The organism is Rhodoglobus sp. G.S.4, from assembly GCF_056619605.1.
The window spans coordinates 2,007,053-2,063,976 of the sequence record NZ_CM152748.1 but is presented as its reverse complement, the minus strand read 5'-3'; the positions used below and the strand labels follow the sequence as shown (position 1 = coordinate 2,063,976).

General features: G+C 58.4%; 54 protein-coding genes, 2 tRNA genes and 1 pseudogene (2 of these 57 running past the window's edge). 36 read left to right on the top strand and 21 right to left on the bottom strand.

The features are described 5' to 3' along the window. The 5 genes in view from AC061P_RS10155 to AC061P_RS10135 are tightly spaced (at most 58 nt apart) and all read right to left on the bottom strand, a layout consistent with a single transcriptional unit that may run on beyond the window. Window positions 1-1,121, bottom strand: partial view of a DUF58 domain-containing protein gene (locus AC061P_RS10155; protein ID WP_449647203.1) — the 5' portion only. Its footprint begins 172 nt before the window's first position; only the first 1,121 of its 1,293 coding nucleotides appear in the window; it begins with the start codon at window positions 1,119-1,121; its stop codon lies off the left edge, out of view. A gap of 2 nt (window positions 1,122-1,123) precedes the next feature. Then, the gene (locus AC061P_RS10150; RefSeq protein ID WP_449647202.1) at window positions 1,124-2,080 is read right to left on the bottom strand and encodes an AAA family ATPase; all 957 of its coding nucleotides are present in this window, start codon (window positions 2,078-2,080) and stop codon (window positions 1,124-1,126) included. 58 nt (window positions 2,081-2,138) lie between these two features. After that, window positions 2,139-3,317 carry a DUF4350 domain-containing protein gene (locus tag AC061P_RS10145; RefSeq protein ID WP_480391121.1) on the bottom strand — a complete coding sequence of 393 codons (1,179 nt, stop codon included), beginning with the start codon at window positions 3,315-3,317 and terminating at the stop codon, window positions 2,139-2,141. Then, window positions 3,314-4,012: a DUF4129 domain-containing protein gene (locus tag AC061P_RS10140; RefSeq protein WP_449647200.1), complete on the bottom strand. Its 699-nt coding sequence runs from the start codon at window positions 4,010-4,012 to the stop codon at window positions 3,314-3,316. Before AC061P_RS10140 ends, AC061P_RS10145 begins: the two co-directional genes overlap by 4 nt. After that, window positions 4,009-5,190 carry a hypothetical protein gene (locus tag AC061P_RS10135; RefSeq protein ID WP_480391120.1) on the bottom strand — a complete coding sequence of 394 codons (1,182 nt, stop codon included), beginning with the start codon at window positions 5,188-5,190 and terminating at the stop codon, window positions 4,009-4,011. The genes AC061P_RS10140 and AC061P_RS10135 overlap by 4 nt, the downstream gene beginning before the upstream one ends. Window positions 5,191-5,310: 120 nt before the next feature. Between AC061P_RS10135 and mtrA the strand changes: the two genes are divergently transcribed. The 6 genes from mtrA to secA all read left to right on the top strand — a co-directional run bounded on the left by mtrA (window position 5,311) and on the right by secA (window position 13,827). Next, window positions 5,311-5,991 (top strand): MtrAB system response regulator MtrA, encoded by a 681-nt coding sequence (gene mtrA, locus AC061P_RS10130; RefSeq protein ID WP_449647198.1) that lies wholly within the window; start codon window positions 5,311-5,313, stop codon window positions 5,989-5,991. A gap of 5 nt (window positions 5,992-5,996) precedes the next feature. Continuing rightward, on the top strand, window positions 5,997-7,610 hold the full coding sequence (gene mtrB, locus AC061P_RS10125) for an MtrAB system histidine kinase MtrB (RefSeq protein ID WP_480391119.1): 1,614 nt from the start codon (window positions 5,997-5,999) through the stop codon (window positions 7,608-7,610). Next, the gene (locus AC061P_RS10120) at window positions 7,603-9,282 is read left to right on the top strand and encodes an LpqB family beta-propeller domain-containing protein (RefSeq protein WP_480391118.1); all 1,680 of its coding nucleotides are present in this window, start codon (window positions 7,603-7,605) and stop codon (window positions 9,280-9,282) included. Before mtrB ends, AC061P_RS10120 begins: the two co-directional genes overlap by 8 nt. Window positions 9,283-9,345: 63 nt before the next feature. Next, on the top strand, window positions 9,346-10,104 hold the full coding sequence (locus AC061P_RS10115; protein ID WP_449647195.1) for a ComF family protein: 759 nt from the start codon (window positions 9,346-9,348) through the stop codon (window positions 10,102-10,104). A 45-nt stretch (window positions 10,105-10,149) separates the two neighbouring features. Further along, window positions 10,150-10,848 carry a ribosome hibernation-promoting factor, HPF/YfiA family gene (gene hpf / locus AC061P_RS10110; RefSeq protein ID WP_449647194.1) on the top strand — a complete coding sequence of 233 codons (699 nt, stop codon included), beginning with the start codon at window positions 10,150-10,152 and terminating at the stop codon, window positions 10,846-10,848. A 162-nt stretch (window positions 10,849-11,010) separates the two neighbouring features. Next, window positions 11,011-13,827, top strand: a complete 2,817-nt coding sequence (secA, locus tag AC061P_RS10105; RefSeq protein ID WP_449647193.1) for a preprotein translocase subunit SecA — start codon at window positions 11,011-11,013, stop codon at window positions 13,825-13,827. Window positions 13,828-13,987: 160 nt separating this feature from the next. Here the strand turns inward: secA and AC061P_RS10100 are convergent, their stop codons facing one another. Then, window positions 13,988-14,476 (bottom strand): Rv3235 family protein, encoded by a 489-nt coding sequence (locus tag AC061P_RS10100; RefSeq protein WP_449647192.1) that lies wholly within the window; start codon window positions 14,474-14,476, stop codon window positions 13,988-13,990. A 150-nt stretch (window positions 14,477-14,626) separates the two neighbouring features. Between AC061P_RS10100 and AC061P_RS10095 the strand changes: the two genes are divergently transcribed. Continuing rightward, window positions 14,627-15,226 (top strand): hypothetical protein, encoded by a 600-nt coding sequence (locus AC061P_RS10095; RefSeq protein ID WP_449647191.1) that lies wholly within the window; start codon window positions 14,627-14,629, stop codon window positions 15,224-15,226. A 31-nt stretch (window positions 15,227-15,257) separates the two neighbouring features. Here the strand turns inward: AC061P_RS10095 and AC061P_RS10090 are convergent, their stop codons facing one another. Beyond that, window positions 15,258-15,539: a helix-turn-helix domain-containing protein gene (locus AC061P_RS10090; RefSeq protein WP_009772813.1), complete on the bottom strand. Its 282-nt coding sequence runs from the start codon at window positions 15,537-15,539 to the stop codon at window positions 15,258-15,260. A gap of 119 nt (window positions 15,540-15,658) precedes the next feature. Here AC061P_RS10090 and AC061P_RS10085 point away from each other — a divergent pair, with 119 nt between their 5' ends. Genes AC061P_RS10085 through AC061P_RS10075 form a run of 3 tightly spaced genes read left to right on the top strand, consistent with a single transcriptional unit; the run spans window position 15,659 to window position 19,049 of the window. After that, the gene (locus tag AC061P_RS10085; protein ID WP_449647190.1) at window positions 15,659-16,306 is read left to right on the top strand and encodes a CpaB family protein; all 648 of its coding nucleotides are present in this window, start codon (window positions 15,659-15,661) and stop codon (window positions 16,304-16,306) included. Between the two features lies 1 nt (window position 16,307). Further along, window positions 16,308-17,540, top strand: coding sequence for a CpaE/TadZ family protein (locus tag AC061P_RS10080; protein WP_480391117.1), 1,233 nt, complete (start codon window positions 16,308-16,310; stop codon window positions 17,538-17,540). A 9-nt stretch (window positions 17,541-17,549) separates the two neighbouring features. After that, window positions 17,550-19,049, top strand: a complete 1,500-nt coding sequence (locus tag AC061P_RS10075; protein ID WP_449647188.1) for a sensor histidine kinase — start codon at window positions 17,550-17,552, stop codon at window positions 19,047-19,049. A 154-nt stretch (window positions 19,050-19,203) separates the two neighbouring features. Here AC061P_RS10075 and AC061P_RS10070 read toward each other — a convergent pair whose 3' ends face one another. After that, window positions 19,204-19,452, bottom strand: coding sequence for a WhiB family transcriptional regulator (locus tag AC061P_RS10070; protein WP_009772809.1), 249 nt, complete (start codon window positions 19,450-19,452; stop codon window positions 19,204-19,206). 234 nt (window positions 19,453-19,686) lie between these two features. Between AC061P_RS10070 and AC061P_RS10065 the strand changes: the two genes are divergently transcribed. After that, the gene (locus AC061P_RS10065) at window positions 19,687-20,055 is read left to right on the top strand and encodes a hypothetical protein (protein ID WP_449647187.1); all 369 of its coding nucleotides are present in this window, start codon (window positions 19,687-19,689) and stop codon (window positions 20,053-20,055) included. Here the strand turns inward: AC061P_RS10065 and bcp are convergent. Continuing rightward, window positions 20,052-20,531 (bottom strand): thioredoxin-dependent thiol peroxidase, encoded by a 480-nt coding sequence (bcp, locus tag AC061P_RS10060; protein ID WP_449647186.1) that lies wholly within the window; start codon window positions 20,529-20,531, stop codon window positions 20,052-20,054. The genes AC061P_RS10065 and bcp overlap by 4 nt on opposite strands. A 71-nt stretch (window positions 20,532-20,602) precedes the next feature. On the opposite strand from bcp, the gene AC061P_RS10055 reads away from it, so the two are divergent. Further along, a tRNA-Lys gene (locus tag AC061P_RS10055) sits at window positions 20,603-20,675 on the top strand. Window positions 20,676-20,829: 154 nt separating this feature from the next. Here the strand turns inward: AC061P_RS10055 and AC061P_RS10050 are convergent. Then, complete coding sequence (locus tag AC061P_RS10050; RefSeq protein WP_449647173.1) at window positions 20,830-21,255, bottom strand: hypothetical protein; 426 nt, start codon at window positions 21,253-21,255, stop codon at window positions 20,830-20,832. Between the two features lie 341 nt (window positions 21,256-21,596). Between AC061P_RS10050 and AC061P_RS10045 the strand changes: the two genes are divergently transcribed. Continuing rightward, the gene (locus tag AC061P_RS10045) at window positions 21,597-23,369 is read left to right on the top strand and encodes a hypothetical protein (protein WP_480391116.1); all 1,773 of its coding nucleotides are present in this window, start codon (window positions 21,597-21,599) and stop codon (window positions 23,367-23,369) included. A gap of 29 nt (window positions 23,370-23,398) precedes the next feature. On the opposite strand, the gene AC061P_RS10040 is transcribed toward AC061P_RS10045, so the two are convergent. Then, a complete protein-coding gene (locus AC061P_RS10040) occupies window positions 23,399-24,046 on the bottom strand; it encodes a M23 family metallopeptidase (protein WP_480391115.1) in 648 nt (215 codons plus the stop codon). A gap of 277 nt (window positions 24,047-24,323) precedes the next feature. Here AC061P_RS10040 and AC061P_RS10035 point away from each other — a divergent pair, with 277 nt between their 5' ends. Further along, entirely contained in the window at window positions 24,324-25,079 is a 756-nt protein-coding gene (locus tag AC061P_RS10035) for a gamma-glutamyl-gamma-aminobutyrate hydrolase family protein (protein ID WP_480391114.1), read from the top strand. Between the two features lie 67 nt (window positions 25,080-25,146). Here AC061P_RS10035 and AC061P_RS10030 read toward each other — a convergent pair whose 3' ends face one another. Next, window positions 25,147-25,338, bottom strand: coding sequence for a hypothetical protein (locus tag AC061P_RS10030; RefSeq protein ID WP_449647169.1), 192 nt, complete (start codon window positions 25,336-25,338; stop codon window positions 25,147-25,149). Between the two features lie 298 nt (window positions 25,339-25,636). Here AC061P_RS10030 and otsA point away from each other — a divergent pair, with 298 nt between their 5' ends. Genes otsA through ilvC form a run of 6 tightly spaced genes read left to right on the top strand, consistent with a single transcriptional unit; the run spans window position 25,637 to window position 33,061 of the window. After that, a complete protein-coding gene (otsA, locus tag AC061P_RS10025) occupies window positions 25,637-27,142 on the top strand; it encodes an alpha,alpha-trehalose-phosphate synthase (UDP-forming) (RefSeq protein ID WP_449647168.1) in 1,506 nt (501 codons plus the stop codon). Beyond that, the gene (gene otsB, locus AC061P_RS10020; protein WP_480391113.1) at window positions 27,112-27,942 is read left to right on the top strand and encodes a trehalose-phosphatase; all 831 of its coding nucleotides are present in this window, start codon (window positions 27,112-27,114) and stop codon (window positions 27,940-27,942) included. The genes otsA and otsB overlap by 31 nt, the downstream gene beginning before the upstream one ends. Before the next feature lie 27 nt (window positions 27,943-27,969). Continuing rightward, window positions 27,970-29,673, top strand: a complete 1,704-nt coding sequence (ilvD, locus tag AC061P_RS10015) for a dihydroxy-acid dehydratase (RefSeq protein WP_449647166.1) — start codon at window positions 27,970-27,972, stop codon at window positions 29,671-29,673. A 36-nt stretch (window positions 29,674-29,709) separates the two neighbouring features. Next, a complete protein-coding gene (locus AC061P_RS10010) occupies window positions 29,710-31,494 on the top strand; it encodes an acetolactate synthase large subunit (protein WP_449647165.1) in 1,785 nt (594 codons plus the stop codon). A gap of 4 nt (window positions 31,495-31,498) precedes the next feature. Further along, complete coding sequence (gene ilvN / locus AC061P_RS10005) at window positions 31,499-32,005, top strand: acetolactate synthase small subunit (protein ID WP_341954204.1); 507 nt, start codon at window positions 31,499-31,501, stop codon at window positions 32,003-32,005. A 30-nt stretch (window positions 32,006-32,035) separates the two neighbouring features. Beyond that, a complete protein-coding gene (gene ilvC, locus AC061P_RS10000; protein ID WP_480391112.1) occupies window positions 32,036-33,061 on the top strand; it encodes a ketol-acid reductoisomerase in 1,026 nt (341 codons plus the stop codon). 74 nt (window positions 33,062-33,135) lie between these two features. Here ilvC and AC061P_RS09995 read toward each other — a convergent pair whose 3' ends face one another. Next, on the bottom strand, window positions 33,136-33,900 hold the full coding sequence (locus AC061P_RS09995) for a DUF1353 domain-containing protein (protein WP_480391111.1): 765 nt from the start codon (window positions 33,898-33,900) through the stop codon (window positions 33,136-33,138). A gap of 66 nt (window positions 33,901-33,966) precedes the next feature. Here AC061P_RS09995 and AC061P_RS09990 point away from each other — a divergent pair, with 66 nt between their 5' ends. Next, complete coding sequence (locus AC061P_RS09990; protein ID WP_449647162.1) at window positions 33,967-34,683, top strand: Pr6Pr family membrane protein; 717 nt, start codon at window positions 33,967-33,969, stop codon at window positions 34,681-34,683. Here AC061P_RS09990 and AC061P_RS09985 read toward each other — a convergent pair. From AC061P_RS09985 to AC061P_RS09975, 3 genes are all read right to left on the bottom strand, one after another. After that, complete coding sequence (locus AC061P_RS09985; RefSeq protein ID WP_480391110.1) at window positions 34,680-35,468, bottom strand: HesA/MoeB/ThiF family protein; 789 nt, start codon at window positions 35,466-35,468, stop codon at window positions 34,680-34,682. The two genes, AC061P_RS09990 and AC061P_RS09985, sit on opposite strands and share 4 nt — an antisense overlap. A 116-nt stretch (window positions 35,469-35,584) precedes the next feature. Further along, on the bottom strand, window positions 35,585-36,106 hold the full coding sequence (locus tag AC061P_RS09980) for an META domain-containing protein (RefSeq protein WP_480391109.1): 522 nt from the start codon (window positions 36,104-36,106) through the stop codon (window positions 35,585-35,587). Window positions 36,107-36,190: 84 nt separating this feature from the next. Beyond that, window positions 36,191-36,583 carry a DoxX family protein gene (locus AC061P_RS09975; RefSeq protein ID WP_449647159.1) on the bottom strand — a complete coding sequence of 131 codons (393 nt, stop codon included), beginning with the start codon at window positions 36,581-36,583 and terminating at the stop codon, window positions 36,191-36,193. 132 nt (window positions 36,584-36,715) lie between these two features. Between AC061P_RS09975 and serA the strand changes: the two genes are divergently transcribed. After that, entirely contained in the window at window positions 36,716-38,308 is a 1,593-nt protein-coding gene (serA, locus tag AC061P_RS09970) for a phosphoglycerate dehydrogenase (RefSeq protein ID WP_480391108.1), read from the top strand. 90 nt (window positions 38,309-38,398) lie between these two features. On the opposite strand, the gene AC061P_RS09965 is transcribed toward serA, so the two are convergent. Beyond that, a complete protein-coding gene (locus AC061P_RS09965) occupies window positions 38,399-38,653 on the bottom strand; it encodes a DUF6458 family protein (RefSeq protein WP_449627145.1) in 255 nt (84 codons plus the stop codon). A 134-nt stretch (window positions 38,654-38,787) separates the two neighbouring features. On the opposite strand from AC061P_RS09965, the gene AC061P_RS09960 reads away from it, so the two are divergent. The 5 genes from AC061P_RS09960 (at window position 38,788) to AC061P_RS09940 (ending at window position 44,264) form a co-directional block, all read left to right on the top strand. Continuing rightward, the gene (locus tag AC061P_RS09960; protein ID WP_480391107.1) at window positions 38,788-39,834 is read left to right on the top strand and encodes a 3-isopropylmalate dehydrogenase; all 1,047 of its coding nucleotides are present in this window, start codon (window positions 38,788-38,790) and stop codon (window positions 39,832-39,834) included. A gap of 39 nt (window positions 39,835-39,873) precedes the next feature. Continuing rightward, a complete protein-coding gene (locus AC061P_RS09955) occupies window positions 39,874-40,980 on the top strand; it encodes a branched-chain amino acid aminotransferase (RefSeq protein ID WP_480391106.1) in 1,107 nt (368 codons plus the stop codon). Next, window positions 40,977-41,747, top strand: coding sequence for a fumarylacetoacetate hydrolase family protein (locus tag AC061P_RS09950; RefSeq protein ID WP_449647155.1), 771 nt, complete (start codon window positions 40,977-40,979; stop codon window positions 41,745-41,747). Before AC061P_RS09955 ends, AC061P_RS09950 begins: the two co-directional genes overlap by 4 nt. A 76-nt stretch (window positions 41,748-41,823) precedes the next feature. Continuing rightward, window positions 41,824-43,314 carry a glutamate--tRNA ligase gene (gltX, locus tag AC061P_RS09945; protein WP_480391105.1) on the top strand — a complete coding sequence of 497 codons (1,491 nt, stop codon included), beginning with the start codon at window positions 41,824-41,826 and terminating at the stop codon, window positions 43,312-43,314. Continuing rightward, entirely contained in the window at window positions 43,311-44,264 is a 954-nt protein-coding gene (locus tag AC061P_RS09940; RefSeq protein ID WP_480391104.1) for an NAD(P)/FAD-dependent oxidoreductase, read from the top strand. Before gltX ends, AC061P_RS09940 begins: the two co-directional genes overlap by 4 nt. Window positions 44,265-44,267: 3 nt before the next feature. On the opposite strand, the gene AC061P_RS09935 is transcribed toward AC061P_RS09940, so the two are convergent. Both AC061P_RS09935 and AC061P_RS09930 read right to left on the bottom strand, forming a co-directional pair. Next, complete coding sequence (locus tag AC061P_RS09935) at window positions 44,268-44,705, bottom strand: hypothetical protein (protein ID WP_480391103.1); 438 nt, start codon at window positions 44,703-44,705, stop codon at window positions 44,268-44,270. After that, window positions 44,702-45,253, bottom strand: a complete 552-nt coding sequence (locus AC061P_RS09930; protein ID WP_480391102.1) for a PadR family transcriptional regulator — start codon at window positions 45,251-45,253, stop codon at window positions 44,702-44,704. Before AC061P_RS09930 ends, AC061P_RS09935 begins: the two co-directional genes overlap by 4 nt. Window positions 45,254-45,355: 102 nt before the next feature. Between AC061P_RS09930 and AC061P_RS09925 the strand changes: the two genes are divergently transcribed. The 7 genes and pseudogenes from AC061P_RS09925 (at window position 45,356) to AC061P_RS09895 (ending at window position 52,753) form a co-directional block, all read left to right on the top strand. After that, window positions 45,356-45,427 (top strand) — tRNA-Gln (locus tag AC061P_RS09925). A 904-nt stretch (window positions 45,428-46,331) separates the two neighbouring features. Beyond that, entirely contained in the window at window positions 46,332-46,961 is a 630-nt protein-coding gene (locus tag AC061P_RS09920; RefSeq protein ID WP_480391101.1) for a DUF1643 domain-containing protein, read from the top strand. A 155-nt stretch (window positions 46,962-47,116) separates the two neighbouring features. Next, the gene (locus tag AC061P_RS09915; protein WP_480391100.1) at window positions 47,117-48,325 is read left to right on the top strand and encodes a hypothetical protein; all 1,209 of its coding nucleotides are present in this window, start codon (window positions 47,117-47,119) and stop codon (window positions 48,323-48,325) included. Window positions 48,326-48,333: 8 nt separating this feature from the next. Beyond that, window positions 48,334-48,732: pseudogene (locus tag AC061P_RS09910) on the top strand (ATP-binding protein); the annotation flags it as partial. Window positions 48,733-48,834: 102 nt separating this feature from the next. Further along, entirely contained in the window at window positions 48,835-49,542 is a 708-nt protein-coding gene (locus tag AC061P_RS09905) for a hypothetical protein (RefSeq protein WP_480392188.1), read from the top strand. Window positions 49,543-49,721: 179 nt separating this feature from the next. Then, entirely contained in the window at window positions 49,722-50,897 is a 1,176-nt protein-coding gene (locus tag AC061P_RS09900; protein WP_480392175.1) for a sensor histidine kinase, read from the top strand. Further along, entirely contained in the window at window positions 50,897-52,753 is a 1,857-nt protein-coding gene (locus AC061P_RS09895; RefSeq protein ID WP_480391099.1) for a hypothetical protein, read from the top strand. The genes AC061P_RS09900 and AC061P_RS09895 overlap by 1 nt, the downstream gene beginning before the upstream one ends. A 557-nt stretch (window positions 52,754-53,310) precedes the next feature. Here the strand turns inward: AC061P_RS09895 and AC061P_RS09890 are convergent. Next, the gene (locus AC061P_RS09890) at window positions 53,311-53,766 is read right to left on the bottom strand and encodes an SRPBCC family protein (protein ID WP_480391098.1); all 456 of its coding nucleotides are present in this window, start codon (window positions 53,764-53,766) and stop codon (window positions 53,311-53,313) included. 466 nt (window positions 53,767-54,232) lie between these two features. On the opposite strand from AC061P_RS09890, the gene AC061P_RS09885 reads away from it, so the two are divergent. Beyond that, entirely contained in the window at window positions 54,233-55,066 is an 834-nt protein-coding gene (locus AC061P_RS09885) for a type IV toxin-antitoxin system AbiEi family antitoxin domain-containing protein (protein WP_480391097.1), read from the top strand. After that, window positions 55,063-55,986 carry a nucleotidyl transferase AbiEii/AbiGii toxin family protein gene (locus AC061P_RS09880; RefSeq protein ID WP_480391096.1) on the top strand — a complete coding sequence of 308 codons (924 nt, stop codon included), beginning with the start codon at window positions 55,063-55,065 and terminating at the stop codon, window positions 55,984-55,986. The genes AC061P_RS09885 and AC061P_RS09880 overlap by 4 nt, the downstream gene beginning before the upstream one ends. Here AC061P_RS09880 and AC061P_RS09875 read toward each other — a convergent pair. Then, window positions 55,967-56,924, bottom strand: the 3' portion of a protein-coding gene (locus tag AC061P_RS09875) for a DUF5671 domain-containing protein (RefSeq protein ID WP_480391095.1). Its footprint extends 686 nt past the window's final position; 958 of the gene's 1,644 nt are visible here — the last part of the coding sequence; its start codon lies beyond the right edge, outside the window; the stop codon is at window positions 55,967-55,969. The two genes, AC061P_RS09880 and AC061P_RS09875, sit on opposite strands and share 20 nt — an antisense overlap.

The following is a 56,924-nucleotide window of genomic DNA, read 5'->3' as shown; positions in this document are numbered from 1 at the left end:
TTCGAACGGTCGCGCGTAGCATCCAGAATCGTGGGGTCAGCAACGGATGCCACCACAACGGTGTGCTTGGTGGTGAGCTGGGGGAGCATCGCGAGCAATCCGCGGCTCGCGCCGGGGGACTCTGCTGTGGTGGCGAGCACAACGAGAGCGCGCTGAGAGGTAGCTTGGCGCACGAGGCCTGGCACCGAGTTCCAGTCCATTTCGATGAGTTCCGGTTGCACCGGTGCCATACCGGTGACCATTTTTGACAGCAGGTCGGGGCCGGTGGCTCCCTGAACGCGGGCGCGTACTCGGCGGTCATAGATGATGAAGTCGACGTGGTCGCCGGCGCTAGAAGCGAGAGCTGCTAGCAGCAGGGCAGATTCGAACGCGGTGTCGATGCGTGGCTCGTCATCGATGCGGGCAGCAGAGGTGCGGCCGCTGTCGACCACGATGACTACTCGACGGTCACGCTCGGGGCGCCAGGTTCTGACTACCAGTTCGGATCGCCTCGCGGTGGCACGCCAGTCGATGGAGCGCACATCGTCTCCCCGAACGTAGTCACGCAGACTGTCGAACTCGGTGCCCTGGCCACGAATCATGACACTCGTGGCACCGTCGAGTTCGCGCAAGCGTGCCAAGCGCGACGGCAGGTGTTTGCGGGAATTGAATGGCGGCAGCACGGTGAATGAACCGGGCACAATGACCGTTGTCTGGCGCGCGATGAGGCGGAGCGGTCCGTAGGAACGCACGGTCACGTGCGCCGCCTCTCGGGTTCCGCGGCGCAGTGGAGTGAGCACGGTCGTGAGTTCGCGACGCTCACGCCCCGGCACTGACAAGCGTGCACGGTTGCTCTGTGCTCCGGCGGATGGCTGCCAGCCGTCACGAACTACTGCGCGAAGTCGCCGACGAGAGGGGTTGGTGATTCGCAGGGTTGCGCTTGTCGTTTCGCCGAGGCGAAGTCGATCCGGAGATGTGCGGTCGAATCGCAGCGAGCGCACCGATACGGCAAACGCCATGTCGATGAGGCCGACAGCGATCGCAAACACGAGCCACAGCACTAACACGACGGGTTCGCCAGTGATGACGATCGGTACGATACCGAGCGCCACAAGGGCAACGAACCATCCAGAAAGAGCCATCGTTAGATCGGTACCTGCACTTGCTGCACGATCGACCGCAGGATGACATCGGCGGAGACGCCTTCAAGTTCGGCTTCTGGGCGAAGCTGGATGCGGTGGCGGAGTACCGGAAGCACCATGCTCTGGATGTGGTCTGGCGTGATTGCGTCTGCGCCGGTCAGCCAGGCCCACGCTTTCGCGGCGGAGATCAGTGCGATTGCGCCACGCGGACTCACTCCGAGCTTCACTGAGGGGCTTTGTCGTGTGGCGCGGGCAAGGTCGACGGCGTACGCGATGACGTCGGGGCTCGCGCCAACCTGAGAGACGGCAGCTTGGGCAGCAGCAAGCATCGCAGCATCGAGCACCGGAGTGACACCAGCCGCAGCAAGGTCACGAGGGTTGAATCCCGCAGCGTGGCGCGTGAGTACCTCAATTTCGGTATCTCGTTCTGGGAGGTCGAGCACGAGCTTGAGCAGGAAGCGGTCGAGTTGCGCTTCGGGAAGCGTGTAGGTGCCTTCGTACTCAATGGGGTTCATGGTTGCGGCAACCATGAACGGCACTGGCAGCTTCAGAGTTTGGCCGTCTACAGAAACTTGCCGTTCTTCCATTGCTTCAAGCAGGGAAGATTGTGTCTTGGGTGGCGTTCGGTTGATCTCGTCTGCCAGGAGGATGTTGGTGAACACTGGCCCCTTGCGAAACTCAAATTCACCAGACTTGGAGTCATAAACGAGTGAGCCGGTGACATCACCAGGCATGAGATCTGGGGTGAACTGCACGCGCTTGGTGTCGAGCTGGAGCGCACGACTAAGCGTACGAACCAGCAGAGTCTTGGCGACACCGGGCACGCCCTCGAGCAGCACATGACCGCCAGTCAGTAGAGCAATCGTGAGCCCGGTCACCGCGGCATCTTGGCCGACTACAGCCTTGCCCACTTCCGTGCGGAGTTGAGTGAATGCGTGCCGCAGTTGCTCGTCAGTCATATCTCGATTCTTCTCTATCTTTGGCTTGATGGTGCTGAGTGTTCGGAGTGGAAGGGTGCTAAGTGGGGCGGACGGCAGACTCGACGCGCTGTTCGAGCGCGAGCAGTTCATCCGATAGGTCAAGTAGGTCGCTGTCGTTGGTGGGGGCAATGTCGATAAGGAGCCCTCGCAGTGGGGCAGCGGGCTGGTCGATAAGTGTCGCGACTCGATTGATGACGTCATCGACGGATGCGGTGCTCGCCATTCCGCACAGCGAAGCAAGTCGGCGGATGGAGCCGATGCGCAGCGCGTCGAGGGTATGGAGCCGTGCCGCCGTTTTTTCGTAGAGGCGAGCCCTGCCCTGCATGGTTTCGCTAGAGCGCACGGTGACGGGCAATTTTTCGATGACGAGCGGACCGAATCTGCGTCCTCGCCACAGTGCAGCCGTGAGGAGCGTCACCGCCGTGAGCCACACGACGGGCAGCACCCAGTCTGGGGCGAGTTCGTCAAAGGTTTTGGCACCGCTCGTGGAGGAAAGATCCGCGAAGCTGGGCGTGTACCAAACGAGGGTGTCGTGTTGGCCGAGAAGTCGCAGCGCGAAAGCGGCGTTATCTGCCGCTGTGATGCCACCGTTGGTCAGCGCTGTGGTTGCACCGAGCAGCACCAATTGGGTGTTTCCTCGGTCAACAGAGATGAGTCCGTAGCCGCGGTCGTCGTTCCCGTAGCAGCCCGTCGCTTTGGCCTCAGGCTCGATGACACGAAGACTAGATGGGCCGGCCGTAATCTCGGGGGCTTTCGAGGCAATCGGTAGCGCGCACTCTGCCGATACTGTGCCAACTCGGGTTCCAGCGTTGGCAACTTCGGGTGCGATAGCGAGCAGTGCAGCAACTCCGGGCTCGGCCAGAATGACGGTCGTTGCAATCGTAGATGCCTCGACGGTCTGCGCGTCGGTGAGGTATCCCTCAAAGTTGGAGAAGAAGAGAGTGCTCTCGTCGGTGGTGGCGAGCGCGTCACGAGTGTCGTCGAGGCTTTCGGTGACGATGACGTCGACTCCCTGTTGCCGCAGGACTTCGGTAAGCGCTTTGGTTCCTGATTCGCGAGGACTGGTGGGGTCGAGCTGAGGCCCTTCGGCTGCTGTGCCTGCCAAGTTCAGGCTAATGACCGCCACGCTCAGGAGAAATAGCGCTGCGATGATCCAAAAAAGGGCACGCCTCACAGTGGTGCGAAGGCGCGGTGTCACGATCGTGGGGGCGCTCACAGTGCCGCCTCGCTGAGCAGGGGCTTTGCGGCGCGCACTCGAAGCTCGAGGTCGCGAAGTTGTACGTATTGTTCTCGCGTTGCTGGCTTACGCATGTAACGGACTAGGTCAAAAATGTTGGCACAGCTGGCAAGTTCGTTAGCGCAATCGGGGAGAACTTTCGCGGCCCGGATCGCAAAACCATGAGCGGTGGTGCCTGGTGTCATCGTGACGAGGGTGCGTTCTGAGAGTCCGCGCGCAATGGCGCGAAACATATCGGCAATCGCACTCTCAAAATCTTCTCGTGCTGCAGCCTTTTCGGCCGCATCCCGAAGCTGAGCTGCTGTTCGTCGATCGGTTTCACCGAACAGGATGTCATGGTGTTGACTCTTGCGGTTGAGCCGGGGAAGACCGTAGACGATTACCGCTGCCACTATCGCGATTGTGACCAACGCAATGAGCACAACGAACACGACGATGGGGATTCCATCGCCACTACCGATCGTCAGTGAAGCAAGCCAGTCGCTAAAAGCTTTAGAGATGCGGTCGAACAGCGTTGGCTTGGCGGCCTGATATGGCGCCTTCGATAGCTCATTGATGAGCCACTCGGTTGCCTGTTCCGAGTCGGGGTTGACCGGAACCTCACTAAAGACCGCGCGCGCAAGCCACTCTGGCAGCGCTGCGGGCGCGGTTGACGAGAGTGTCGCTAGCGTCATGGAGCCGTGTGCGGTGACGGCTCAGTTGAGTGCGCTGCTGTGCTGTCGAAGGTGAGGTAAGGGTCTGGCACGGAATTGTCCCCTGTCTGACGAGCTTCGACGAAGCGAGTGAGTTCCAAGTCGAACCCCTCTTTGCGCATCCGCAAATCAATGTAGAGCAGTGCAGGTGCCGCCGACTGGATGATGATCGTGACGGCGCCGATAGCAACGGAGAGAATCATGGTCACGACATAGAGGCCGATAAACGACGCCATTGCGGCCTCTTCATTGCCGGTGGGGTTGAGGAGACTTACGCCAAGTCCACCGATAAAGCTCAGCGGTGCTGTCACGACGCTCGACACCGTTTGCACAATCACCAGAATGAGGGCGAGGATGCCGAAGGTGCGCCAGAAGCTGCCAGACACGAGCGACCACGAGCGGCGTATCGCGCGACCGAGAGTCAGGCGTTCGATCATGAGGGCGCTGGGGACGAGCGCGAGAGAAGTGCCAAGCCAGGCCATGACGATAAGACCGATAACTATTCCGCCAATCACGGCGAGCACCCCGAATATGGTTCCGGCAGTGCCGCCGATGGCGAAGAAGAGTGCGGCGACAAGAGCAAGCGCGACGATGCCGATGAAGGTCGCTACGGCGACTAGGGCAGACCAGCCAATGAGTGCCCACAGGCGCCCCTTCGCCGCAGCCCAGAGTCCGCGCAACCGCAATTTCTCGCCGACGGCACCGCGAGCAACCTCGAGGGAGACGATGCCCTGAAGTATCGAACCGCCGATGAGTGACAGCGCGACGGCGAAAAGCGCGGCGAGGATAACGCTCGCTGTTGCCCCGGCTTCGATGGTTGCCGCATCCACGTCGCTTGCGCTGAGGGTTCGTTCTAGGCCGGAGAAAGTAATGATCCCCACCAGAATGAGGGAAGCGACAGTGACGATGCCCATGATGGCCAACGACAGACCGAAGATGGGGCGCGGGTTGCGACGCAACACCATCAGGGATGCCGAGAGGACTGTGCCAAGCGTCATGGGCCGCAGTGGGATGAGGCCGGGCTTCGGCGGGGGAGTCCACCCAGGCGCGGGAGTGCCGTACTGCGGAGGTGTCGCGGCAGGTTCTGGTGGGGCGTAGAGACCGGACTCGCTGTTATTTGCGCTGCTATCTGGCGATTGCCACGGACTGTTATTGCTCACGTCTCACCTTTGATTAACCAACTGTGCCAATTGAATCGCACTCATGCTTTCACACTCGACTACTCTTATGCGAAAGCTTCTCACTCTGTTAGCCCGAGAGCTAGAAAGTACCGAGGACACGTGAACCCGCGAATTCTTGTAGTCGATGACGACACTGCCCTGGCAGAAATGATCGGAATCGTTCTACGCACCGAAGGTTATGAACCATTTTTTTGTCAAGATGGCGCCTTAGCTCTCGATGCATTTAAATCAGCAGCCCCTGATCTTGTCTTGCTCGACTTGATGTTGCCAGGCATGGACGGCATCGAGATTTGCGCGCGCATCCGTGAAGAATCGGGTGTTCCGATCATCATGCTTACAGCAAAGAGCGACACTGCTGATGTGGTGAAGGGGCTCGAGAGCGGTGCAGACGACTATGTCGTCAAGCCGTTTAACCCGAAGGAGCTTGTTGCTCGGGTACGCACTCGGTTGCGTCCCGCGAGCGATGCGGCCACCGGCACTCTGACGGTCGGTGACCTTGAGCTGGATGTCACGGGTCACGAGGTTCGCCGTGGTGACACCAAAATCAATCTCACACCGCTCGAATTTGAGTTGCTCCTTGCCTTGGCGATGAAGCCGGAGCAGGTATTCACTCGCGAAATGCTGCTTGAGCAAGTGTGGGGCTACCACTACAAGGCAGACACTCGTCTTGTCAACGTTCACGTGCAGCGATTGCGCGCGAAGGTTGAAGAAGATCCTGACAACCCCAAGATTGTTATGACGGTTCGCGGCGTTGGTTACCGCGCCGGCAGCAGCGCGTAACAAGGATGCGCTATTTCGACTGGCGCGAGTTAGTGCAGCGGCTCGCTGCACTCTGGCGCTCGTCGCTCCAGTTGCGCACTGTTGCGATTACAGTGCTGCTTTCTTCGGTTGCGGTTGCGGTCATTGCTGGCTACATGTCGTTGAGTGTTGGCGCGAACCTGTTTGATGCGAGCCGTGAGCAACTCACCCGAACCTCTGCCAATGCCACGCTGGCCGGTCAGCAGGTTTTTGATGCGGCAGATGACGGTCTTGGTCTCGAAGACCTCGACGGAATGATGGGGGACGCGGCTCGAGTCATCGAGAGTGTTGCCTCGAGCACGGGAGGCACGAGCTATGCAATCCTGCGCAGCCCGAACCAAGATGGCGCTCGCGTGCCAACAGACGTTCAGTCGCAGGGATTGGCCTCGTACGTCGAAATTTCCGAAGAACTTCGCGACACCGTTGCTGAGTCGACCGAACAGCGCACGTATTGGCAGTCTGTTGCTCTCACCCAGCCGACGGATGGCACGATTCACCCTGGCCTCATTGTCGGCTCGACCCTCGACATTCGCGGTGCGCAATACGAGCTGTACCTCGTCTATGACATCAGCGACACTCAAGAGACTCTCGTTGTCGTTCAGCGCACTCTTGGGCTGGGTGGTTTCGCCCTGCTCGCCCTTATCGGAGCGGTAACTTATCTCGTGGTCCGTCTCGTGGTTGCGCCGGTGAGGTTGGCGGCCGAAACCAGCCAACGGTTGGCAGCAGGCGAACTCGAGGTGCGAATTCCGGTGCACGGCGACGATGTGATCGCCACTTTGGCGCGTTCCTTCAATGGCATGGCAACGAGCATGCAAAAGCAGATCACCCGGCTGGCAGCGCTGTCTCAAGTGCAGCAACGATTTGTGTCGGATGTTTCGCATGAGTTGCGCACTCCGCTCACCACAATCCGGCTCGCTGGTGATGTTCTCTACGATCAGCGCGAAAGCTTCCCCCCCGCAACGGCACGCACTGCGGAATTGCTGCACACTCAGGTCGAGCGATTCGAACTCCTGCTGGCTGACCTTCTTGAGATGAGCCGCTATGACGCGGGTGCTGTCGATATGGAGACCGAGCCAACGAACCTCGTGAGGCTCGCAGAGGACGCGATTGAGAGTCTCACTTCGCTAGCAGCCAGCAAGGGCTCAGAGCTGCGTCTGGTGGCGCCTGGTGGCTATTTTGAGGCAGACGTTGATCCTCGTCGCATCCGTCGCATCCTTCAGAATCTCGTCAGCAACGCCATTGACCACGGTGATGGTCTGCCGATTGTTATTTGGGTCGACAGCGATCAGGACGCCGTTGCGATTGCAGTGCGTGACTATGGCGTAGGGATGAGCGCTGCAGCGCTTGAGCGCGTGTTCGACCGCTTCTGGCGTGCGGACCCTTCGCGGCAGCGGACCACCGGCGGAACAGGGCTCGGTCTAGCAATCGCTCTCGAGGATGCGGTGTTGCACGATGGTTGGCTCGAGGTATGGTCGGATGGAGACAACGGCTCATGCTTCCGGCTGACTCTGCCGCGCGCCCGAGGCTCCGAACTGCATTCGTCGCCTCTTGAGCTTCCCCCAAGCGACGATGTACCAAGTTTGGAGGCTACGGATGGTTAACACATCGCGACTGAACCTCCTCATTATTGCGAGCGTAGCTATCGCCGCGCTGAGTGGCTGTGTTGGCGTGCCTACGTCGAGCGAGGTCGAAGCTGGCCCGCTCATCGATGAGCAGATTGATGGACGATTCGAAATCGTGGCCGAGGGTCCCGTTGCGGGTTCGACGCAAGAGCAAATCCTTACCGACTTCATGAATGCGGTTCGCGCTCCCAGTCGTGACTATTCGGTTGCGCGAGAATTCTTGACTAGCGAAATGAGTGATGCCTGGAATCCTGCGGCGAGCGCTACCATTCGCGAGCGTGACAAGCTTCCGACAATCGCGCCAGCGCTCGAAGAGAATGCGCTCACGTATTCCTTCTCGGCTCAAGCAGTGATTGACGAGCGAGGTGTGTTCGCAGAGTTGCGCTCGCCGGCAGCACAGACGTTGACTTTTGACTTTGAGCGTCGGAATGGCGAATGGCGCATCGCGTCGGCACCCCCAGGAATTGTGCTCTCAAGCAATGGCTTTGAAGTCAGTTTTGAGCAGCAAGTGCTCTACTACTTCGATCCCAGTTTTGCTTATCTGATTCCTGATTTGCGCTGGTTTGCGGTGCGCCAGTCTTCGCAGGCGCGCGCAATCCAAGCTCTTCTCGCGGCTGATTCTCCGTGGTTGCAACAGGGGGTTGTGCTGACGGCGTTCCCGGCAGCAACGACTCTGAGCACAACGAGCAGTCTCACAAGCGGTCGCTCCGTCGTTGATCTCAGTTCAGAAGTACTTTCTGCTGACACGGTTTCGCGCGAACGTATGCGACAGCAATTGGCGGCGACGCTTCACACACCGATTGTGGTGCTCACTGTTGATGGCCGAGAACTGCAAAGTACGAGTTCTGGCCAGAATGCTGCCGTCATCGAACCAGGATCCGCTGGACCGCTTGTGGTCGGAACCGCCACCGAGTTTGGGTTCAATACGAGTGACGGCTTGACAGAAATAAATGAGCTGAGCGCTGTTGTTGCTGACTCGGGGGCAACGGCTGCAGCACTGTCGGCAGACCGTCTGTCCGTTGCGTACCGCGCGGGAGACGGTGCGGCCTACTTCGCTTCGGTTGGAGTCTCTCCCCGCATTGTTGACAGTCGTTCGGGGTTGGCCGCACCATCGCTCGACCCGTTCCGGTTCATTTGGTCGGCGCAGCGCTCAAACGCCGCATCGCTGTCGACTTTCGGGGTAGACGGCACCGAGCATCCGATTCAGTCATCATTGCCATCAGATTCAGAAATAGTGTCGCTGGATGTTTCCCGCGACGGTGCGCGACTGCTGGTGTACCTCTCCTCGCCATCTGGGCCCCAGTTGCTCGTGTACGGGATCGTGAGGCAGCAGGGCAATGTGCCCGTCCAAATTGTGGAACCTACCGTGTTGCCGGCTCGGGCGGGCACGCCGATTGATGCGAGCTGGGTGGGTTCGAGCTCGGTGGCAACGCTTTCGACACACGACGATTCTGTTGCCATTACCGCGTTCAGCCTTGGCGGGCCGACTGAGAGCCTCGGGGATGTCGACGGCGCTCGACAACTCGTGAGCAGCGGAACCAACACCGACGCGCTCAGGCTCATTGCTGACGGGGAGGTGTGGCGCCCTCAGGGCAGCCAAGAATGGGTGCGCACTGGACTCGACGCCTCCTTCATGGCTGTACAGCAGTAGCGTCTCTCCACCAACACCACGGGGTGCTCTGCGTTCGGGACGGTGCGGCTGCAAGCTCGGAGAATGACGTCCTCAGACAACAACATCGAAAAAACGCTGCGCAAGATGGTGGCGAGTGCACGCGAATCAGTCAGAGACGCCTGGGCTGTGCTCATGCCAGTCGAGTGCGCCGGATGCCAGAGCTATGACCGCGCACTGTGTGCGGAGTGCGCTCGCAGCCTTATCGCTGCCCCCACAATTCAGTCGACCCCGCAACACGTTCGTGTCTATGCAGCGCTGCGCTATGAGGGCACGGTTCGCCGAGTGTTGCTTGCCTTCAAGAATCATCACCGCACTGACCAAGCGCGTCCACTTTCTCGGGCCCTCCTTGTCGCGCTTCGGATGGCGCTTGACGATCTCAGCGCGGTGAACGAGAAAGCTGGCGGTCCGATTCAGATCGTTGCGGTACCCACGAGTAAGCGCGCCTTTCGAACGCGGGGCTACCACCCGATAGCAGCGGTCCTTCGGGCGTCGGGAATAAGTCATGTGCGAGCACTGAGAGTCGCGAAGGAAACTGGCAGCCAAAAGCTTCTTAACGCGTCTCAGCGGGCCATCAATGTACATGGTGTTTTCGCGGCGACACGCTGGCTTGGAGCAACGAGAGTCATCATCGTGGATGACGTACTAACGACAGGCGCCACGATTGACGAGGCAATGCGGGCAATTTCCGCGGCCGGAGGAACGGTCATTGCAGCCGTAACCATCGGGTTCACTCCTAGAACCGGTGCGGCTCGTGACATTGCCAGCAGCGAGGGCTACGGTAAGGAAAAGGGCGCACAATAAAAGCTGCCTCACGGGGTGGCCGCGCATGATGGCTAGGAGGTCGCCGTGGAAATCACCGTCAACGGACGCAATGTAGGAGTCACGGATCGTTTCCGTGAGTATGCGATCGAAAAGTCTGAGAAGGTAGATCATCTCGCTGATAAGGCGATTGCTTTCGAGATCAAGGTAAGCCGCCACCACGAAACTAATGGGTCTAGTGGCGACGATCGTGTTGAGTTGACGTTGATCGGACCAGGACCGCTTGTTCGAGCGGAATCTGCTGGTTCGGATAAATATGTTGCCTTCGATCTGGCGATGTCAAAGCTCATTGAGCGCATCCGCCAATCTCGCGACCGCAAGAAAGTGCATCGGGGGAATCACCGCCCTACGTCTCTGCGTGAGGCAAGTGCTGGTGGGTTCGCCGTTGTTGATATCACTCCAGCAAGCCCCGAAGTAATTGAGAGCGTTTCCACTGGATCAGTGCCGGTACAGACGGCCGAACCGGAACCTGGCGACGACGATTACTCGCCCGTTGTTATCCGACGCAAGGTGTTCCCTTCTAGTCACATGACTGTTGAAGAGGCACTTGACCACATGGAGTTGGTCGGTCACGACTTCTTCCTCTTTGTGGATAGCCAGACGGATCGCCCCAGCGTTGTTTACCGTCGTAAGGGGTGGGACTACGGTGTTATTGGTCTTGAAGAGCAGGCCGATGAGGTCGCCGATGGGGGTCGTTCGCGCAAGCGTAAGGTCGCCAACGGCTAAGCACACCAAGTTCTTGGTGTGAACTTGATACGATTACGAACCGGTAACGCGGCCGTGCGCTGAATGCACGCACCGCGTTACCGTGACGTAAGCGTCTAAAAAGATTGCGCTTCGTCGAGCAGGGCCAGTGTCGGACCCGTCCGACAAGAATGGGAGTATTCGGTGGCGAATGTTTTAGAACGCGCACTTCGTGTGGGCGAGGGTCGGCTTCTTCGACGCTTGAAAGGCTATGCGCACGCGGTTGATCACCTTGAAGAAGACTTCAAGACGCTGACTGACGATGAGCTCAAGCACGAGACCACGGAGTTGCGCGAGCGCTATGCCGCAGGGGAGTCACTTGACGACCTCCTCCCGGAGGCCTTCGCTGCGGTTCGAGAAGCAGCGAGCCGCACGCTTGGCATGCGTCACTTTGAGGTTCAACTCATGGGCGGTGCTGCACTGCATCTCGGCAACATTGCTGAGATGAAGACCGGTGAGGGCAAGACCCTAGTCGCGACGCTCGCGGCTTACCTGAACGCGATCGCCGCGCAAGGTGTGCACGTCATTACGGTCAACGACTACTTGGCTAGCTACCAGTCAGAGCTGATGGGCCGCGTATTCCGCGCCCTCGGGATGACCACCGGATGCATTGTCTCCGGTCAGACTCCAGTGGAACGTCGCGAGCAGTATGCCGCGGACATCACCTATGGAACGAACAACGAATTTGGTTTTGACTACCTGCGCGACAACATGGCGTGGCAGGCAAGCGACATGGTCCAGCGTGGCCACTACTTTGCTGTCGTTGACGAAGTTGACTCGATTCTGATTGACGAGGCTCGCACGCCGCTCATCATTTCGGGCCCATCATCGGGTGAGGCGAACCGTTGGTTTACCGAATTCGCTAGCCTTGCCAAAAAGCTCATCCCCGAGGTCGATTTCGAGGTTGATGAGAAGAAGCGCACCGTTGGTGTGCTGGAGCCCGGTATCGAAAAGGTTGAAGATTACCTCGGTATCGACAACCTGTACGAGTCGGCGAATACGCCGCTGATTTCGTTCTTGAACAACTCCATCAAGGCCCGTGCACTCTTCAAGAAAGACAAGGACTACGTCGTCATGAACGGCGAAGTCTTGATCGTCGACGAGCACACCGGTCGTATTCTTCAGGGCCGTCGCTACAACGAAGGAATTCACCAGGCGATTGAGGCCAAGGAGGGTGTTGCTGTTAAGGCAGAAAACCAGACTCTCGCTACGGTGACGTTGCAGAACTATTTCCGTCTCTACAACAAGCTGTCAGGAATGACCGGTACTGCTGAAACTGAAGCAGCCGAGTTCATGTCCACCTACAAACTTGGTGTTGTCGCGATCCCGACCAACAAGCCAATGCAGCGCATTGACCAGTCCGACCTGATCTACAAAAACGAGCAGTCAAAGTTCGAACAGGTTGTTGCCGATATCGCCAAGCGGCACGAACTGGGTCAGCCCGTTCTGGTGGGAACAACAAGCGTTGAGAAGAGCGAACTTCTTTCGCGCATGCTCGCCAAGAAGGGCGTAAAGCACGAGGTTTTGAACGCTAAGAACCACGCTCGCGAAGCAGCGATTGTTGCTCAGGCAGGACGCCTCGGTTCCGTTACCGTCGCTACGAACATGGCCGGCCGTGGAACTGACGTCATGCTCGGTGGAAACGCCGAGTTCTTGGCCGTCGCTGAGATGAACAGCCGCGGCCTCAACCCGACCGAAACTCCTGACGACTATGAAGCCGCGTGGGACGAAGTTTTTGCCGAGGTAAAAGCCGGGGTTGAAAAGGAAGCCAAGAAGGTCGTCGATGTTGGTGGCCTCTACGTCTTGGGTACAGAACGTCACGAGTCTCGCCGTATCGACAACCAGCTGCGTGGTCGTTCAGGTCGCCAAGGTGATCCAGGTGAGAGCCGCTTCTACCTGTCGCTTCAGGATGATCTGATGCGCCTGTTCAACAGTGGCGCAGCCGAAGCACTCATGGGGCGCTCGACAGTTCCCGACGATCTCGCGATCGAATCCAAGGTAGTTAGCCGCGCCATCCGCAGTGCTCAATCACAGGTGGAGTCGCGCAACGCTGAAATCCGCAAGAACGTGCTGAAGTACGACGATGTATTGAACCGCCAGCGTGAAGCTATCTATAGCGATCGGCGCCACATTCTTGAGGGAGATGACCTGAAGGATCGCGTTCAGCGATTCCTGAGCGATGTCGTCACCGAAGTTGTCGACGTACACACGGCAGAAGGTCACTCTGAGGACTGGGACTTTGACGGTCTCTGGACCGAAATCAAGACGATGTACCCGATCGGTATTACCGTCGATGAGGTTCTGACCGAGGGCGGATCACGCGGCAAACTCACCAGTGCATTCATCGCCAAGGAAATTCATTCTGACGCCGTGATTGCGTATGAGCGTCGTGAGCAGCAGCTTGGCGAGACCGCGATGCGCGAGCTTGAGCGTCGTGTGGTGCTCAGCGTTATCGATCGCCGCTGGCGAGACCACCTCTACGAGATGGACTACCTGAAAGACGGAATCGGTCTGCGCGCAATGGCTCAGCGCGACCCCCTCATCGAGTACCAGCGCGAAGGTTTCGCTCTCTTCCAGACGATGATGGGACAGATTCGCGAAGAGTCTGTCGGCTTCCTGTTCAACCTTGATGTCGAAGTGAGCGGCGGTGGCGAGTCCACGACCGTCCAGGCGCGAGGTTTGGAAGCGGCAAGTGCACCATCCGCAGCGCTCAGCTACTCGGCGCCGAGCGCAGACGCTGCCGGCGAGGTCGAAGTTCGCAATGAGCGCGGCCAGGTCGAACGCACTGCGACTGCCAATGCGCAAAAGCGACAGACGCAGCAGCCGGCACCGCAGCAACCGCAGCCGGCTCGAGGCGGTGACCGTGGTGCATTCGGTCAACGCGCAGAGGGTTCGGACGGTGCGGCGGAAGCTCCGCTCAACCGTTCACAGCGTCGCGCGCAGGAGAAGCGCAAGAAGTAGAAATCATCAGTAAGGTATGCCCCCATCGCTCGGTCGGTGGGGGCATATCTCGTTAAGCCGGGGTCGTGTTGGACCCGGGACGGGTGAGAGCCGCATGGCATTGGATCCGCGTTGGACCAGCATTGCCTTAGAGGCGTTGCGGGTCGGTGCGCCCGACGCGCTAGAGGACGTTGATGGCTGTCGCGCGCCAGCGCCGGTCGAGCCCTTCGAGGCGTACTGCTACAGCGCGAGTGCGCGCTCGACCGCGAACGATCACCACAGCCTCTATCGCGCCATCGCGAGGCTCGCACAGTCGGATTGAACCCATGGTGAAGCTTGGGCGCGTGACTGGCTGCCCCTTTGCGCGACGGGCACGCGCCGAGAGGACGGTGCGCTTGAGTAGATGACGGTAGACGTCGTCAGTAACCCATCGTGCAATCTGCTCCAGGTCGCGGGCGCCAGCAAGAATTTCGATGACGCAGCGGGTGAGGTTTTCCACCAGGGGTGCCGGATCGGGTAGTTCGGCGCTTGGGGTGGGCTGGTGGCCAAAAAACTCGTCGGGCACGAAGCGCGGGCGAATGATTTTGGAGGGAAGGGTTCCGGTGCGTTGTCGCGGAGGGCGAGGGGGTTCCTCGCTCGGCGAAAGCTTTCGGAGTGGCTCGGTACTCATGATCTCCCGGGTAAAAGGTCAAGACGGCGATGTATACCCCCTTTAGGGGGTAGACCACACTCAACCAGTACTGAGACCAATTGTCTATGACTAATTTTCAACTGTGGATAACCTTGCTGAGTTGTGTCACCTCACCAGTACCGTCAGCCCATGCGCTGGGACAAACTTTTTGATGACCTCGAAAGTCAGCTTGAGAACGAAATCACGGCCGATGACCTCGAAGTCGATGCCGAAGAGGAACGGTTGCGGCTCGGCCGGCTCAGCATGCGGGATCGTATTGTGTCGCTTCATGCCCGCAGCTCTGACCAATCACCTCTCACGATGTCGCTTGTGCTCATCACGGGAACGCGACTCATTGTGAGGCCAGCGATTATCGGTCGCGATTGGATGTCCGCCGATCTTGTCGACGAGAGTGGACGCCCAGCGCAATGCATCGTTCCATTCGCGGCGGTGGCGGGAATCTCACTAGGGGCAGCGCACATCACGCCGAGCCTTGCCACGATGCCGTCGAGTGGGCATCCGAGTCTTTCGCAGCGTTTGGGGCTGAGCTATGTTCTGCGAGATCTCTGTCGTCGTCGCCGAGCGGTCTCGCTGTTGCTGGTCGCGGGCGAAGTGCATGGCACGATCGACCGCGTAGGGCGCGACCATCTTGATATTGCAGTGCACGAACGTGGGGCGGCTCGACGCGAGACCGCGGTAACCGAGTATCGCTTGGTCCCGTTCGCGAGTCTGGTGGTCGTGCGGCCGTAGCCGTCACAGCCCCGTACCGGGTCGTTCTGCGCTATCGCTTACGCTGTTCGCCGAAGTTCACTTCGGTCACTGTGGCAATATCTGACTGATTCCAGAGGCTCATGCGTCGAGTCTCTTCGTACAGAGCTTCGATATAGGACTCAAGAACCGAGTTCTCGATTCGCCATTGGCCTTTGCTGCCGACCTTGATCGCGGGCAGTTCGCCGGAGCGCACCAAGTCGAGAACTTCGTGTGGTGAGACGCTGAGCACTTCAGCAGTATCGGCCAGGGTGAGAAATCGCCCGAGGCCTTCTGCAGGATTGATCGCGTTCATGGTTCGATTATGCTCCCGTGCACCTGTGAATGGGGCTGATGTGGATAACTCTCGCGCCACTTATGAGCAGTAACCAACGATGGTGCCATGATCAACACCCGACCTCTGGGGCGCGCGCTGTGAGCCGCCGTTCCGGTCGTACCCAGTCTCAAGCTCGCGCGCGAGCCCTCGCTCTTGATCCGCGACTTGCAATTGGCATCGTGCTCGTTGTGGCATCCATCATTGGCGTTGTTTCGCTTGTCGCTAGCGCCGATGACTCAATCGAGGTCTATGCGGCCGCCGCCCCTCTCAATCCGGGTGATCGTGTGCTGAGCGGCGATCTCGTAGTGCGGAGCGTGAAGCTCAACGAGTCGAGTGAGTTCTATATCGGGCGGGGTGAACTACCCGCGGAAGGCTTTATCGCTACACGACCGATCGGCGCAGGGGAGTTGATCCCGAGCTCTTCTTTAGGTAGCCACGAGGGGCTCTCATTGACTGCGGTAGTCGTATCGCCACAGGGCGGTCTCGCGGAGTCGGTGTCGACGGGGGCATCCGTCGATGTTTGGGCCAGCGCGGAGACGGAAGACGGTGAGCATGGGGCTCCGGGCGTGATTATCTCGGGTGCCATTGTTGTGCGACTTATCGACAATGACTCGCTCGTCTCATCGGCTGGTAATAGCGCACTAGAGTTGCTCGTTCCTCGATCGCGCGTTGCCCGCTTGCTTGAAGCAATGGCCAGCGGTGACGTGCTTTCGGTCCTCCCGGCCAACCTCCCGGCGAAGGGCTGACGTGGCGAATTTCGCGTTGGCCATGCCGGTCACCCTAGAAGATCAATTCGCGTTTGATGCTGCGCAACACGGGCACGAGATCGTTGTTCGAGCGGTAAGTGCGCCAGAACTAGCGTCTCGGGTCGCAGGCGCACACGCAGATATCGCACTAGTTGCTGCAGAGGCACGCTACCTCACAGACCGACTCATCACTGCGTGCGATCACGCAGGCGTTCGGCTCATTGCGGTTGCCAGCAGCGAGCGCGAGCAGCGCTATGCCAGTGATCTCGGCCTCTTTGACATTATCGATGGTGCCTCGGGGTGGCCAGCGGTACACGCGTTGCTTGAGCAGTCGCAGTGGAATTCAGAGCCCGAGACTTCGCCGCGAAGCACTCTGGGCCAAGTGATAGCGGTGTGGGGTCCTGGAGGTGCTCCAGGGCGCACATCCATAGCTATTGCGGTTGCCGCCGAATTGGCGGCACTCGGCCACAGCGTCGCACTTGCAGATGTGGACACTCACGGTGCTTCGGTGGCGCCGGCCCTGGGAATGCTTGACGAGGCGCCGGGATTTGCCGCTGCCTGCCGTCTTGCAGGTACCGACACGCTCACGACGGACGAACTAGTCCGCATCGGGCAGCGTTATGACTCGCCAGTCGGTGGTTTTTGGGTGCTTACGGGTATAGGAAGGCCGAGTCGTTGGCCAGAGCTTTCCGCCGAGAGGGTCGGAACCACCATCGCGCAGTGCCGTCAGTGGGTCGATTACACCGTGCTCGACACCAGCTCCAGTCTGGAAAACGATGAAGAGATTACGAGTGACCTGTTCGCGCCTCGACGCAATGCCGCTGCGGTTACTGCGGTGCGAGCTGCCGACCATGTGATTGCCGTCGGGGGAGCAGATCCGGTAGGGCTCTCACGGTTCTTGCGAGCACACGTAGACCTCCTCGAAACGGTCTCGACGCGAAGTGTGAGCGTAGTGATGAACAAGGTGAGGGTGAGCGCCAGCGGATTGAACCCGCACGGGCAGGTAACCCAAACTTTGTCGAGATTCGGCGGCATCGAGCATCCGATACTTGTACCTCACGACCTTGCAGGCTTCGACGGCGCTGTTCTGAGCGGCAAGACACTCGTGGACGCCGCACCGCGTTCACCTGCGAGACTCGCCGTGCGCGATCTGGTCACATCCCGCCTCGTGCCCGAAATCGACGAACCAGCGCCTCGACGCTCTCTGTTCAACAGGGTGCTGGCGCGCAGGTAATCTGTAGGGGTGTCGACACTCAGTGATCTAGTCCAAGAGCAGGGCCATTCGAGCGAGGCCGATATCGAATGGCTGCACATGCTCGTCGGCGACTGGCAGTTGCTCGCCGATCTTGCGTTCGCCGACATCGTGTTGTGGGTGCCGAGTGACGATGAGCAGTTTGTTGCGGTTGCCCACGCCCGCCCCAGCAGCTCAGCGACCCTGTTCTACCGCGACTTTGTCGGGCAAAATGTGAAGCCCGAGTGGAAAGCGCAAGTCACCGAAGCGTTCGCAACGGCTCGAATTGTTGATGCTGCTGCCCCTTCTTGGTACGAGGAAACTCCCACTCGGGTGCGTGCTGTTCCCGTGATGCGCAGGCTCAACGTCAGCGGCAATGCCACGGCGGAGACCCCCATCGCTGTCATCACGCGACACACCAATCTGGGGGATGCCCGCACGCCTTCCCGGCAAGAGCTCACCTTCAACGGTTGCGCAAACGATCTGTTCGCCATGATTGCTGCAGGCGACTTCCCGGATATGGGGGCCCCTGCGGCCCCGCGCCGCGGAGCACCCCGAGCATCCGACGGACTGATTCGTCTGGATGTTGACGGCCTCGTCACATTCGCGAGTCCAAACGCGTTGTCAGCGTTCAACCGCATCGGTTTCTCTGGCGAACTGGAAGCGGAATCTCTCGCCGACGTCACAACGACGCTCATTGCCGGGCAGCCGGAGGTAGACGAATCTCTGCCGCTGGTCGTCACTGGTCGAGCCCCCTGGCGCACAGACATTGAAGCTCGCGGAGTCACGGTCTCGCTGCGGACCATTCCGATCCGTGATCGTGGCGAACGTGTCGGAGCAATTGTTCTGTGTCGCGATGTCACCGAGGTGCGCCATCAAGAGCGTGAGCTCATCACAAAGGATGCGACGATTCGTGAGATTCACCATCGAGTGAAGAACAACTTGCAGACCGTGGCATCGTTGCTCAGAATTCAGGCGCGCAGAACGCACAGTGAGGTTGCACGAGAAGCGCTCGGGCATGCGATGCGTCGAGTTGCCGCTATCGCTGTGGTTCACGACACACTTTCTGAGGGACTCAGCCAGAGCGTAGATTTCGATGTTGTCTTCGATCGAGTGCTGAAGCTGATCGCGGAGGTTGCGTCGAGTCACAACACGACAGTGCATCCCACCTCGGTGGGAAGCTTTGGTGCACTGCCCAGTGAGTACGCCACACCGTTGGCTTTGGCCCTGACCGAGTTGGTGACGAATGCTGTAGAGCACGGTCTTGCTGGTCGCGCGGACGGCACGGTGGAGATTGACGCCAGACGCACCGAAGACAAGCTAACCGTGCAGGTTCGCGACAACGGCGTTGGCCTAGCTGAGGGCCGAGTTGGCGAAGGCCTCGGCACACAAATCGTCCGTACCCTGATTCAGGGTGAGTTGAGCGGAACCATTGACTGGCACACGCTCATGGGCAGCGGCACCGAAGTAACAATCGATATTCCGCTGACCTGGTTGACGCGCACCAAGTAATTTAGCGCGCGAGAGCCAGAATCGGTCTCAATCTAGACCCGTGCGGGCTACGAACTTTGCATTCTTGCAACGCTGTTCAGTCCTGTGACGCTGTGCAGTCCTGTGACGCTGCGCCGTCTTGTGACGCTGCGCCGTCTTGTGACGCTGTGCAGCGTTAGGATGCGCGGCGTGCGCGTGCAGCGCGACGCTTGAGAGCGCGGCGCTCGTCTTCACTGAGGCCACCCCAGACGCCGGAGTCTTGGTTTGTTTCGAGGGCGTACTGGAGGCACATTTCAGTTACCGAGCAGCGACCGCAAACGGCTTTTGCTTTTTCGATTTGGTCAACGGCCGGACCGGTGTTTCCTACCGGGAAGAAAAGTTCCGGGTCAGCAGTGAGGCATGCAGCGTTATCGCGCCAGTCCATGGTGTTGCTCCTTACAGCGTGTTGCGTTGCTCGAGCGCACAAAAAATACGCCTAAATCGGCGTCGAGCTTGAGAAAGTTTGTGGGTCTCGCTCGCAACACTGGGAGCCAGAAATCAACCTCAACTAGAATCGCATATCGACCAATGCAAAGCAATGGTCTTTCAGCGATTTAACGGGGAGCGAATGGTAGACGAACTTGTCCCAGAAGAAAAACCGAGTGGTAAACATCCGTATGTGGTTGTTCTCGCAGTCGTAATCTTTCTGGAAAGTGCTCTTCTGTTCGGTGCCCTTGGTTACCTGATCTTCGAACTTGCGAGCGAGACTCCTCAGTCGTATGCAAGTGCAATCGCCTTGAGCGTTCTGACGGCACTGGCCGCAATTTGGGTAGCGATAATTGCGATTAGCGTGCTGCGAGGTCAGGCGTGGATTCGTGGAGCAGCCGTCGTCTGGCAGGTTCTGCAAATCTCCGTTGCGATCGGCAGCTTCCAGGGCGCCTTCTCGCGACCCGACATTGGCTGGCTGTTGTTGATGCCAGCCATCGTCGTGCTTGTCCTGTTATTCACCAAGCCGGTATTGGCGGCGACAACGCGGCGTGAGGGTTAGTCGAGCCCGAGTTTCTTGCGCAGCGACGCAACGTGGCCGGTAGCCTTCACCGCGTAGAGCGGGAGAGTGATTGTGCCGGCTTCATCGATGACGAAAGTCGAGCGAATGACCCCTGTTACTTGCTTGCCATATAGGTTCTTCTCGCCCCAGGCGCCATACGCTTCATGAACTTCGTGCTCTGGGTCGGACAGCAGCGGGAATGTGAGTGACTCTTGCTCGCGGAACTTGGTCAGCTTTTCGGGAGTATCGCGCGAAACACCCAACACGACATAGCCCTCCGATTGCAGCGAGCCGAGCTGGTCACGAAAGTCACAAGCCTGCTTCGTGCATCCGGGAGTCATCGCTGCTGGGTAGAAATACAGGATCACTTTCTTGCCAGAAAAGTCGCTAAGAGACACCAGTTTTCCGTCGTGATCAAGCAGGGAAAAGCTTGGTGCGGGGGTGCCTGCGGCAAGTCGAGTGGATTCCGTGGTCATTGTGCTCCTTAGTCGCTTTAACTCATGGTAACGTTGTTCCTCGGTTGCCCCGTGAGGGAAAACCAAGCCACGCACCTCTAGCTCAATTGGCAGAGCAACTGACTCTTAATCAGTGGGTTCCCGGTTCAAGTCCGGGGGGGTGCACAAGCGGCAGAAGCCCGGTACAGCGCGTAGAGCGTAGTGCCGGGCTTTTCCATTGCCACTGCACTCTTTTGCCGCTAACGAACTCCCTGAAGCTGGGGGCTGTAGCACTACCTAAAATCTGGCGCGCACTCCACGCCGCCTGCCGTTCTTCCACCTAATGATCACTTTTCCTCTGGGCTCGATCAGTCATACGCAACTCAAACTGGTGGCGTTTCGTCTCGTCGGTGGCGACTGAGCCCAATTCGTGAATCAGGAGCTTTCGTGAGCGAGGCTTAACCGAAACCATGACGTCGAGTGCGAGACCTTCGCCTCTATTGAGCACACTCACATTCAGTAGATACGCAGGGGACTCGCTAGTGGGGGCGCCGACCGTCGTGTCGAGCAAGGAATATACCGTCAGGCGCATATCAGGTTTCGGCGTCAACGCAATTGAACGAATCAGAGCGACCGTGGCGATGATGAGCGCAATCACCGCAATTGCGGTGGGAACAGCGTCGTTCGGGCTGCCCGCGAAAGCTCCGAATGGCGATGCCCAAAAGTCGTCGAACCAACGAGGCCAAGAGTTCGGGAGCAACCACACGCGGTCGAGTGTAGGCGGACCGTGGAATCGCGCGTGGAATCAATGCACAGGACCATTGAGCGCAAGCACGGGTCGAGGGGTGTGAAATAGCGCTAGACCAGACTGAACTGTCTACTGCCCCCTTCATGGGGGTCATGCTATTTTGTGCACAGCACTAGACCGAGTCACTTCGGTTACCCCGACGGTGCTGAAGAAGGTGATGCCCGAATCTCACCCCAGCGGCGCGTTTTTACCCCCGTGAATGCGCTCGCGCTCCCTTTCGTGCGCCAATGGCGGCCACGACTCTGCAGCTGCGTGCCGATGCGCCGAAAGTGCAATCCCCCTGCAGAAAGCTGCCCATCATGTTAATGAAGAAACTGCTGGCGACCCTCGCCAGTATTGCCCTCACGAGTGGTGCACTCCTTGGAGTCTCCGCCCCAGCATTTGCTGATGATGCTGCTGCGCCCGCAAGCGCTCCCGACGTTTCTATTGCAGACGGAGAAAGCGAGACTCCAGCATCACCACCCGCACCGCAGTCAACTTCGCTGGTCGAGGTTGAGGCCATTGCCAAACCAGTAGACCCGAAACCGGCACCCGCGCCCACGAAGGTTGCGCCAGTTCCTAACGCCGCTGCGGCTGTAGTTGACGAGCCCGCGAGCGAAGAAACCGCCGCGCCTTCATCTCAATCACGCGCGAACAACAAGGATGACAAGAAGGTCTGGGTGTGCAAGTTCGTCTCAAGCGACAACTCTCCCTCGGGCTACCGGCTCAAAGAAGGCAAACAACCGATTCACGTGAGCATTAATGCCCTCGGTGATGATGTGAACGAGACCGGGAACTTTGCAGACAACCAGCCGTCATTCGTTGTTGAGGAAGACGACGAGAGCCTGTGCTCACGAACCGAAGTTACTGTTGACGAAGAAGTCCAGTGCCCCACCTATCAATATGGCGGACTGGTCTCCATCGCGACAGCAACGAAGCTGTTTTACGGAACCGTTCAAGTTGACTTCACATTCACGCAAACAACTCGCGCGCTTACCGCAGAAGAAATCCGAGCTTGCGATCCTCCAGAAGAAGTGTTCGTGTGCCAATTTGAGGCGAGCAAGAATCATCCAAGCGGTTGGGTGCTCAAGTCGGGTGTGCAACCAGTGCTAATGCTGTCAACCGATCTCGGAGATAGCGTAAACACCACTGGTGATTACGATGTCACCACACCGTCGTTCATCGTCACCAGCAACGACAGCTCGTTGTGTAGTTCAGAAAAAGTGGAGCGCTCAACAGAAGTCACATGCCCCACCTTTGACAGTCAGGGTTACGCCACGATCACGACTGTGAACACATTCTTCTATGGTTCGGTCTCAGTGAAGCAGAGCACTGAAATCACTGAGCGAGTGCTGAAGGATGGCGAGCTGAGCTACTGCCCGGATGTCGAACTTCTTGAGGCGACCGCTGAAGCCATTCTGCTGGATGCTGGTTGTAATGCTGGGCAGCAGTTGATTCTCGGCCCGATCGCGAACGCGACTTGGGGAGAAGTAACCGACCCTGAGGGCCCTCTTGACTACAGCGTTACGGCGACAGCAAACCCCGGTGCGCAGTTCGTCACCGTGGCGCCAGGGTTGCGAGTTGCGCTTGCTGCGACAGGATCAACGACACTGACGTTCACGGGCACGCTACAGCTGCAGCTTGACCCGTCTAACCCCGAGTGCAATTTGGATACCCTCGGCCTAGTGATGCCCGCTGTTAGCTTCACCCAGACCAGTTGCACGGTTGCCGGAAGCTACCGGTTGGGAGTGGCGCCTGGCTATGATCCGGCTCACGTCACATTCACCGTGAACGGTGTTTCTGGTGTTGTTGCCGGAACGTATTCAGCAGAGGGCCCTGGTCCGGTTACGGTGACCGCTCAGGTTGTTGCCCCCAATGGGCTCGAGTTCGACTGGATTGATCCGCCGACGTTCACATTCGTCACTCCAGCTGACACCGTGTGCGATCCAGGGTTGCCAACCCTGGCGCTGCCAACCCTCGCCTTCACTGGTAGTGGGGGGAGTGGCGGCCTGTGGTGGCTTATGCCGTCAGGCATGATCCTGCTTGGTGCAGCCGCCATCTACGTGCGACGTCGAATGGATGCGGTGAGCTAGACATCCTCCGCGCCCGGTGCTCTGGTTGGTTATGGCAACCAGGGTGCCGGGTCTACGCGGGTGTCAAAAACGTAGACTTCGAAGTGAAGGTGCGGGAAGGTCGAATAGCCGGTGTTGCCAACCGACCCGAGTGGGGTGCCTGCTGCGACCCATTGTCCGGCAGTGACGAGTTGCGACCCTTCGATCATGTGTGCGTAAAGGGTCTTAATCCCGTTGCCATGATCAATAATTACGTGACGACCCCAGCCGCCTCCAGAGGTCACACTCTCAACGGTGCCGGGGGAGGCCGCGATGATGGTGGATCCCTCGGCTGCCATGATGTCGATGCCGCCGTGGAATTCGGTGCCACGGTAACCGAAGCCATCATTGATGGGGCCATTCGCGGGAAATACCTCAAGGGTGCCGCTGATGCCAGCCGCGCTGATCACAACCTGCTGCTGAACCTTCTCAATTTGGTAGGAGTCCCGAACGATAGGAGAAGTCGCGCCAGTAGCAGGCGAAGCAAAAGTTTGAATGTCGTCTTCTGGTGCCGCGCTAATCGTTCCTTCGCCTGCGGAGGCTAGGGTGCTGGCATCCGCGACATAGATCTCACTCTTGGGGGCCGGCAAGATTGCTGCGGGGACTGTGCCGCCAATGAGCAACGCCCCAATGGCGAGCATAGTAATAGGTCGTTTCAACAGCGTTCCTTGGTTTGGGTCAGGGTTAACGGGCTGCGCAGCGAAGAACAATCTGGTTGTGGCTCACGCTCACGGGTAGGTGAGCAACGGAAGGAGCCGGATTGGTGCTAACGGCAGCGCTCTGGCCGAAACCGCATCAATGCGGCTAGACAGGCGAGTAAGTCGTCGAATTTAGCGAAAGTTCCTGAGAACCACTCTCAGGAAGACGCAATTCTGTTCGTGCGACCTATATCCTTTGGTAACAAACGTTCTATTTCTTCGACGGAGAGGAGTCCGCATGGGCACCACTAAGCGGCCACTAATCGGGCTCACCTCGTATCTTGAGCAAGCGCAAACAGGTGTGTGGGATCTCCCCGCCTCCTTCCTGCCGAAGATCTACTTCGAAGCAGTGACGGATGCCGGTGGCATAGCCGTACTGCTGCCGCCACAGCCGGTAGATTCCGAAATTGCGGCGTCGATTATCCAGAGTCTCGACGGCCTGATCCTTACGGGCGGCAAAGACGTTGATGCTGCGCGGTACGGCCAAGAAGCGCATCCGACAGCTGATGTTCCTCGCAAAGACCGCGATGCCTTCGAAGATGCCCTCTTGCGCGCAGCCATTGAACAGAACGTGCCATTCTTGGGAATTTGCCGTGGAGCTCAAATGCTCAACGTGACGTTGGGCGGAACCATCATTCAGCACTTGCCTGACGTGATCGGCACGTCTCGCTACAGCGCCGGTGGTGGAGTTTTCCTAGTGAACGATGTTGCGGTTGAACACGACACAATTCTCTCTTCGCTGCTCGGCGGCGATGACAGCGTGGCAGTGAAGTCGTATCACCACCAGGCGATCGACACTCTCGCTGACGGCCTCATCGTTTCTGGACGCGGCGACGATGGTGTCATTCAGGCTGTCGAATTGCCGAGCGTCGATTTTGGGGTTGCGGTTCAGTGGCATCCAGAAGAGGATGCCAAGCAAGATTTGCGTCTCTTCGAGGGCGTGGTTGCGGCTGCGGCCCGTCATCGTGTGCAGCGCCTGGCCCCGGCGAGTTAAGGATTTGGCCTCGGAAGGCTAGCGGACTAGCGGCCTCGCCGGCGCTTGGCTGCACGAGACCGGCTGCCTACTTTTCGAGTTCGTAGGAGTTTTGAGCCTCTTTGACGATGGTGCCGACAGCGATTGCGACTGTGAGCCCCCAACTGATCCACATGAGGATGAGGCGCCAATCGCGCGGTCCTTGCTTAGTGGTTTGGAAGATGCTCCAGCCGCCTGCAACCGCGCTCAGGAGACTGCTGTTGAACAGGAACTTGCGCATATTTCCTCCGGGGTTGCGGTGTCGGCCTAGGCCTTAACGCTAGCGTGAGATTCTGATTGCGGCCAGCAGAGAAGTCGAGCGCTGCCGAAAGTCTAAGAAACGCACCGATCGCAACGTGAACCTTGGAGCGAGTAGCGCGGAGGAGGGCTCCGGGCACATCTCGTCCGCCGATTTCGCCACGGACGCCTACACAGTGTGAGAGTACTGCGTGACGCCAGAATTGGCTCGGCCAATAACGGAGACTGGATTGTCTGTAGTTTCGGTCAGCGCGCAGGGCCCGCTGGTAAAGTGACGAACTATGGAAGCTCACAAGAACTCTTCTCCCGCTGAGTACGATTTTGTTGTTGTTTCCAACCGGTTGCCGGTCGACTGCACCGTTGAAGACGATGGATCCCTCTCCTGGAAGCGCTCGCCCGGTGGCCTAGTGACCGCCCTCGAGCCGATCATGAAGGCAGCTGATGGCGCTTGGGTTGGTTGGGCTGGGCGCCCCGACCTGGAGATCGAACCGTTCCAGAACGACGGCATTCAGATCATCCCTGTTCCTCTGAGTTCCCAAGACATCGAGGAGTATTACGAGGGCTTCAGCAATGACACCCTCTGGCCGCTCTATCACGACGTTATTGCTCCGCCGGCCTATCACCGCGAATGGTGGGACGACTATGTGGCGGTCAATCAACGATTTGCGGATGCCGCTGCCGCCAACAGTGCTGAAGGTGCTGTCGTGTGGGTTCAGGATTACCAACTCCAGCTCGTGCCTCGCATGCTTCGTGAACAGCGCCCTGATCTGACGATCGGCTTCTTCAACCACATTCCGTTTCCTCCCTATGGGATCTTTGCCCAATTGCCGTGGCGCACTCAGATCATTGAGGGGATGCTCGGTGCCGATGTTGTTGGTTTTCAGCGGTCGTCAGATGCGTCCAACTTTTCGTCTGCGGTTCGTCGGCTGACGAATCATCCGACAAAGAATCCCGCCATCGAGGTAACGATTGATGGGCAGCCGACTCGTCGCGTTGTCGCAAAGGCGTTCCCGATTTCGATTGACTCCCGCAGCTTTGAGCAGCTTGCTCGCGATCCTGCCGTTCAACAGCGGGCCAGGGATATTCGCAAGGGTCTCGGTAATCCGAAGACGGTGATGTTCGGTGTTGACCGCCTCGACTACACGAAGGGCATCCGGCACCGTCTCAAGGCCTATGGCGAGCTGTTGCGTGATGGTTCGATCGAGGTTGGCGATGTCGCGCTCATTCAGGTTGCAAGCCCGAGTCGTGAACGCGTCGAGGCTTACATGCATTTGCGTGACGAGATCGAGCTGACCGTAGGCCGCATTAATGGTCAATTCAGCACGCTGAGTCATTCACCGATCAGTTACCTTCATCAGGGTTTTCCGCGTGAAGAAATGGTTGCGCTGTATTTGGCCGCTGATGTGTTGTTGGTTACGGCGCTACGCGATGGCATGAACTTGGTGGCTAAGGAATATGCGGCGAGCCGGTTCGACAATGACGGCGTTCTCATTTTGAGCGAGTTTGCTGGTGCTTCTGAAGAGCTGCGCAAGGCTCTCCTCGTTAACCCGCATGACATTGATGGGTTGAAGGAAGCAATGATGAAGGCGATCAACATGCCGAAAGCTGATCGTGCGACTCGAATGCGTTCAATGCGCAAGCGCGTGCTTGAACACGATGTTGCTCGCTGGTCGAATGCCTTCCTCAAGAATTTGGCCGCTACTCGATCAGATCGCCACCGCCGGATCGCTCCATTAGAGATGGCAGAAGAGGTTGAGTGGACGATCGAGCGAAAGCGAGTCAGGTAGTCGTGCAGTATTCCTCGGAAGCGGAAATTGCTGCGGCGATTGACGCGCTCGTCGCCATGCCCACTGTGCTTATTGCGCTCGATTTCGATGGCACTTTGGCCCCAGAGGTTGATGATCCGCTTGAGGCTCGAGCGCTTCCCGAAGCGCAAGAGCAGTTGGTGCGGATGCTTGAACTCACGGATACGCGCCTAGCGCTCGTCTCCGGTCGGGCACTAGACAGCCTCGAGCATGTGGCCCATTTGCCGAGTCAGGTGCTTTTCGGCGGATCCCACGGCTTGGAGTATCGACTCGACGACGGTGACTCGGTTTTGCCGATGAGCGACGCGGACCTTGCGGCTCTCATGAAGCTTGATGCCCTCATGCATGAACTTGCCGACAGAGCTGAGGGGGCGTGGGTTGAGCTTAAGCCGGCCGGTCGTGCACTTCACGTGAGGCTGACGCCCGCTGACGATGCGGAACGTCTGACCACCGAGGCAGTAGCGCGCGTTGATGCTGAACTTCCGGGGCTGACGACGCGATTTGGCAAGAACGTTGTGGAGTTCGCGATCCACACCGCCACCAAGGGTGATGCGATTGAGCGCTTGCGCGAGTATTGCGGCGCCGACGCGGTTTTTTTCGCGGGAGATGACACAACTGACGAGGACGCCATTGCTGCGCTCGGTCCCCATGACCTTGGAGTTCGAGTGGGGGATGCGCCGTCCGCAGCTCAACTTAGGGTGGCGGGAACCCGCGAAATTGCCGAGGTTCTTCGGATGCTTGTCGATCGTCGCGCCGCCGTAGTTTCTGCTCGGGCAAACTGAGGTTTCGCTAAGCCCTAAACTCGGAGTATGTCTGAGAGTAATTCGATCGATATCAAGCCTCGTTCCCGCACGGTAACCGACGGAATTGAAGCCACTACCTCGCGCGGAATGCTTCGCGCTGTTGGTATGGGAGACGCTGACTGGGAGAAGCCCCAGATTGGTATTGCGAGCTCATGGAACGAGATCACTCCCTGCAATCTTTCTCTTGATCGCCTTGCTCAGGCCGCGAAAGAGGGGGTGCACGCCGGTGGCGGGTACCCGCTCCAGTTCGGCACCATTAGCGTCTCTGACGGCATCTCGATGGGCCATGAGGGAATGCACTTCTCGCTCGTGAGCCGCGAAGTTATCGCTGACTCTGTTGAGGTCGTCATGGAGGCCGAACGTCTCGACGGCTCGGTCACGCTCGCGGGCTGCGACAAGTCACTGCCCGGCATGCTCATGGCCGCAGCTCGTCTCAACCTGTCTTCGGTGTTCCTTTACGCGGGGTCGATTGCTCCTGGGTGGGTCAAGCTCAGCGATGGCACCGAAAAAGACATCACCATCATTGACTCCTTCGAGGCAGTCGGTGCTGTCAAGGCTGGTCGGATGACCGAAGCCGATGCCAAGCGCATCGAGTGTGCTTTCGCGCCGGGCGAGGGTGCCTGTGGCGGTATGTACACGGCCAACACGATGGCGAGCGTTGCGGAAGCGCTGGGAATGAGCCTTCCCGGCTCGGCAAGCCCCGCATCCGCTGATCGTCGTCGCGACTATTTTGCGCACCGTTCGGGTGAAGCGGTTGTCAACCTGCTGCGTTTGGGCATCACTTCGCGCGACATCATGACGAAGAAGGCGTTCGAGAACGCCATCACCGTAGCGATGGCGCTCGGTGGTTCCACCAATGTTGTGTTGCACATCTTGGCGATCGCCAATGAGGCTGAAGTCGATATCACTCTCGATGACTTCAACCGCATCGGTGACAAAGTGCCACACTTGGGCGACCTTAAGCCGTTCGGTAAATACGTCATGAATGACGTTGACCGTCACGGCGGCCTGCCGGTGCTGATGAAGGCGCTCATGGACGAGGGCCTTATTCACGGTGATGCGCTCACGGTCACGGGAAAGACAGTCGCTGAGAACTTCGCCGAGATGGACATTGATCCTCTTGATGGCGAAGTGCTGCGCACGATTGATAACCCCATTCATCCCACCGGCGGGCTGACGATCCTCACTGGTTCGCTGGCTCCCGAGGGTTCTGTGGTGAAGACGGCAGGCTTCGACGTTGCAGAGTTCGAGGGCCCCGCCCGCGTCTTCGAGCGTGAGCGTGAAGCCCTGGATGCTCTCACCGCCGGCACGATCGAAGCAGGTTCAGTTGTCGTCATCCGCTATGAAGGTCCGAAGGGTGGTCCTGGTATGCGCGAGATGCTCGCGATCACGGCGGCCATCAAGGGCGCTGGACTCGGCAAAGATGTACTACTCTTGACGGACGGACGATTCTCAGGCGGCACAACCGGGCTGTGCATCGGCCACATAGCTCCCGAAGCAGTAGACGCAGGTCCTATTGCCTTCGTGCGCGATGGTGATCTGATACGGGTCGATATCGCAGCTCGCTCGCTCGACTTACTTGTCGACTCCGCTGAGCTCGAAGCCCGCCGAAAAGGCTGGGCCCCCCTACCTCCGCGTTACACGCGAGGCGTTCTTGCCAAGTATTCGAAGCTTGTGCAGTCCGCCGCCCGCGGCGCGGTAACCAGTTAGCACCACGCTCACCAGTGAAATTTAAAGGATTTACACATGTCCTCTGACCCCGTACCGCGGCCGAAGAGCACCACGCCGGAGATTTTGACCGGCTCGGGTGCGATCTTGCGCAGTTTGGAAAAGCTGGGTGTGAAAGACGTCTTCGGTTTGCCCGGCGGCGCCATCATGCCCTTCTACGACGAACTCATGGCATCGACTGCTATTCGTCACATTTTGGTGCGCCACGAGCAGGGTGCTGGTCACGCTGCTGAGGGGTATGCCTCGTCATCCGGAAAGCTCGGCGTCTGCATCGCAACCTCTGGGCCCGGAGCGACCAATCTCGTGACGGCTATCGCGGATGCCCACATGGACTCCGTTCCCATGCTTGCGATCACCGGACAGGTCTTCTCGACCTCGATGGGAACGGACGCGTTCCAAGAGGTCGACATCTCGGGAATCACGATGCCGATCACGAAGCACTCGTTCCTCGTGTCGAAGCCGGAAGACATTCCCGCGACGCTCGCTGCGGCGTACCACATCGCGACAACGGGTCGACCTGGTCCCGTGCTTGTCGACGTGACGAAGGACTGCCAGCAAGCATCCGCACCATTCATTTGGCCACCCAAGGTTGACCTTCCCGGTTACCGCCCGGTCATGAAGGCCCACGGCAAGCAGGTTCAGGCAGCGGCACAGATGCTGGCTGAGGCTGAGCGTCCTGTCTTCTACGTTGGTGGCGGTGTCGTGCGCTCTGGGGCGTCAGCGGAACTGCTCGAACTCGCTGAGCAGGTCGGCGCGCCCATCGTGACTACGCTCATGGCGCGCGGCGCGTTTCCTGACTCCAACGAATTGAACCTCGGGATGCCGGGAATGCACGGCTCTGTGCCCGCAGTTCTTGCGATCCAAGAGTCCGATCTTCTCATTTCGCTCGGAGCGCGTTTCGACGACCGAGTCACGGGCAAGCCGAGCGAATTCGCTCCTCTCGCCAAGGTCATTCACGTTGACATTGACCCGGCCGAGATTGGCAAGATTCGGGCGGCAGAGGTGCCCATCGTTGGTGACGCTAAAGACGTCATCATCGACCTGACGGCAGCGTTCGCTGAAGCACGCAAGCAGACACAGCCGGACTACACCGCGTGGTGGGAACGACTCAATTCGCTGCGCAACCAATTTCCCCTCGGCTTCACCGAACCAGATGACGGCCTGCTTTCACCGCAGTACGTGATTCAGCGCATCGGTGAAATCACCGGGCCGGAAGGTATCTTTGCTGCCGGCGTTGGCCAGCACCAGATGTGGTCCGCCCAGTTCATCAAGCACGAGCGCCCCAACTCCTGGCTCAACTCTGGTGGTGCTGGAACCATGGGTTACGGCGTTCCCGCTGCGATGGGCGCCAAAGTTGCGAACCCCGATCGCCCCGTGTGGGCGATTGATGGTGACGGATGCTTCCAGATGACTAATCAGGAGCTTGCAACGTGCACGATCAACAAGATCCCGATCAAGGTTGCGATCATCAACAACTCGAGCCTCGGCATGGTGCGCCAGTGGCAGACGCTGTTCTATGATGGCCGCCACTCGTTCACCGATTTGAACACCGGGCACGACACCGTGATGATCCCCGACTTCGTGAAGCTCGGGGAGGCCTACGGTTGCCTCGCCATCCGCGTCACGAAGAAGGAAGAGATCGACCCGGCCATCAAGCTTGCGCTTGAGACCAATGATCGTCCGGTCGTTATTGACTTCGTCGTGAGCCGAGATTCGATGGTGTGGCCCATGGTTCCCCAGGGCGTCGGAAATTCAAGCGTGCAGTATGCCCGCGACCATGCCCCAGAGTGGGAAGAGGAGTAGAGCGATGAGTCACGTACTTTCTCTGCTGGTAGAAGACAAACCAGGTCTGCTCACTCGCGTCGCCGGGCTGTTTGCTCGTCGTGGGTTCAACATTCAATCGCTGGCTGTTGGCTCGAGCGAGATCGAAGGCCTTTCGCGCATCACCGTTGTGGTGGATGTCGAAGAGCTGCCTCTCGAGCAGGTCACCAAGCAACTCAACAAGCTCATCAACGTGATCAAGATTGTTGAGCTTGACCCAGCGCAGTCGGTGACGCGCGAACACCTTCTGATCAAGGTGCGCGTAGATAACACGACTCGCTCCCAGATTCTCGAAGCGGTAAACCTGTTCCGTGCCCGCGTGGTTGATGTCGCATCCGATGCGCTCATCATCGAAACCACCGGTGACTCGGGCAAGATTCAAGCACTTTTGCGAGTGCTCGAACCCTACGGGATCAAAGAAATTGCTCAGAGTGGATTGCTGGCCATGGGCCGCGGTTCGAAGAGCATCACCGACCGAGTTTTCAAGAACTAACAGCACTACCAACTAAGGAGAATCACTACTGTGACCGAGATCTTTTACGACGATAACGCTGACCTCGCGCTCATCCAGGGCAAAAAGGTTGCTGTCATTGGTTATGGCTCGCAAGGCCACGCCCACGCACTGAACCTGCGTGATTCCGGCGTTGAGGTCAAGATTGGCCTCAAGGAGGGCTCGAAGAGCATCGCAAAGGCAACCGACGCCGGCTTCGAGGTGCTCACGAGCGCCGAAGCAGCCAAGTGGGCTGACGTTGTTGTGATCCTTGCTCCCGACCAGCACCAGCGTGGACTCTACGCCGACGACATCAAGGACAATCTTGTTGCTGGCGACACTCTCGTCTTCGGACACGGCTTCAACATCCGTTTCGGTTACATCGACGCTCCCGCCGATGTTGACGTCATCCTCGTTGCTCCCAAGGGACCGGGTCACACCGTGCGCCGCGAGTACGAAGCTGGCCGTGGCGTTCCCGTTATCGTTGCCGTCGAGAATGACGCCACCGGTACCGCGTGGGACATGGCCTGGTCGTACTCGAAGGCAATCGGCGGACTCCGCGCCGGTGGCATCAAGACCACCTTCACCGAAGAAACCGAGACCGATCTGTTCGGTGAGCAGGCTGTTCTTTGTGGTGGAACCTCGCAGCTCGTACAGTACGGCTTCGAAACCCTCATCGAGGCTGGCTACCAGCCGCAGATCGCCTACTTCGAGGTGCTTCACGAGCTCAAGCTCATCGTTGACCTCATGTGGGAGGGCGGCATCGCTAAGCAGCGTTGGAGCGTTTCTGACACCGCTGAGTACGGCGACTACGTTTCCGGCCCTCGCGTCATCGACGCCTCGGTCAAGGAAAACATGAAGGCTGTTCTCGCAGACATCCAGTCGGGTGCCTTCGCAGACCGCTTCATCAAGGATCAGGATGCTGGCGGAGTTGAGTTCCTCGCCCTGCGTGAAAAGGGCCAGAACCACCCCATCGAAGCAACCGGCAAGGAGCTGCGTGCTCTCTTCGCTTGGAAGCAGCAAGACTCCGACTACACCGACGGTTCAGCTGCACGCTAACTTTCGCTAGTCACTACGACGGCCGTTCCGCTACTGCGGGGCGGCCGTTGTGCTGTGTGCTGCTAGCTGTGCGGCTACTTGGGCGGCAGCGTTGTTCCGCGGTCCGGCCAACGCAGTGTCGGCTCCGCCTTGGGGGCAGGGCCGGGGGTGCCTGTTCCCACCCAGATGGATAACGCCAAGAGTTGTTCAAGGCGCGACCCGATGAAGGCGGCGGCAACCAGCGGCGCGTACAGGGCGCCCAGATAGGTGGCGGCAAGAACGAGATCCAGATTTTTGCCCCAGACTGTGGCGCCAATTGCGGGAGCCAGCGCGAGAATGAGCCACAGCGGATGCACGATTACCGCGAGCACGACAGCGCCAATGATCGCCAGCACACCAAGACTGAGTTGCGTGATGATCGCGGCTCCCAGCGCCCCGGCATGGCGGGCGTACCGCTCAATTCCCACCGATGCCCACATGACACGGGCGCGCAATTGGTGAACACCGCTATCGATGAGTGACACCCGAAAGTCTTCGTCAGCGGTGCGCCTCAGCTCGAGACGTTGAACTGGGGGTGCGAGCCTCGACTGAGCAGTGAGCGAATCATGCAATACGGCTGGCAGTGTTTGTTTGCCAAAACTGGCGATGAGGCCCCACAGGAATGGCGGTACGGAGGCGAAATCGGTGCTGTTGCCCTCTCCAGGGGGAAGCGAGAGGTCGTGGGCGGGAATGGTGAGCACGCGATCCCAATCACGCGGGTCGCGCCAGCAGAACTCCTCCGAGACCTGAAAGTCTCGCCCTAGGCGGTACACCAGCGGCAGGCTGCTCAGCTCAAATCCGTTGCGGTCGGTAAACGGCATTGTGAGCTCCTCGATCGACTGTGCGTCTGCCTGTGTGAACCTGTTTGAGGAGACTAGTCTGTCGGAGTGACAGCGAACGCGCAGCCAATCTCCCCAGAAGCCGCATCCTCAGAACCTCAGCGTGATGTCGGTGACGTCGTCCGGATCTTCGGCATCCTTCGACTCGCCGTTGCGGTCCTCGTCTTTGCCAGCATCGCCACTCAAGTGATTGATGAGTCGATCCACAACGACTTTGTGGCAAAGGAATACTTCAGCTACTTCACCATCCAGTCGAGCCTGATTAACGTCGTGATTCTTGCGCTGAGCGGGCTGGTGGCGGTGCGCCGTGAACGGGAATCGACGCTGTTGTCGGTGCTGCGAGCATCCGTCGTCTCCTATGCTGTCGTCACCGCTGGCGTGTATAACGTGTTGCTTCGTGGCATTCCTGACGAAGGCTATGTGGGGATTCAGTGGCCAAACGAAGTAATCCACGTGTGGGTGCCGCTCTTTTTACTTCTTGATTGGCTCGTGGCGCCATCACGGCCCGTGCTGAGGATGCGCGACGTGCGCATCGTCGTCATCTACCCGCTCGCGTGGTTGGCGTTCACTTTCGTGCGCGGCGCACTTGACGGGTGGTTCCCTTACCCGTTCCTGCAGCCCAACGGTCCAGACGGCTGGGGTGGGATCGCGGTCTACGTGCTTGGCATTGCCGCATTCATCATTGGCATTTCGGTGGTGCTGATTGCGGTCAGTCGTGCGCGCTGGGCACGCACCGGTCGCCTGTGGGCGTCGCGTCGCCGCTAGCTCGTCGGCCAGTCGTCGTCTGAGGTGTAGCCGCACAGTTCCCGATAGTCGGCTAGCGCAGTAATGGGTATTGCTCCGGCTGAGCGCGTGTAACGCTTTTCGGAAAATTCACCGTTAAGCGCATTGAAACGCGTCGTGCGGTTGATCAGTGGTGTGCCGATCTGCGCCGCAATTTTGATCGCTTCACTCGCCACTATCGCAGCAATAACTGCCACTGCTCCCGGAAAGATCCCGTGAGAAAGATTGGTGTCAATGGCGGCGCGTTCCGGCGGTGTCGGATACAGGTCGCGAAAGCCCACACCGCGGGCGGGCCAAGAAACACCAGCTTCTGCGCCAAACTCGCACGCCCAACCCCAGACGACCGGGATGCCGGTGATCTCTGCTGCATCAGCCGCCAGATAGTGGGTGGGATAGTTATCGCTACCGTCGACGACAAGGTCATAGTTGGCAAAGATAGCGAGAGCGTTTTCAGGCGTGAGCTTCTCGTCGATCGCAATGACAGTAGTTGCGGGGCTGAGATCTGCAATGCGGGCGACAGCGGATGACACTTTCTTGTGGCCGACATCCAACAGTCCGTGGATGTGTTGGCGGTGCAAATTGCTGAGTTCAACACGGTCGTCATCAATGACACCAACGGTGCCGACACCGGCTGCAGCCAACGAAGGTATAGCGGTGCTGCCGACACCGCCCGCCCCGATGACGAGCACGCGTGCGCGCGCCAAATTGTGTTGCGCCTGCTCTCCGAAGTCGGTTAATGAGAGCTGGCGGCTGAACCGCTGATCCATGATCTGATTCTTCCACCGCCGACCTGATTATTCGTCTGAAAACAGCTTCTTCAGAGCTGTTTGCCCGTGAACTGGGGGTCTTGAGCGAGCGCACTGAGTGGTCACGAGCGGCAAGATTACCCCTCCGGAAGCGATGACGACGGCAAGAAGTTGAGGTTGATTCCCTGGCCCTGCAGCACGAGGCTGCCTCCCGTGGGAATAGCAGTTGTCGTTGCCGATAGCGCGGCGAGGTAGCGTATCTCGAAGTCCATGAGATCGGAATCGGTACAGGCGCGTTCGGTCGCTGTGAAGCTCTCCAGGATCAAAGAGTTTGGTTCCCCGATAAGGCTTGCGCTGTAACTGTTGCACGTCGATTGGCCCATGAGCTCGTCACCTGAAATCGTGAGGGTCACTGTTGCAGACTCGTCGAGGGTGAGCGGGCCATTGGGGTCGCTGCCGTCTGCGTAAATCCAGGTGCCGTCAATTCCCTCGATGGGAATGGCGTCGCCAGGCGTTTCTTCGACGCCCATGCCGGGACCGCTATCGATCGGTGGCTCGTCGGCATCAGCATCCGAGATGGACCCGGCGCAGGCGCTGAGAGCAAGTAGCCCAACAGCTAATAGTGGCGTGAATTTTGCGAGCACTGATTTCTTGGTCATTGTTTCCTCCTACCTAGGTAGACGAAGGGACGCTCGGTTTCGTTGGGTGGGGCTCGAAACTTGTTCAGCGCAGTGAGCGGGTCCTTACAGTGCAGCGAGGAGGCACAGTGCGATCAGCGCTAGTTGCGCGAAGTAGCGCGGCCAAAATGGGGTTGCGGCTTTTCCGAAACGTTCGCGATGCTCGGCCGCATAGGCATTGGCGGGGAAGACGGCAATCAAAAAGAGCACGAGCGCGATTCCGGCAATAAACCGCACGGGTTCCCACAGCAGCCCAAGGCCGCCAGCAACCTCGCAGAGTCCAGTGATGGTGACGAGAATCGTGGGGGAGGGCATCCACTTCTGGCGCAGCACGGGAGGGATCATGGCTCGCATTGTGCGGGCGGGGGCGGCAACAAAGTGGCTGACTCCCATGCCGATAAAGGCGAGTGCGAGGGCAACACGCAACACCCACTGGGCAATTTCGGCAGCATCCATCATGGGTCTATCGTCGCACTGCGCTGTCACATGGCAACGGCGGCTTCCCGTCGCCGCTAAAGTTGCTGTAGTTGTGTACTCAAGCAGCCTTCGTGGTGTCAGCGCGAAGTCCCCGCGAATTGAAGGACCAGATCTGTGGCTAAGCCGATCGTTGTGATCGCCGAAGAACTTTCCCCCGCAACAGTTGACGCCCTCGGGCCCGACTTTGAGATACGAAACATTGATGGCACCGACCGTGCCGCTTTGAAGTCTGCGCTCGCCGATGCGCAGGCCGTTCTCATCCGCTCTGCAACCACCATGGATGCCGAAGCCCTTGCCGCAGCGCCCTACCTGAAGGTTATTGCGCGTGCCGGTGTTGGGCTCGATAACGTGGACATCAAGGCGGCTACCGCTGCCGGTGTCATGGTGGTGAATGCGCCAACCTCGAACATCATCTCGGCTGCAGAGCTGACTGTCGGGCACATTCTGAGCTTGGCACGTCACATTCCGGCTGCGTCAGGCGCTCTGGCGCAGGGGCAGTGGAAGCGTTCGCAGTATTCGGGCACTGAACTGTTTGAGAAGACCATTGGCATCATCGGCCTTGGCCGCATCGGTGGTTTGATTACCGAGCGGATGCAGGCCTTCGGCACGAACATCATCGCCTATGACCCCTATGTCACTTCTGCTCGTGCGCAGCAGATGGGGGTCACGCTGGTGTCGCTTGATGAGCTGTTACAGCGTGCAGACTTCATCACCATTCACATGCCCAAGACCCCGGAAACGACCGGGATGATTTCGACTGAGCAGTTCGCTCACATGAAGTCGACCGCCTACATCGTCAATGTTGCCCGCGGTGGCCTCATCGATGAAGACGCCCTCTACACAGCTCTCAAGTCGCGCCGCATTGCGGGCGCTGGCCTCGACGTGTTCGTGAGCGAACCGCCAACAGGTTCCCCGCTGCTCGGCCTCGACAATGTCATCGTTACCCCTCACCTCGGCGCTTCGACCGCTGAAGCGCAAGAGAAGGCTGGTGTTTCTGTTGCCAAGTCGGTTCGACTTGCCCTCGGCGGCGAGCTCGTGCCTGACGCGGTGAATGTTGCTGGTGGCATCATCGATCAGAGCGTGCGCCCCGGCATCCCGCTCATGGAAAAGCTTGGCCAGGTCTTCTCTGGTCTGTCCGCTAGCCCACTGACGAGTGTCGACATTGAAGTTCGGGGCGAAATTGTCGAGTTCGATGTCAACGTGCTCAAGCTTGCTGCCCTTAAGGGCATCTTCACCAACGTCGTGTCGGAGACAGTTAGCTATGTCAACGCACCGGTTCTTGCCGAGCAGCGTGGCCTCACGGTTCGTTTGATTACGGATGCAGTGAGCCCCGAATACCGCAACCTGCTCACCATCCGTGGTTCGCTGGCTGACGGTTCGCAGGTTTCGGTCTCAGGAACGCTAGTCGGAAACAAGCAGCTCGAGAAGATCGTCGAGATCAACGGTTACGACATTGAGGTTCCGCTCGCGGATCACCTGATCGTGATGATGTACGAAGACCGCACCGGAATCGTTGCCGTCTTCGGTAAAGAGTTCGGCGACGCAGAGATCAACATCGCGGGCATGCAGATTGCGCGTGAAAGTGTCGGCGGCAACGCGCTGTCGGTACTCACGGTCGACTCGCAGGCATCCGCTGAAGTTCTTGCCACTGTTGCCGAGCGCATTGACGCTCGCTACGTGCACGCGATTGACATCGTCGACGCATAGTTTCGGTTGCCGCTGCCTGCGGCCCAGACGCAACAAAAGGCGCGCCCCGTGTGATCGGGACGCGCCTTTTGTGTTGGTTGTACCTAGTCGTTAGATGGTTTCGTCGGGGGTTGTGGTCGTGCGACGTTCCGTCACGGAGTTGTTGACTCCGTCGTTGTTGTGCACGGTGGTTACTGAGGTGCGCTTACGCATCATCAGCACGAGGCCGATAATGAAGACGACAGCTCCGGCGATCATCAGGATGTAACCGATGAGGTCGAAGTTCACCCCTGCCACTTGAAGGTCGAGCGCGAAAGTAAGAATCGCGCCAATAACTACTAATACAATTCCGGTTCCGATACTCATGTGCCCAATTTTAGCGCGCCTCGTACAGTGCGCAATCAGAAAACACTCAGGAAAGCCATATTTATGAAATTCTGACAGTCACGATGGGCTCGAGGCTGCTGCTCGCGCACTGCCCGCAGCGGTACTGTATTTGTATGCCTTCTCAGATCAAGCTTGCAGTCATTCCCGGTGATGGTATTGGGCCAGAAGTTGTGACCGAAGCCCTCAAGGTGCTGACAGCAACCGGTGTGGATGTTTCCACCACAGAGTTCCCTTTTGGTGCGAGCCATTACCTCGAGTCGGGCACGATTCTCGAAGACTCCGACATCGCTGAGCTCGCCAGGCACGACGCGATCCTGCTGGGAGCCGTTGGAGGGGATCCGCGCGATCCGCGTCTCACGGGCGGCATCATCGAGCGCGGCCTGCTCTTGAAGCTGCGTTTTGCGCTTGATCACCACGTGAACTTGCGTCCCACCAAGATTTTTCCTGGGGTAACGTCGCCGTTGGCTGACGCCGGCGAGGTTGACTTCGTGGTTGTTCGCGAGGGCACCGAGGGCCCCTACGTGGGCAATGGTGGGCGCATCCGTACTGGTACGCCTCATGAGATCGCCACTGAGGTGTCGATCAACACGGCGTTCGGTGTTGAGCGCGTTGTTCGTTTCGCGTTTGCGCAGGCCATGTCGCGTCCGCGCAAGAAGCTCACGCTCGTGCACAAGACCAACGTGCTCGTTCACGCGGGCGGTTTGTGGCAGTCGACGGTTGACCGGGTTGCGGCCGAGTTCCCCGAGGTCGAAGTCGATTACATGCATGTCGACGCGGCGACGATTTATCTGGTCACAAATCCGAGTAGATTTGACGTCATCGTCACCGACAACCTTTTCGGTGACATCCTCACAGACCTCGCAGCAGCCATCAGCGGCGGCATTGGTTTGGCCGCCTCCGGCAACTTGAACCCGAGCGGGGCATTCCCCTCCATGTTCGAGCCGGTTCATGGCTCAGCGCCCGACATTGCGGGCAAACAACTCGCTGATCCCACGGCGGCAATCCTGTCGATCGCATTGTTGCTCTCACAGTTCGGCGAATCGGATGCTGCGGCCCGCGTCACCGCGGCCGTGGAAGCTGATCTCAGCGCCCGTGGCACTATCGCGCGGTCGACGTCTGAGATTGGCAGTGCAATTGCTGACGCTGTAGCGCAGAATTAACCCACCGCCATTGTGGCTGTACGTCATTAAGGACATTTGATGAAGAATTTGCTGGCTGATCGCCCCCTCACTTTTATGGTGAAGAAGAACCAAGAACCTCGCTCGGTTGAAGCGCGTGACGCGATTCTGGCTAACCCCGGCTTCGGCGTGAACTTTACTGACCACATGGTTGACGTGTGTTGGTCAGAGATGGGCGGCTGGCACCGTGCGCGTGTTCAGGCTTATGGTCCCATCAGTCTTGACCCGGCCGCCGCAGTGTTGCACTACGGCCAGGAGATCTTTGAGGGTCTGAAGGCGTTCCGGCATGAGGATGGTTCGATCTGGTCGTTCCGTCCCGAAGCTAACGGTGCGCGCTTGCAGCGTTCCGCCCGCCGCATGGCGTTGCCGGAGCTGCCCATTGATGCGTTCATCGATTCGCTCAAGCAGCTCATCGCTGTTGATGGCGACTGGGTGCCTAACGCGCCCGAAACGAGCCTCTACTTGCGCCCCTTCATGTTCGCGAAGGAGGCATTCCTTGGCGTGCGCCCGGCGAAGAAGGTCAACTACTACGTGATCGCTAGCCCGGCCGGTGCCTACTTCTCTGGCGGTGTCGCTCCGGTGTCGATCTGGATTTCCACGAACTTCACCCGTGCTGGCAAGGGCGGTACTGGCGCGGCAAAGACGGGTGGAAACTACGCTTCGTCCCTGATTGCCCAGCAAGAAGCATCCGCTCAGGGCTGTGCCCAGGTGTTGTTCTTGGACGCCGAAGAGGGCAAATACATCGAAGAGCTCGGTGGCATGAACGTGGTTCTCGTCAAGAAAGACGGCACGCTAGTGACGCCGCAGTCAGAGTCGATTCTTGAGGGAATCACTCGCGACTCCGTGTTGCAGCTTGCAGAAGACCGCGGCCACAAGGTTGAGCGTCGCCGCGTCACGCTCGAAGAGTGGCGCGAGGGCGTTGAGTCTGGCGACATTACCGAGATGTTTGCGTGCGGTACTGCTGCCGTTATCACTCCGATCGCGATGCTCAAGGGCGATGGCGTTGAATTTGGGTCGGCGGATGCTCCGGCCGGTGAACTGACGATGTCGCTGCGCGAAGAGCTCACGGACATCCAATATGGCCGTCGCGAAGACAAGCACGGCTGGATGATGAGGCTCGACGCATGAAGGTAGCTCGTTTCAGCGCAGGTGCAGGCGCCCGCTACGGGATTATCGACGACGACGAAATTGTCGTGCTCACCGGCGACCCGATGTTCAATGGCTTTGAGCCCACCGAGGAACGTTTGCCGCTGTCGGACATCAAGCTGTTGGCGCCGGTGATTCCGCGTTCCAAGGTGGTGGCTTTCGGTCGCAACTATGCCGAGCACGCCAAGGAGCTCGGCAACGAGGTTCCCGATGAGCCGATGATGTTCATCAAGCCCAACACTTCGGTGGTTGGCCCCGGCGATGCCATCATGTTGCCGCCGCAGAGCGAAGAGATCGGGTTTGAGGGTGAGCTTGCCGTAATCATCGGCAGCATCGCTAAGAACGTCGCGGTCGAAGATGCTGACAGTGTGATTTTTGGTTACACGATTGCCAACGATGTGACCGCTCGCGATCTTCAGAAGAAGGATGGCCAGTGGTCACGCGCGAAAGGCTTCGACACGTTTTGCCCACTGGGGCCCGTGATCGAGACCGAGTTCGTGGTGGCGTCGCAGAGCATCCGCACGACTGTTAACGGTGACCTCAAGCAAGACGGAACCGTTGACCAGATGATTCATTCGGTTGCGGCGCAGGTTGCGTATGCTTCGGCCGCATTCACGCTGTTGCCCGGCGATCTGATTCTCACGGGAACCCCCGCGGGCGTCGGACCTCTGGTGCATGGCGACACCGTCGAGATCACGATTGAGGGCATCGGCACGCTGAGCAACCCGGTGCGTCGGGCTTCGCGCTAGAACGCACAATTCTGGGTGCAGGGGCTGCTTTCGGCAGCCTCTGCCGCACAGGCTTGTCTCGCATAGAATGGTGGCAATGTCTGCGCCATTTTCTACTGCAACCGCTTCCGACGTTCGCGTTCGGTTTTGTCCGTCACCTACCGGTACGCCCCACGTTGGGCTGATTCGTACTGCCCTGTTTAACTGGGCGTATGCGCGCCACATGGGCGGCAAGATGGTGTTCCGTATTGAAGATACGGATGCCGCTCGCGACAGCGAAGAGAGCTACCTGCAGCTTCTCGACGCCATGCGCTGGTTGGGGCTTGACTGGGACGAAGGCGTCGAGACGGGTGGCCCGAATGAGCCGTACCGTCAGTCGCAGCGCACTGACATTTACCTTGAGGTTATCGAGAAGCTGAAGGCTTCCGGTCACCTGTATGAGTCTTTTGCGACGGGGGAAGAGATCGAGGCCCGCAACGTGGCCAACGGTCGCGACCCCAAGCAGGGGTACGACAACTTCGAGCGCGACCTCACTGCTGAGCAGATTGTGGCATTCAAGGAAGAGGGCCGCCTGCCGGCTCTGCGTTTGCGGGTGCCCGACTCTGACCTGAGCTTTGATGACCTGGTTCGTGGCGACATCACGTTTCCCGCTGGTTCGTTCTCTGACTTCGTTGTTGTGCGCCCGAATGGTGCCCCGCTGTACACGTTCGTGAACCCCGTGGATGATGCGCTGATGGGCATCACGCACGTGCTGCGCGGTGAAGACCTGCTCTCGAGCACTCCTCGCCAGATCGCCCTCTACACGGCACTTATTGAGATCGGGCTCACGGATGCGATTCCGCGCTTCGGTCACCTCCCTTACGTGATGGGCGAGGGCAACAAGAAGCTCTCCAAGCGTGATCCTGAGGCGAGCTTGTTCCACCACCGTGACCGCGGGTTCATTCCCGAAGGTCTCCTCAACTACCTGTCGTTGCTCGGCTGGTCGCTTGCTCCGGACCGCGACGTGTTCTCGGTCGAAGAGATGATCGCGGCGTTCGATGTTGAGAATGTGACGCCGAGCCCGGCCCGTTTTGATGTAAAGAAGGCGGAGTCGCTCAATGGCGACCACATCCGTCTGCTCTCGGCGGAGGAGTTCGCTGGCCGTCTCGTGCCGTATCTCGTTGCTGCTGACGTAATTTCGGCTGAGCCCACTGAGGCTGAGCTAGCGACGCTGACAGCTGCCGCACCGCTCGTGCAGGAGCGCATGCAGTTGCTGGGCGATGCGCCGGCACTGTTGCAGTTCTTGTTCACTCCGGATGCTGAACTCACGGTTGATGCCGATGCAATGCCGAAGGCCGAAGGCCCCGAGGTCCTGGACGCGTCGATCGCCGTACTGACTGATCTTGATACGTGGACGCACGATGCAATCGAAGCGGCTCTCCGCGCCGAACTTATTGACGTGAAGGAAATGAAGCCACGTTTGGCGTTTGGTCCGCTGCGTAGTGCGATCGCTGGTCGCCGCATCAGCCCGCCGCTCTTCGAGTCGATGGAACTGTTGGGCAAGGAATCGTCGCTGGTTCGCCTGAAGGCGTTGCGCGCCCAGCTATGAGTGAGCAGTTCGACTGGGATGTTGTCATCGTCGGCGGCGGACCGGCCGGACTCAGCGCTGCCCTGAACTTGGCGCGGGCGCGTCGACGCACTCTCGTGCTCGACAGCAATCGCCCCCGTAACTCGGCGACGTTCCACTCTCACGGCTTTTTGAGCCGCGATGGTATTTCTCCTCTCGAGCTTCGCAAGATGGGCCGGGAGGAGCTTGAGCAGTATCCGAACGTGAAGTTTGAGCGCACGATCGTCGAGGGTATCGAGCCTCTTGTCGTGGCCGATGAAGCGGATGCCGGGAGCGCTGCCGAGGCCGCTTCTGCGACTGTTGGTGCCGGGTTCACGGTGACACATCGCGGGGGAGCGGTTACGACTCGCACGGTGCTGATCGCGACGGGGTTGCGTGAGGTTTTGCCGAAGTTGCCGACTCTGCGCGCGTTCTATGGCACGAGCATCCATTCGTGCATGGAGTGTGACGGGTATGAGTATGCGGATCGGCCGATTGCGCTGATTGGGCATACGGATGACCTTGCTGAGCGCGCGCTGCTGCTCTCGCAGTGGAGCCGCGACCTGATCGTCTTCACGCAGGGCGTTGGCCAGGTGAGTGACGCTGATGAGGCGATGCTGGCGGAGCGTGGTGTTCGGGTGGATCGTCGTGAGGTGGCGGATGTTGCGGGCGACCGTGATGGGCTGAACGGTGTTGTTCTTGCCGACGGCGAGACTGTTGCGCGCGAGGCCGCGTTTGTGCGCCCTGACTATGAGACGGCGCTCGACTATGCGGCGGGCTTGCAGCTCGCACTCGACGCGGAGGGCTTGATTGTTGTGGACGCTGCCGGCCGCACCACCACAGCGGGAGCCTATGCGATTGGTGATGCCACCCCGCCCGGACCCCAGCAGCTCATCGTTGCGGCGGGTGATGGCGCTGAGGTTGCCGCGGTCATCAACCGCGACTTGCTCTAGAAGTCACTTCACCGCGCGACCACGCGTCAGCAGCATGGTGACGAGACAAGCTGCGAACATCACCGCTGTGACGGGGGCCCACACGGCTCGTTCGACGGCGCTGGACGTGATGAGGTTCAGGATGACGCCCACACCCGCATAGGCGGTGGTGATCCAGGCGAGCACGGCGATGAGTCGGCGTGGGGCGAGCCTCGCGGGACCGCGTTCGGTGCGAGCAAGCATTGCTGCCGCCATGACAAGAACGAGGGCGGCAGAGACGCCCGCAAAGATGCGCCCCTGAGTGGGGAGCGTGCCTTTGTTCGCCCCGCCCTGGGTGAGCTCGCCGAGGGGTGCTCCGAGAACGACAGCGAGTTGGAAGAGCGCGACGAGGGTGAAGAGCACGGCCGCGATAGTGGCGCCGATGCGCGCAGCGCGGTGGATGGGGTTGGCGTTCTCATTCATCGAGTGGACTCCTTGTGGTCGGTGAGTTGGGCACGAAGCTCATCGAGCCACGTGATCTCGGCGCGTGCGTGGGTTCGTCCGGATTCGAGCGTTGCGTATTGCAGCTGAATGGCGAGAGCGGTTTTCGAGGGTTTTTGGGTTGCGCTCGAGGCGAGAGCGTCGAGCGTGGTGAGGAGCTCTACGGCAGCGGAGCGACGTTGGTCGAGCAGTTCGATAACGCCCGCGGTGCCGAGCGATGCGGCGAAGAAAAGCCTCAACAAAAAGGGTTCGCGGGAGTTGTCTGGTTCGAGGGGTGAGGCCAGCCACGCATCCAATGCTTCGCGCCCCGGCTTGAGCAGCGTGTACAGGCGACGGTCGGGTCGTGTTGTCTGCTCGACGGTGGTGCTTTCAACGAGGCCGTCGGCTTCGGCGCGGTGGAGGGTGCGGTAGAGCTGTGACTGATCGGCTGGCCAAAAGTGTGCGGCAGTTGTCGAGAATGCTTTGCCGAGTTCGTAGCCGGTCATTGGCTGGATCGCGACGAAGCCGAGCACAGCGTGGAGGAGGGACATGTACTGAATATAGGACAAGTCCTATATGACGTCAAGGGGTGAACCACAGCCCGCTCAGGATGCGCTAAAGTAGTAAATCGGTTCGGCTTCGGCTGAATCCTGTGGGGTATGGTGTAATTGGCAACACGGAAGATTCTGATTCTTTTGTTCTTGGTTCGAGTCCAGGTACCCCAGCAAAACATCTAGGGAGCAACTCCCGCCCAGCCCGGCTTACGCCGGGTTTTTCTTTGCCCGATCAGACGTGACCTATTGTGCATGCCGTGTAATTCTGCCGCGTGAGGCGTGTTGTAAAGAGTTAGTCCAGCGGCGTGACCCCTCCCGCTGATTGCGGTCATGTGTCTCGTGAACGAATAATCCGCATTTCTGTTGTGAGACACTCTCCCAATTGTTGGGAACGAGGCTTATCTTCGGCGCAGTGATTTTGGCGATACGACGTATCGAACGTCTGAGGTCATTCAGGTTACGTTTGCAGCCCTTCATCTTCGGTACGTTGGCGACTGGACAATTCGCCACGTTCTTAGGAGGTAGCTCAGGAATATCAGAGACCCAGACTGTCCTCGTCGATCTCATACGATTGATTCCGCGTAAGCCCAACAAGCGTCGCCCCGAACAGTATCCTGACCTTCCTAAAATTTGACCGCCGATCGCGACGTTTAAGGTCGATAATGCCGAGGATGAGAGGCGGATGGTCCGAGGCGATCAGACAGTATTTTCCTACCGATCTGTTCCGGCTAATCGCAGCCCGTCGCAAATCGAACACGGAGGCGACACGGGAGTGAACGGACGTGGTAGGTGTGTGCAGACTTATAAGATGAGCACCATGGCTCGTTCTCCGGTGAGTGATGCTGATGGTCAGCTCGGTCTGAAGCTAAGCGAGCACCCTCGCGATTTCCGCGCCAGAGCGAAGTTTTTAGCACAGCTGTTCGCAAGAGCTAGTTCAACTAGTATCGACGCGGTTTGACTCACTCAGACGGGGCGACTCAGTGTGCCGTTGTATTCATTGTTTCTCGCAACTCCTCGGCCTCGGCCACGGTCGCGATGCCATCGACGCTCGACAAGGGGTGAAACGAAAGTGGTCATGACGAAGACAACCAGTGGCCTCGTGGGGGAGACGCCGCACCGAGGTACGCTCTGCGCCGTTCTTTTGAACCCGAGCTTCAATCGGGGGGAAACGACCAGCCATTCCAACATCAGAACCGCCGCCATCGCACTTGGTTTCAGCGGCTTTCGGATCGTGAATCTCATTCAAATTCCAAGTCGAAATTCGAAAGATCTAGCGCCGCTGGCCACACGTCACGAAGATTGGCTGCTATCGCGTCCTGAAATTGATAGCGCGCTGCGTTCATCCCATGAAGTTGTTTTCGCATGGGGCGCTTCACGGTTGGCGGGCGAAGCCAACCGGCACAAAGAAGATCAAATTACGTGGGCAGTTAGGCAGACATTGCGTGCAGGACACACCGAAGTTTTACTAGTGGATGGGAACCCGCGTCATCCTTCTCGGTGGAGGCAATATGTAGGGCCTCAGAAAATGCGGGTTGTGGGAGCTACGCTTGAGGATCGATTCCGCTCAATGCTCAACCGCCACCCAATCGAAACACTGTCGAGCCGCGACTTATCTCAAGTAAGGGGCTCCCGCACAAAGTTTAGCCAAGCTTCGAGTAACAATGAAGTTAAGGATTCACCAAGGAGAGGAAGAAGAACGAGTTGACTGCCAAACCTCTCGCCGCCCCCGTCGAATCGGATTCCCGCTCTGAGCAGCTTCGATCCAGGCTCAGACAGCGCACCGATGTCGATCCTGACTTTTGGGCATTCAAAAGGCTCGGAAGCAGATCTGGAAGTCACGCTCTGTTTCAGTATCCAGCCATGATGGTCCCTGAGCTCCAGGGGGCCCTGCTGGATGACGTTCTGGCGGTCCAGCCCGACGTGAGGCTCGTGTACGATCCCTTCGCCGGGTCAGGCACGGTAATGCTCGAGAGTCTATATAGAGGGCTTGACTTTCACGGTAGCGATATAAACCCCTTGGCGGTCCTTCTCTGCCAGGTAAAAGCGACACCTCCAACCCCGGCAGCGGCGCTGGAGGCAATTCACGTCGTTCTCAATTCTGTCCAGTCCCAGGCTGTGACTGTGATTCCGGAGTTTCCCGGAATTGATAAGTGGTTCAAGCCTGAGATTCAGGTTGGGCTTGCCCGCCTACGCGGCGCGATCAAGAAGCAACCTGACCTGGACACACGTCGCTTCCTTTGGATCTGCCTCGCGGAAACCATCAGGCTTGTTTCGAACTCCCGAATCTCGACCTTTAAACTTCACACTTACACGGCGGAGGACATCGCGAAGCGAGTAACTGATGCAATTAAAGTCTTTGAGACTGTGGCGACTCTAAATGCTGCTCGAGTTGCGAAGCACTGGGCCCGGATTGAGCAGGCACCGAATCGAGGAATCGCAGCAAGTGCTTTACTGCTTCCGGGTGCGGTATCGAATCCTTGGACAGCTCCACGTCAAGCGGACATTCTCATGACTTCGCCTCCATATGGAGATAACAAAACTACCGTGCCTTATGGGCAGCACAGCTACCTCCCGTTGCGATGGCTGGACTCAGAAGACATACCGGGTGGATTTGACGCAGGTCTGCTGGACTCAACCTCCCGAATCGACACTATGAGCCTTGGCGGTTCGCTCAAAGACGCGGACAGAGCACGCGAGAAGCTCGTACAAGACTCACCTGCGATCGCGGAATTCCTCGTCAAGATTGAAGGAATTCCGACGCTGCGAAAGAAAGTCCTTTCATTCTGTCGTGACTACCAGGCATCGCTACACCTTGTGAGCACTCGGCTCAAACCAGGCGCATTTTGCTTCTTCACCCTGGGAGAGCGGCGAGTCGGCAAACAGGTGTTTCCGCTGGTGGATATCACGTCGCAGTTCCTTCAAGCTGAAGGACATCAGGTCGTGACCGTAATCGAGCGGGCCCTTCCTGCGGGCCGAAAGCGAATGGCTTCAAAAAATAGCGAAGGAGCGACCATGGCCACGGAGTGGATCCTAGTGACAGAAGCCCAGGACGAAGCGGCTGCTCAGTGACTGAGTCTATGCCCGCCGAACGAATAACAGAGTCTCGGCCTGACCAATTGATGCACTTTGAAGTGCACCCGTCAGTGCTCTTCAAGCTTGGTGAAGATCTAATCACAGATGATGCCCAGGCACTCATCGAACTGGTAAAGAACGCTTACGATGCCGACGCGCAAACAGTACGCATCGAAATTGACACTGAGAATTGGTTCGACCGAGTCACCGGAGAGCACGTCGAGAACGGAAACGACGCGTCCGCCGGTGCGGTTAGAGGTCGGCTTGTCGTACGTGATGACGGCCATGGGATGAACTTAGAAGCCATTCGGGACGGATGGCTGACAGTTTCGAATAGCCGCAAGCGAGCGTTCAAGTTGTCCGGGCAGACTACGAGTGCGGGACGAACTCCTCTGGGCGATAAGGGACTTGGCCGACTCGGAGTTCAGCGACTCGGTGCAATTGTTAGTTTGTCTACTATCGCCGAGAGCTTGCAAGGGCCGGATGGCCCTCGAGAACGCCATGAAGTGGTCATCGACTGGGCGAAGTTTAACAACGCGGACAACCTCACTTCAGTTGCTTTGTCGGTTACGAGCAGGGCAGCGCGGCTTGGGAAATTGGGGACGCAAGTATCTGTACTAGGGCTCACGAACATCGGTTACTGGGAGGGAAAAGGTGACCTAGATCTGCAGAAGCAACTCGCGGCGATTCTCTCGCCGTACGAGAACGCTGCAGATCTACGTGTTTTTATCAAAATAAACAATGCTGAAATCGACACTCGCCGGGAAGCGAAGCGACTGCTCGACGCAGCTCCGACAATCTTGAGTTTTAATTATGCCAACGGTATCTTGCGGATCGAAGGTCAGACGCAGGTAACTGCGTTGCGTGGGCGCTCATCAGATGAACACGCCAACTACCGTAGGTTCCTCGCCGCTGACAACGGATTTACCTTCGTAGAGTGGTTGCTCAGGGAGCGCGCCCCCAAGGCCCGGTCCGTCGGCGCCGAGATTGGTGACGACAAGTACTTCATCAGGTTCTCCCGCACGTTGACATTCAACGAGGCGATCGTTTCGGAACATGTCGCTGGGGACCCAGGGCCCTTTGGCGGTGAAATTAGCTCATTCAACTACAATCGCCCTGAAGACTCATCCCTTGATAGCGCGAGCGAATTGAAGGAGTTTGCGAGAGCGATTGCCGGTATTCGAGTGTTCCGAGACGGCTTCGGTATCGTTTAGACGACGATTGGCTCGGGCTTTCTCAGCAGCAAACGACTGCGTCTTCCTATTATGGGTTGCGCCCGCTCAATAGCGCCGGTTATGTCAATATCACGGCTCGCGATAACGCTGCGCTCGAAGAAACTTCGAGCAGGGAGGCCTTTCGTGACACTCCTGCTTGGAGAGGCTTCCACGACTTGATGCAGCAAGTCGTCCGCTTCGCGCGTGAGTCGCAGGACTATGTGCGCCGAAACTGGAACACATACGTGCGGGAGCAAAACACACCTACTGAATTAGATGAAGCTGCATCCCCAACGGTGATTAGTAAGCACATCTCTGACCGCGCTTCTCAGGCGAGCCTTGCGAAAGGGCGAAGTGAAGAAATTAGGAGAGCTCTCGTTGAACTTGAGGGGAGCATTGCTTCGCTTGAAGAGTCTCAGCACGATTCCTCGCAGGCAGTTTGGGCCGACCCAAAGCTCCAAGCCGCAGTGGAAAGGGCGACCTCCGAAATTAGGAATGTGCAGTCAAGACTCACAACGACTCTGGCAAGCCTTGATGAGATCATCGCGACGGTTCGAGAACTTGGAGGAGCGGCTGCGCTCTTGCAAGAGAAAGTTGAGATTGCGGATGAGCGCGTCAGCGATGCATGGGACTCTGTTGCTCTCGGGCTGAGCGCTGAAGTGCTGGCTCATGAAGTCGATCAAATTTCGGACCGCCTTCGCGGCCGGAGCCACCAAATCCTTGATTATCTGCGTAAGAATGAACCGATTGACACCCGGGCGGTAGCGTATGCAGAGCACGTGCGCGCTTCGGCCGCTGAACTGGTGAGACAGGTGTCGCGGCTAAACCCCTCATTAAGGTTTCGGCGCGACACCAAGTCCACTCACACGGTATCGGCACTCGTGGCTTCCGCGATTGAGTATCACGCGCCCAGGCTTGCCCAAAAAAGAATTGAGATCACTCTGGTTGTTGAGCGAGATTTCACTATTCGAATCAACGAAGGCAAGTTCATGCAAACCATCGACAACTTGATCAGAAATAGTGAGTACTGGGTCGACCGTGAAGTCAAACACAAGGGGCTTGCTGCAGGGAGTATTCTGATTGATATCGACAATCCTCGCATTCAGTTGAGGGATAACGGCCCAGGAATTCAGCCCGCAATCGAAGATTCTCTTTTTGATGCGTTCGCGACGATGAAGCCGTCTCCTGAAGGGCGGGGACTGGGGCTATTCGTGGTTTCGCAATTGCTTGACTCTGAAGGTGCGTCAATCGGCCTTTCGGGCCATAGGAATCAAGACGGCAGGCGGGACACATTCGAGATTGACCTTCGTGCATTGCTTGCCAAGACTGAAACTGTGAACGGTAGCAGAAACTGATGACCGGGAAAGTCGAAGATTCCACGTCTAGTGGCACTGATCCGAGCGAAGGTACGATCAGCGACGAAACCCAAACAAGGACGCGGGAGCGGGTATCAAAACTCCTCGGAGCACTTGGCATTAATGTCGTGATCGCCGTCGATGATATTCACTATGCGGGTGGGGAGGGGGATGCCGCCGAAGTTACTGAATCGATGGCGGGCGCACCTGAGCTGCTCAGTTCGGTAGCTGAACTGCTTCGCCTAGATGCCGCGAATCTTGATTTTGCATCCGTCGATGAATTAGACCAAACGGCGACGTCGGATTTTATTAATTCCAATTGGATCGGTTTTTCGGAAGAACTCCGTCGTCAGCTTCTCGGAGCGGTACGTACCCTTCAGAACGATAGAGAGGAGAATGTCGACGAGAGCGAGATCACCCACGATGTGAAAGCACAAGGTGCGCTCCGTGCTGTATTCGACGGGGTTGTCGAATTCGTGCAGATGTCAATGACGGAATGGAATGCTGGATGGCGTGACCTTTTGGCTGACGATCGTAAGTATCTCGTGTTGATCGACCGAACATTCAGTCGTGAACAGCACGGTGGTGACGAGACGGGTGACGAAATTCTCGGTGAACTGCTTAGCGCGCAACTTGAAGGGGTCTGGGCAGGTCTCTTCACGAGGCATGCGCGGGACGAAGAAGGGGAGCGGGATCTTACTAGCGCGCTGCGAGACAAGCACCCGGATCAAGCTAACCGAGTGGTCGCGATTGGCAAATTTCGCACCACATCAATCGAGTTACTACCGGCGGGGCTGCGTGCCCTGCTTCTCGTGCGAGAGCTCAATGCCTATCGCGTGCTAGCGAAGGGCGCGCTTAGATCTGCTGGCGAAGAGGCTTCGGAACAATTTGAGCGTTTGACTGATTATGCAATTGTCGAAGCGATCGCAGCGGCGCAAGAGGAAGGGACATTCGAGTTAGAGCACCCGCTGCGGTTAGCCCAAAGGCTATTCGCCCATTCCCTCGCTCGTGAAATCCGAGGCAGCGAGTTCGCTCGTAACAATCTCGAGATTCTCCGCAACGGTTCTGTCGGAGCTTTTCGAAATGCTGACACCGATCATGCTCAGGTGCGTGAGCTCCGTAGAGCAGATATCTTCGAGCCTGACGGTCACATCAATGAGTTGGGCCTTTCCATTGAGATCGGCGATGTGTTTGAGTTCGAATCCGTATTCGGAGAGGGAGATCGGCGCCACTATGTTCTTTTGGGCCAAGCTTGCGACCTTTCGGTGAGGGCGAAAGGCGTGCGCTCGCCAGAGTTGCGAACCGTCACCCTCCATCGAGTCATGCCTGAGCCGCTCCAGGGCGGGGGGCCTACTAAGCACGGCCTTGGGTACTTGGAACCACATTCTGATCAACAGTGGGTCGTCGATTTGCGCGCTGCCTACGAGATAACTTCGTCAATTGATGTTCTGGACGCAACGGTCTTCAGCTCGTCCGGAGAAAGCACGATTTCTTTGAGCTACCAAGAGTCACGCCCGATGGCGCAAAGCTGGCTAGAGCGCCACAAGTTGCTCCAGAAGAAGGCAAAGAAGGTAATTGAGCAATATCGAAAGCTTGAGAGTCACGTGCAGTCAGGCGCACAGCGCGACACGATCTTACGGATGCTCGCCGCTGAGCTCGCCTGTGGATCGACCAACTGGCGTACTGGGCCTACCGTAGAAGTCGACACAGCGAACGATTTGGTTCGATACGGAGTCACGCGGATTGGGCGAATTCGGTCGGATACGGCCACCCGTGTCGCTGATCTTGCGGCTCGCTATCGAAGTCGTCCTGCGTTTGAGGCGGATATCGTCGCAGAGGAGCGGGCCACGGGATAATTCGACCCATATGCACACAATCCCCTGAACAAAGCGATCATCAAAGATTGTGTTGCGCCGTTCGATGCTAGAGGCCAGTAAAATTGACAGCCTAGTTCTGGTTAAGGTGGCGCGTGCAGTAAAGATTGCCGGAGTCGAGTTGCTGGTTCAACGCATTGGGGAAGTTCGATCGTTCGGCTACATTGAACGTCATCGATCCTGTCTGTCGGTGTCGTGCTCCGTGGACACCATTTGTCAACGTCGTTTGTGAATTGAGAAGCGCTAGCTTGATCACTGGACGTTGGGCTGGATTTTCTTCTGGAAATCCGAAAATTGGCTTGGCTTGACCGACAACACTTAGCGAACCAGCGTCAGGACTGCTTCACAACAACATGGTTTGGCTTCGCCCGGCGGTACGCGATTTTCTAGATGAGTTCTTTTGCTCTCGGTTCGCCTGGCGCACTAGCGGAGGATAAAGGGAGCAACTCTGTCAGCGCCCTGATCCGCCGAATTCTTGCGGATTGCTTTTATGTTTCTCGCGCTGAATGCCTGATATTGCCAGGGTCGTGCTGTGGGAACTAACACTCTTCCGTGGATTGCAAGAGTGCAGCATTGCGCTCCTCGAGCAGCGTCTGCATGTAGCGGCGCAAGAACAGCTTCTCTGCGAGGCGCCCGAGCGGCCCGAAGGGGGCCGCGAAGGTGAGCCGATCCTGCATGTGGGTGTGGCCGTCGATCTCGGTGAAGAGATGCTCGTGGTGGTAGACGGCGAAAGGGCCGCGGACTTGTTCATCCGCAAACCGGTGCGGAGCATCCACATCAAAAATTCGGATCGTGAGTCGCAGTGGCAGGCCGAAGTGGCGCGCTGACCAGGTGACTACGTCGCCCTCCACGAACTGGCCAGTCGTTCGGCCCGCGACAACTTTTTCGCGGTGGTGTGTCATCGAATCGAGGTGCAGGTTCACGCTCAACGACATCGCGCACACCTCAGCGATAGGGGCATCGAACACCGTATCGAGCACGATCAACTGCGTCATAACTTGAGCCTACTGTTCGCCAGCGCGAGCCTACGCGGGTGTGGTTCGTGGGGCCTAGAGCGATCCGGCAACTCTCGCGAAACACCACAAACCGCGGGCGAAAAACTATCGCGCAATGACGGGGTAGACAGGTACGATCATCGAATCGAAGCTGTGCCAACGAGGGAGTTGCAGTGCGAACTACGTCCCACATGTGTCCGACAGCTCTAACGTTTATCGGTGCAACAGTTGTCGTCTAGAGGCCAGGCGTTTCTGAAGACAAGAGCAGCAGGTCTTGGGCTTTCCGCAGTTGCTCTAACGATCGGCCTGAGCTCGTGCACCGCGCTACCGCCACCAACGTACGAGAGCGTGATTGGGCTGACCGTACTGGGAGTGCGCTGAATAGTCAGCTAGCAGCCAGCTTCTGAACTCTTCTGCAAGAAAGCTTGATTTGTTTCATTCTAGGAGATACATTTCAAGTATGGACATGCGAGAAGTTGAACACGCTCTCGCCGCGATTACGGCGAGTCAGTGGGGAATGGTGACCACTGCGCAAGCGGCGCGGGCGGGAGTGTCTCGACTGACTCTTGCGCGATCCGAAGAACGGGGAGCACTTGAACGCCTTACTCAAGGGGTTTACCGGGATACCGCTGCACCAAACGATGTGAGCGAAGAACTCAAGGCTACGTGGCTCAGCACTGACCCAACTCGTCTGGCTGAGGAACGACTTCGCGATGCAGAAAAAGGGGTCGTTATTTCAGGGGAATCAGCAGCCTCCCTTCATGGGATTGGCGACATTCGGGCTCGTCGCCACGAATTCACTGTGCCCACAAGGCGACAAACCCAACGCCGTGAGATCCGCTATCGGCAGCGCGCGCTAGACCGCAAAGACATCACCATCGTTGCGGGCCTTCCCGTCACAACTATCGAGCGCACAATCGCCGACCTTGTGGAAGCGCGAACCGACCTGAGCCTCCTCGCAGCGGTAGTAAGAGATGCGACGCGGAAAACTTCGCTAGATCGACAACGACTACTCGAACTGCTCGAGCCCCTCGCTGCAAGAAATGGGTTTAATGACAGTGACGCAGAAGCGTTTCTTGAGCACATACTCACAGCCGCAGGAGTTGATGCCGTATCGCTAGCAAAGCAACTCGTCGCGATTCCAGGAATTGCGGACGCAATCACAGCAGCGTTCGCAACAAGACAAATCGCCACGCAAGCGAATAGAGCTCTGGCTCCGCTCGGCGAAATGGCGAAGCTAGTGAGCATCGCATCCCACAGTCGCGGGTTCGACGATGTCGGTGAACGGTCTCACCGGTGAACGAGCCGTACTCATCGAGCAGTGGAGTTGCGCAAGCCCTCAAAGACGCCGCGAAGAAGGCGCACGCCGCCGACTCAACCGTGACCGTGCAAGAACGGTTGCGGCAGGAAGAATTTCGTCGGTTCCTCAGCCGCGTCTTCGCTTCACCCACCTCCGACTGGATACTCAAAGGCGGCACCGGGGTGCTCGCACGCGTACCTGATGCACGGTCAACACTCGACATAGACCTATATCGCTCCGGATACTCGCTCGAACAGTCATTGGCTGAATTGCGCCGACTTGCTGAAGTCGACCTCGGCGACCACTTTCAGTTCGTCTACAGTTCCCACGAACTGATTCTCGCGGGTGATCAGCAGACATATACCGAAGGGATGCGCGTCACATTCGCCGTCTATCTTGGGGCTCAACAGAGAGACCACATAAAAATTGACCTCGCCACCGGAGCCGGGATCACGGGCGAGATCACCGTTCAACACCCTGCAGGCGCGCTTGATCTGCCACGCTTGAGGAGTGCACCGTATCGGCTGTACCCCGTCGTCGATCAAATCGCGGACAAAATTTGTGCAACATTAGCGACCTACTCAACAGGGGCATCCACGCGTGAGAAAGACCTCATCGACCTTGTGGTGTTCGCGACCACCCAGGAAATCTACTCAGACTCGCTACTGCGCGCTGTTCGGAGAGAAAGCGCGCGCAGAAAGCTACCCGAAATAGTTGCGCTAGTCGTTCCTCAATCGTGGGGCCCCGCGTATTCGCGAATGGCGCGCGCGACCCCCGCATGTGCTGAATCCACCACTATCGTTACCGCCATGGAACTGATGAACAGGTTCCTCGATCCAGTTCTCCGCGGGGAAATCGAAGACTCTCTCTGGAACCCGTCAAACAGAAGCTGGAGCGAGCTCAGCCCTCGAGCGGAATGACCGCAACTTTGCCCTTCACACCAGCCACGACGAGCACATGAGCTGCCTCAACGCCGTCGAGTGCGGCAACGATTGCCGCGACATCCGGCTCCCGCAGCACTGAATCTGCACGCTGAAGCACCGTGACCCGAGCTCCCGTGGAGGCACGAACGGCATCCACAATTTTGGAACTATCGCCAGAAGCGACGAGCGTTACACGACCGATGCGCTGAACGTGTTCCTCGGCAACATCAGAGTGGCGATCGTTTCGCCAAACCGCAAAATGATAGCCGGCAACCAGGAGCGTGGCCGTGAGCAACCCGAGAGCCTGACGTGAACGCTCAACGAAGCTTTCGCCACTGCCACTATCGAGCAAGAACGAGAACAGTTGAAAGCCGATCACGAGCAACGTGATGAGCGCCACCAACGCGCTGACACCAAAAATGATGACGAGATAGATGCGTCGGCCAGGGGTGGCAACACGCTCAGGGAGTGACGCCTGCAGCGGCTTCCACAACATCCACCACAGCACGCCACCCACGATCAGAGCACTGAGGCCGCCCAGCAGCAGACTGCGGATGTTGCCCTCAATAAGTGAACTACTCGACGTAGCGAGCAATGCGTTTACCATCACGCCAATACCCGACGCCGCATACGCGAGCGAAACACCGGCGCTCGCCAGCCGCGTAGCCGAACGCACCCCGGCCGAACGTCCCGATACAACACGGGCGTGATAAACCAGCACGAGAGCTCCAACGACGGCGTTAGCAATCGCGATCCCTAGAGGCTCAAGCGTTACAGCGATCGGCTGCGGCGACGCCGTTATCAGCTCAAGAATGGCGGTGAGCGTGACCATGATGCCCGCCGCAAACAGCGCAATCGAGGCGATTCCCGCAATAAAGACCAGTAGCACATTCGAAAAACCGTGCGATTGTTCCCTCACACCTACACGGAACCAA

Excerpts from the sequence above, each read along its gene's own strand:
- AC061P_RS10010 (WP_449647165.1), top strand. The coding sequence starts at position 29,710 with ATGTCCTCTGACCCCGTACCGCGGCCGAAGAGCACCACGCCGGAGATT.
- AC061P_RS10140 (WP_449647200.1), bottom strand. The coding sequence starts at position 4,012 with ATGACGCTAGCGACACTCTCGTCAACCGCGCCCGCAGCGCTGCCAGAG.
- mtrB (WP_480391119.1), top strand. The coding sequence starts at position 5,997 with ATGCGCTATTTCGACTGGCGCGAGTTAGTGCAGCGGCTCGCTGCACTC.
- otsA (WP_449647168.1), top strand. The coding sequence starts at position 25,637 with ATGGAAGCTCACAAGAACTCTTCTCCCGCTGAGTACGATTTTGTTGTT.
- ilvN (WP_341954204.1), top strand. The coding sequence starts at position 31,499 with ATGAGTCACGTACTTTCTCTGCTGGTAGAAGACAAACCAGGTCTGCTC.
- AC061P_RS10035 (WP_480391114.1), top strand. The coding sequence starts at position 24,324 with ATGGGCACCACTAAGCGGCCACTAATCGGGCTCACCTCGTATCTTGAG.
- AC061P_RS09965 (WP_449627145.1), bottom strand. The coding sequence starts at position 38,653 with ATGAGTATCGGAACCGGAATTGTATTAGTAGTTATTGGCGCGATTCTT.
- AC061P_RS10030 (WP_449647169.1), bottom strand. The coding sequence starts at position 25,338 with ATGCGCAAGTTCCTGTTCAACAGCAGTCTCCTGAGCGCGGTTGCAGGC.
- AC061P_RS09985 (WP_480391110.1), bottom strand. The coding sequence starts at position 35,468 with ATGGATCAGCGGTTCAGCCGCCAGCTCTCATTAACCGACTTCGGAGAG.
- AC061P_RS09980 (WP_480391109.1), bottom strand. The coding sequence starts at position 36,106 with ATGACCAAGAAATCAGTGCTCGCAAAATTCACGCCACTATTAGCTGTT.
- AC061P_RS10120 (WP_480391118.1), top strand. The coding sequence starts at position 7,603 with ATGGTTAACACATCGCGACTGAACCTCCTCATTATTGCGAGCGTAGCT.
- AC061P_RS10045 (WP_480391116.1), top strand. The coding sequence starts at position 21,597 with ATGTTAATGAAGAAACTGCTGGCGACCCTCGCCAGTATTGCCCTCACG.
- AC061P_RS09895 (WP_480391099.1), top strand. The coding sequence starts at position 50,897 with ATGACCGGGAAAGTCGAAGATTCCACGTCTAGTGGCACTGATCCGAGC.
- AC061P_RS10090 (WP_009772813.1), bottom strand. The coding sequence starts at position 15,539 with ATGAACGCGATCAATCCTGCAGAAGGCCTCGGGCGATTTCTCACCCTG.
- AC061P_RS10150 (WP_449647202.1), bottom strand. The coding sequence starts at position 2,080 with ATGACTGACGAGCAACTGCGGCACGCATTCACTCAACTCCGCACGGAA.
- AC061P_RS09890 (WP_480391098.1), bottom strand. The coding sequence starts at position 53,766 with ATGACGCAGTTGATCGTGCTCGATACGGTGTTCGATGCCCCTATCGCT.
- AC061P_RS10115 (WP_449647195.1), top strand. The coding sequence starts at position 9,346 with ATGACGTCCTCAGACAACAACATCGAAAAAACGCTGCGCAAGATGGTG.
- AC061P_RS09920 (WP_480391101.1), top strand. The coding sequence starts at position 46,332 with ATGACGAAGACAACCAGTGGCCTCGTGGGGGAGACGCCGCACCGAGGT.
- AC061P_RS09915 (WP_480391100.1), top strand. The coding sequence starts at position 47,117 with ATGATGGTCCCTGAGCTCCAGGGGGCCCTGCTGGATGACGTTCTGGCG.
- AC061P_RS09995 (WP_480391111.1), bottom strand. The coding sequence starts at position 33,900 with ATGCCGTTTACCGACCGCAACGGATTTGAGCTGAGCAGCCTGCCGCTG.
- AC061P_RS10070 (WP_009772809.1), bottom strand. The coding sequence starts at position 19,452 with ATGGACTGGCGCGATAACGCTGCATGCCTCACTGCTGACCCGGAACTT.
- AC061P_RS09885 (WP_480391097.1), top strand. The coding sequence starts at position 54,233 with ATGCGAGAAGTTGAACACGCTCTCGCCGCGATTACGGCGAGTCAGTGG.
- AC061P_RS09960 (WP_480391107.1), top strand. The coding sequence starts at position 38,788 with ATGCCTTCTCAGATCAAGCTTGCAGTCATTCCCGGTGATGGTATTGGG.
- AC061P_RS09930 (WP_480391102.1), bottom strand. The coding sequence starts at position 45,253 with ATGTCCCTCCTCCACGCTGTGCTCGGCTTCGTCGCGATCCAGCCAATG.
- AC061P_RS09955 (WP_480391106.1), top strand. The coding sequence starts at position 39,874 with ATGAAGAATTTGCTGGCTGATCGCCCCCTCACTTTTATGGTGAAGAAG.
- AC061P_RS09935 (WP_480391103.1), bottom strand. The coding sequence starts at position 44,705 with ATGAATGAGAACGCCAACCCCATCCACCGCGCTGCGCGCATCGGCGCC.
- AC061P_RS10095 (WP_449647191.1), top strand. The coding sequence starts at position 14,627 with ATGCGCTGGGACAAACTTTTTGATGACCTCGAAAGTCAGCTTGAGAAC.
- ilvD (WP_449647166.1), top strand. The coding sequence starts at position 27,970 with ATGTCTGAGAGTAATTCGATCGATATCAAGCCTCGTTCCCGCACGGTA.
- AC061P_RS09900 (WP_480392175.1), top strand. The coding sequence starts at position 49,722 with ATGCAGCAAGTCGTCCGCTTCGCGCGTGAGTCGCAGGACTATGTGCGC.
- AC061P_RS09975 (WP_449647159.1), bottom strand. The coding sequence starts at position 36,583 with ATGATGGATGCTGCCGAAATTGCCCAGTGGGTGTTGCGTGTTGCCCTC.
- gltX (WP_480391105.1), top strand. The coding sequence starts at position 41,824 with ATGTCTGCGCCATTTTCTACTGCAACCGCTTCCGACGTTCGCGTTCGG.
- AC061P_RS09950 (WP_449647155.1), top strand. The coding sequence starts at position 40,977 with ATGAAGGTAGCTCGTTTCAGCGCAGGTGCAGGCGCCCGCTACGGGATT.
- AC061P_RS09940 (WP_480391104.1), top strand. The coding sequence starts at position 43,311 with ATGAGTGAGCAGTTCGACTGGGATGTTGTCATCGTCGGCGGCGGACCG.
- bcp (WP_449647186.1), bottom strand. The coding sequence starts at position 20,531 with ATGACCACGGAATCCACTCGACTTGCCGCAGGCACCCCCGCACCAAGC.
- AC061P_RS10100 (WP_449647192.1), bottom strand. The coding sequence starts at position 14,476 with ATGAGTACCGAGCCACTCCGAAAGCTTTCGCCGAGCGAGGAACCCCCT.